Below are 47,725 nucleotides of genomic sequence, written 5' to 3'. Positions count from 1 at the left end.
TTTTTTTGCATGCCCTTTTATGGCTCAAAAAGTGTTAAAAATAAGACAGTAACCTCGGAATAGCTACTGTCTTATCTCATTTTTCACTTAAAGCCTTGACAGACTTGACAAATGGTAGAAAAGAGCCAAAAAAACAGCCAAACTGACTGTTTCCTCATTCTACTAATTAGAACTTTTTACGTTTACGAGCTGCTTCTGATTTGCGTTTGCGTTTTACAGAAGGTTTTTCATAGAATTCACGTTTGCGTGTTTCTTGAAGAGTACCAGCTTTAGTAACCGCACGTTTGAAACGACGAAGTGCGTCGTCAAGAGATTCATTCTTGCGTACTACTGTTTTTGACATTTTTTTCACTCCCTTCAAGTCCAAAATCTTTTTAATCATACCATACCTTTGATTGATTGTCAAGAACTTTTCTTCTGTAGGTATGTGTCTGGATTTTTGAGGTTTCAAAAAAATATATAGAAAATGAGTAGTATAAAATAAGGCTAAACAATTTACTTGCTCAGCCTTGACATCTACTAAAATTTCTGATAGTATTAATCTTACTGATAAACAAGCCCAAATTGTTTATCTTTATGAGAGGTACGTTGCTGCGTGCCTCTTTTTTAATTATAAGGATATTATACACTAATACCTCTTACAAGTCAAGAATTTAAGCTGTTTTTAAGCGTTTTTCCTAATTATTTTCTTACTTTTTTATTAAGAAATCGATCCCGTTCTCTATGCCTATGGCCCTTCCAAGAAGCATCAACCATCAGACCTAGACTACGTGGAACCCGTTTCATTTTTTCCTTTACCTTAGCACCGCTCATTCCCTCTGAGCGGTATTTTTCATACTCTTTTCTCCAATTACCAAAAAATAGGTCTCTTATCTGGTTATGAGACAACAAAATGATATGAGACATGGTATCCGCATGGTCAAGGGACCAATACATTCCTCTATTTTTCATTCGATAACTAATTTTACGATGCTGACTTTCCATAATCCCTAAGCTGTCTATTTCTAGATTTCTTTGTTTAGGGCTTTGAGTGTATTGAAAATTTAGTAAGATCCTTTTCTTAAAACTTATAAAACTTTCAAACTTCTTCTCGTCCTGAGTATTCAATACTAATGCTTCTAGAGTATCAATGGCACTTTTAAGCATCTTTTTACTGTTGTTTTTGATTGCTTCCAAAAAACGATCATAAAGCTCACTTGAATAAGAATAAACTGACTTTTTTATTTCCATATTCAAGTGAAATCGATCCCAAAAATGCTCATGGTTCTTAATTTTCAATCCTTTCGCTATTTCTTGGAAAATATAAGGTGTATAGCCATGCCCCATATCTGAATTCGTTACCAGCAAAGTGTTTTGATTAATTTCATAATGGTTATAAATATAATCAATAACCTTCTCCCTAGCAACTCGATTGTTTTGAGATACGATTTCAACCTTATTTTTTAGAATGGTTCTGTTTCCTTGTCGCTCTGAACCTGTGTGAATCACAAAATGCGCTATGTCTTTGTTCCTTCGTTCTTTTTCTTGTTCAGTAACTTTTATCCATAAACCATCGCCTTCGAGATAAATGACTGGTACCTCGATTTTTTTATTCATCTTGCCTTCCTGATAAAATCGATAATCTTCCTTTTCAGCTAAAAGCTCATCCGCAAGTTGAATTGCCTTCAGTACAGTATCTTTAGTAATATACACTTGATACATCAGCTCAATCACTTCCACTACTTTCCGATAGGGCATCATCGTAGCCAGTCTCGTAATTTGATAAAGCAACTCTTTTGAGTAAGCAGCTCGCTTTTCTAATCCCAGCTTCTCATCCACTGGAATTCGACACCTCCCTTTTTTATACCAGCGTTTTCTAGAAAATGTGACTTGACCAAAAGTAAAAGTCACTGTTCTTTCAGCATAGTTTACAAATTTATAACCCCTCGCACGCATGATAGGAGACATAAATTTATCATAATCACTTACAAATTTATGAAAACCTTCTAGGTTTTTCTCTTTAAATTTCTCCACAAAATCTCTTTCATCAATAATCTTCGTATCCAAACTAAAAATACTCCTGGACTAAAATAATCATACTAAGAAATTATAATTATTTTAGCCCAAGAGTTCAAATTTTCTATTTCAGAGTAAATAAAAGCCTGGTATAAAACCAGACTCAAGGTGGTTGTTAGGGTTATCACCTCACAACTAGTATAGCATATTTTGCAATAAAAAGAATAATGATTTTTTATATTTGTAATTATGTTTATAACTATATTTATAAACATAAACCTTTCTCTTCTTTGAGATTGGGTTTTTGAGGAGGCTCTTTTTCTGCCTTTTGCTTAAACTGATCTAATTTCTCTGAGAATTTATCTGACTTTTTTATAAAGTCACCAGCTTTCTCATCATTGATAGCCCCTTCAAATCCTTTGTTTTTGAGATAGTTTTCATAGAATTTCTGCTCCGAGCGGAAATAATCAAACAAGGGCTGTCTGTTGTCTTGAACCTGAAACGCTTCAAGTGCTGAATAGTAAGTTGCCTTGTTTAGATCATCTACAATAAGTGGTGTAAGACCTTCTTTTAAACACTGTTTATACAAAAGCAACCGACCTATTCGACCATTGCCATCTGCGAAAGGATGGATTCTTTCAAACTGTGCATGAAAACTTGTTAAGTAATTCAAATCTTTCTGTTCTTTTAAGTCATAACCAAGCAGCAAAGAAAGCATCTCATCTTCAGTCTGTTCAACAGAAGCTGTCGCAATTTTTCCCACCTCATTTTGTAAAACTTTATAACGACCAACTGGAGCTATCGGGTTATGCTCCGAACTTGTTCCACTTTTTAGAATCCGATGCAGTGTTTTAATATAGTTCTCTGTCAGTGGCTCGTTAACGGTATCTAAGATATAATCAAAGCACTTGAAATGATTATTCATTTCTACCAGATCATCAATTTTGATTCCTTTAGCATCAATATTTGCGATCGTCTTTGTCTCATAAATTAAGCTAGTCTGTTCTTCTGTCAGACGACTCCCTTCGATCCGATTAGAATTATAAGCAAAGCGTTTCTGTGTGATGTCATAAATACCACCATGTACTTTCCCTTCTCTCTCTGCCAAGAGTCTCGTGATTAAATCCATAATTTCTCCTTATTATAATCCAGATATAATTATATTTATAACTATAATTATATCTGGTTTTTATTATAAACTCTCCAACCACTTATCAAGATAATCCGAGGCCGACTTTGCACCAGCTGCTTTAGCCACTTTATCCAGTTTCTTTCGATTGCTAGGTTTCAGAGTGAATTGAAACTGCTTCTTACGCTCAAAGCTTTCAAACTCAACGGCGACTCCATTTGGAGTCTGATCAGGTTGGCTGCTCGCTTCAATGATCTGTGATATTTCTTTTTCCTTAGGGGTAAATGCCATGATAATCTCCTTCTAATTATGTTTATAATTGTAATTGTGTTTATAAATATAATTATATTGTATCATAAATTTTTGAGAAAGTTTGCTCCAGCTCATTAAAAAACTTTTTGTGTTTCTGATAAAGCTTTGGATTTTCTCTCATGTCTGCAATAGAGACTTTATCAATCGTGGAATGATTGAACAGTTCTTTTGCTGGTACAATCCCTAAAAGGTTATCCGTCCCCTTTTCTTTTGCTTCCAATCCCAGAGCCTCCAGCAGCTCCCAGGAGGATCCATAGTTTGGTCGGATCATATTGGCCAGGAAATAAAGTTCGGCTGTGATATAAGATTCGCTAGTCCGATAGTCAATCACATCCTTTCGGAAAGCTTCTAGTCGAGTAGATAGATTGAACTTAGCATTATAGCCAAATTCAGAAGGAGTCAGCGGACTGATGATAGCATGACTAACCGCCACCGCATTCTTGGTAGCCGTCGCAAAATCTGGCCTGCAGTCAATCAGGATATAGTCAAACTGATCCAGCTGCTTCTTATCGTAGTTATCTTCTAACCAGAGATAAAGCAACATATTTTTCTTGTCGCTATTCTCCAGATCTCGTTCCACTGTGTCCAGCTGAACTGATCCTGGAATCAGACTGATATTTTCCTTGACGTGCTTAATATCCACGTCACCACCTTTGAAAGCATTAGCAATGGTATTCTTGCTCTCATAGATATTATAACACTGGGTCAAATTACACTGATGATCCAGGTCAATCAGCAGGACATTGTGCCCTTTCTTAGCCAACCACTCCCCATAATTAAAAGTTAAAGTAGTTTTTCCAACACCGCCTTTTATAGCCGCAAAAGTAATAATTTTCATGATGAATCTCCTTAATTCTCTTGATTACGTTCTTTTTTGTAAATATTCAAGCACTACAAGTCTTATTGTTCGGCAGGCCTGTTCTCCAATCATACCCCCTCTTAGCCAACATTCTCCTAGCAGCCTGTACTGACCGATTATCTGGATGCCCTTGAGCTGTTTCCAAAGATTTCTCTATATTAGTCGGTGGTCTAAATTTACCACTTTCTACCAAAGCATTATATTCTTTAATAGCTTCATTTCTTTGTTCATGGTACTCATCAATGATTCTTCTGGCATCTTTTGAAAAGTTTTCTCTTTGCTTCCCACTCGAAAAATGTCTATTACCTCGCCACTTGTCATCTAGATAATCACTAATTGGGAAGCTTAATCCTTTCAAACCGAGAAATTTTTCTAGCGACATTACTTGAATTTCTTTATCTACCATATCCTGTCTCCTTTGTCTATATCTCTATTATATCATTATAATTATATTTGTCAATATAATTATAATGATGTTTATAAGTATTTTACAATAAATTTTCTCGCTCCTTCCGCTGCTCTACATTCTTTTCAATGTCCTGATGGAGCTTGTAATCTTTTGTGATAGCTTCTACTCTTTGGTGCAAAGCCTGGCGCTCGAAGGTTGCCTCTTTGACAAGTTTATCAATTTCTGCTTTGCGAGTGCTAGGATCCACTTTAAAGTCTTTCAAGATAGATTCAGCTAATTTTACTTCCTGGGAATCTCTTGACTCCAGACCAAGGAAGGCCGCCTGAATTTTATTTAGATCACCCAAATGTCGATCTAATTTATCAAGCATCTTATCGACCTCCTCTAGCTCTTCTTCAAAACGATTTAGCAAGTCATCAAATTGTTGTCCTTCGGTTACACCATGAGCAGATAAATAGTTATACTCACGTACGAGTTGATCTAGAGTTGAAATTTTAGGATTCTTTCGGACAATCATTTCTCCATTATCGTAAGACAGCTGGGATGCGACTGTTTCTCCTTTCATGTACCTGTTCTTATCCGCATGTTCTGGATTAACGAAATAATAGAAATCATTCTTCCGGATAAAAATTTCATAAGAACCATCTTCAGCTTTTTCAACTTGATGAGCAGGGATGAGAATGGTTCCTTTATTCCTAATCCCAAATTCCATTTCAAGATAAATGCCACTTTTAGTTTCTTCCATCACTTGCCACTCTTCAACTGTGATTTTCATTTCAAAATCATCGTCTCGCTCTGCGACCATTTTTTCATATTCAGATTTAATTTCATCGACAGAGAAAGTCACTTCGTTAGTAACAACTCTCTCAGAAATTTTCTCCAAAGAATAATTTCCCTTTTTTGACAAAGTACGATCACGGACATTTCTAGTTTGGTCCCGATCAGCCAACCGGTACTTTACTTCTTTGCCTATCGTATCAAGAATAATATCTAAAGTCTGGGCTTTGAGTTTAAAATCCTCAAGAGAAGTTGATTGTTGCAAAAGAAAATCCAATCGAGATTTAATCTCATAACGAAAAGAATTTTTAGTGCGGTAAGCATGATACGATTTTCGATTCGTCCATAATTGCTCTTTTAGAATTTTTGCTCCAGCCAAATCCGCATACTTATCTGAAATATTCTCTAAACTTTTTTTCGTTCCTTTCTGCCAGCGAAATTTGTTTAGCGTAACCGAGTTTGTGGAATTGAAAATGATGTGATTATGAATATGCCCTTTGTCCATGTGGGTCGCAATGACAAATTCATGTTGACCACCAGTCAATTCTAAAATCGTTTTGCGACCAATCTCATGAATTTCTTGTGGACTCAAATCATCCTCAGGGGAAAATGATTGGATGATATGATGAGCCAAAACTCGATTCGGATTTTGAATATCGGATAATTCTTTTGTTCCTCTTCGCTGAGCCGCATTCTTTTTTGTCAAAAGAAATTCTTCTGTCGCTGTACTAGCATCTGTGATGCCATAAGTAGAAACAAGCTGCTTGACCACCCGTCCATCTTTGACGACTGCTGGAAATTCTAGATGATCATCTTGTTCTAAGAGACTCGTTTTCGATGGATTCTCAATATAGCGTAAAGCATTAGTTAGACTTTTTGTATCGGTCAGTTCAACTGTCTTGGCTTCATCCTCGATATATTTTGTCGAGCGGCCCAAGGAAGCCACTCCTTTTATCTGCAGGACTTTTGTTACAACCATCGCTCTTGTTCCTTTGTTTGATTTTCTTGTTTTTGAATAAATTGATTGACTGTCTCTTTCAAATTTTTTTGTAGTTCAAGAATCTGACTCAACTCAGTTAGACTAACCTGGTCATCTTCGTTTACCTTTTTTGCAATCTGATTGACATTGACTCCAATCCGATTTATTTCCTTACGTAGCTCTCTCAATTCTTCAAAATTTAAGATTTTGACCTCGCCCATAATCAACATAATTCGGGCAAAGGCATTAAAATTCGTCATTCCAGATTCTAAAACTTTGGTCGAAATGAACCGAGCTTCTTCCTCCGTCAAGCGGATTTTTTTCTGGATCATTCGTTTTCGTTTCTCTTCACTTTTCAAAAATAGCCACCTCCGTTCTGGCATTTTTCGCTTGAGGCCTCAGGGCCCTTTTCTTCTGGCAAGCATAGCACTTGGGTACCCAAATGCTGTTTTTAAAAAGGTCAGAGATGGTCAGCTTCTTAAACTGACCATTCTTGACTTTTTAAACTTTTGGGGAAATCCCCAATCCCCTAATCCCTGCAAGCAGGAATTTTTATATCACGAGGGAAAAGTTTATTTAAACTTTTTAAGCTTGAAGCAGAAAATCTATATCGTTTGCTGGCTCCATTTTAAGAATTTCATCCCTTAGTTTTGCGAATACTTCATCACTCATCCCCTCAATTTCTTGAAGTGCAACTGGATAACTTTCTGCTTCTTCTAGCTCATAGTTTGATTTGATCCGCATATCTCTACGAAGAATGTAGAGACATTCTTTGCGAGAAATGTGCTGGTTCACCTCATCAATTTTTGGTGAATCTGTCTCGCTATTCTCAAAGAATATATCCATCAAAATATCAAAAGTTTCTTGTTTTAGATGTTCAATCATCGTCCGTTTCTCCTTTTTTGTTTTTCTTCCGACGAATCAGCGCCTCCATTAGTGAGGGCTGCTCAGGGACTTTTTTTCCTCCACCTGCTTTACAGCCTCGGCCTTTTGATTACTCAGCTTCTCAGATTGTTCTTTTGCCTGCTGGAGCTTATCTGCAAATTTATCTTTGACAACTGTTTTATTTTTCACCAATTCCAGCTTAGCATCCATCCGATCAATCAAACTTTTTGCTTCTTTTTGGACAACCTGCAGTTGCTCTACCATATCTTCAAAGCCATTTTTATCTTTAGACCAAATGGCCAAATATCCAAAACTGTAGCTGCTAGTATCGAAACCAAAATGACTAGCTACAACATAGGCGACACTCTCCGCTTGCAATTCTTGCTTGCGGTATTGGTCATCTCCATATTGTGCATTGGTTCCTTTGTGTAAATCGGCATGAGCCATTTCATGGAAAATTGTTTTTAGAATATGTTCTTCCCCCTTCAATTTTTTTGAAATGACAATTCGATTTTCATCTGGAGAGTAATAACCATTTGTGCTCTCTCTTTTAATTTCTTCAAAACTGATGGGAACCTGATTGTCCATTGAAACAGCTTTAGCTGCTCGATACAGATCTTCATAATCTTTGACACTTCCGGTCAATTCATGAACGGCTTTGGGCAATTCTCTTCCTTCTGTTTGGGAAACATCAAAGACATTCCCTAGCTTAAAGCGAGTAACAGTGATCTCCTTCTGATCCATTTCTTTTTCAGGTTGACCAAAGGTTAGCTCCTTTTGCTTGTCAGGAATTGTTGTCTTCACTTGATAAGGCACCCAAATTTTCAGAGCTTTAGCTCCCTTTTTGACGGTTCTTTCAAAATCTGTTTTCCATTTATTGAAACTAGCAACTTGAGTCACATTTGGATTTTGCATCTTCAGCAAATGGATATTATTTAGTGAGTAATTGTGAAACTTGCTCATCGTATCTAAGAAAGATTTAAACTGATCTGAATCCAGATAGTTCTTCATTCCTTCTTTCAAGTGTTCAGCTAGAGCCTTTGTATCTTTATCCGCAACCATCTGAGAGATGCTTCGTTCCGAATTTTTAGTGGCGACAGCTTCTGTAATAATAGCTCCAGCTGCTACCTCAGCATCTGTCTTCCTTTCTCGCTCTTCTTGCTTTTTATGAAGATTAGAAGCAGCATTATAAGGATCTGTCCCCTGCAGCATCTCATCAGAATTTGAAATGCCATCTCCGTCCAAGTCTCGATCCATCTCATCTTTTCGATTGTGCTGGCGAATTTTTTCGTCAGAGCTTGGAAGAGTTCGCTCAGGATTATCTTGAATCATTTCCTCTTTAGAATTTGTTTCTTCAAATTCTCGTCTTTGTAAATTTTCCATCATTTCCTTACCGCCATCAGCAATCAACGCTTCATTGATTGATAGCTGCTCTATTTGCCCCTCCCGTTCTCGGTAAACACCAAGAATAGGGATTCTATCCACTGTTTCCAGTTCTTTGACCAGTTTTGTCCTGGACTGAAAGACTGACACTGGGATATAATTATCCTCTTCCAGCTCTTTAAACAGCAAAATAATATCTTTATCATCAGACTTGATGAGGCTGTCAAAACGGCCATTATAACGCCGAAGATCAGTTAAATCATCAAAATAGAAGGATGTGCTTTCTGTTGCAACTGAAAGATCTGATAACACTTTGAGCTTGTCAAATGCTGCATCATTGTTGGCCAAAAGAATATTATCAAAGCGTCCGTTTCCTTCTGCAAAGTCACGCAAGGTTTTTTCCGGTGTCTGGCCAGCTGCAAGTGGTTTAATCCCCGTCAAGTGCATGAAGTGTTTTTCTTCAAAATTTACTTGGACAGTCTTATCAGGAGTGACATAATAAATTTTAGAATTGGCCAATTCATCCAAGTAATACCGTGCTGCATTCTGTATAGTTTGACTACGAATTGGACGATTCAATTTAGCTAATTCATGCGAGGAAATAGAATGATAGTGGCCATCATTACTTGACTGAAACTCTTCATTTATGCTAAAATATAATAAATGAGAGGATAACGTAGGGCGACTGGTAACAGAGCGTTCAAAGGTACCAACTTCTGGTACGGGTGTGGGACTGCCTTCAGCCTTGGGCTGTAAAGACCCCTGACTACCATTGGTCCTCTCATTTTTTTGATGCTCTGAATTCACATTTTGCTCTTGAGACTTCCCAAGAGCTTTTTCTGTGCTCTGATTTTCTTCCAGTGCTCTACTAGAATCTCCAAGAGGATTGGAAGGTTTTTCAAAGGTCACTGTTTTATCTGAATCAATAACCATCTGTTTTTTAGGCTCTACTGAAAAGCTGATATTATTCCAGTTCTGCTTCAGCCATTCCGCATCTTCTGGAGATAGATTGCTAGTATCTGGAGTCAAGGATGATTTTTGAGTCTCATCCTCACGTTTCTTCTGATTGGACAGCAACTTGTTTACTATCTCTTTTTCTTCATCCGTATTAGGGCGATATTTAGGAGATAGTTCAAATCTCCCTTCCTCCGTCAATTCTAAAGCAACTCGACGTAGCCCTTTTACGAAGTAGATATTTGGCTGCTTAGCCCACTGCTTGACCTCTCCAGAATCAATTAGAGCCTGTGTTTCCGGTTGAATCACTAATCCATCAACTTTATCTCGAATAGCTTCTAGGCGTTCTGATTTATACTCAGCCCTAGCTTCGTGTACTTCCGACATACTATTTCCCCTTTCTTTCTCTTGATCGATAATCCTTGTATATTCCTGCTGGACTTCTTCCTTTGTCAGTTGCTTAGCTGAGACAAAGGCTTTTACATCATCTTCAGTTAGCTCTTGCGCTTTTGCGAGAGCTATTTCTTTTGAAAAATAGCCCTGGTAATGCCAGGACTCTTCGTCTGCGCTATAAACATGCACTAGCTCATTAGGAGCCTCATTCCCCCGCTTCAGAAAATCATTCCAATCTTCCTTTTCCTGGTCAATCTGGATAATAGGTGGAATAGCAATCTGTACCGGAATGCCCTTTTCTTGTAAGCGAGTGATAAAATTCTGCCCTGCAGCATCATTATCTACAGCCAGCGTAATCATATCCTGATGCTGGCCGTCTTTGAAATAATCCGTTGTGTTGACGACAGTTTCTAGAGCTTTTACAGTATTCTGATCTACTTGGTAGGCTTTACCGTTCATTTCCGCATAAAGCTCCATAAAGCGCCTACTAATAATCCCTTCTTTAACACCATCCATAGCAACTAGTCGGACATCTTGAAGGTTATCTTTATGAAGTTCATAATAACTCATTAGATCGATTGGAGCTTCCGCAAAGACTAAACGCTTTGGCTTTCCAATATCCATTGAAAAGCCAAGCTGCCCGTCTGAGTTTCTCATAATTTGTTTTAGGCGACCACGTTCCGGATAGTGAACTCGGTTTTCAACCACTCCCTGAAGGCTTGCTCCAGCTAAAAAGCCTGTGTTGTCCTTATACTTAAAGACTATCACAGGCTCAAAATAATCTCCTTTTTTTCGAGTGGCTTCCGCCATGCTTCCCTGACTCAAAAAGAAATTTATCGTATCATCTGAAAGGCCTCTCTGAGTCCTCAGATAGCTTCTAGAAGCATTGAAGTCCGGATGCTCATATCTTTCCAAGCTATAGTGAAAGGGCTTTTTGGGGGCTATCTGAGCCGCCAAATCCACTTCCTTAAATTCTCCAGTCTCCAGGAATTTCATAGCTTCTTTGTAAGAAACTTCTCTAATAGTTTGAACTAGCTGAATGACATCCCCAAATTCTGATCGAGAATTCCAATGAAAGTCATTCTTCCTTGCATCGATTACAAACGAATCATGCTCTATCCACGTATAGCTATATGCTCCCGTGCGCTTTAGCTCCATTCCCAACTGTTCCGCAACAGAAACGATAGATATATTTTTAGCTGCTTCTTTGGTTAATCCCATCTGCTGCCTCCTTTACAATGAAAGTCCAGACACTTCTTTTTCTGCTGCAAATTCTTGAGTCTGGTTAAGCTGTTTCTCAACTTCCTCTGCTTCTACAAATCGCTCTAAATCAGGTATCTGGAGTTGAGCTTGTTTGAGTTTATCCTGGAGTAGCAAGTTATCATCAATATGATATACCGCTTCCTGCTGGCCATTGAAGCCCTTCTCCAGATCAATATCCTCAAATCGGATAACAGCTAATTCTGTCAAACTTCCCTTATACCAAGCCCCAATTTCATTTTCAAGATAGAACCGAACCTCTTCTTGATCTTCAGCCTTTGTATCCCGCAAATAAGCTAGATCCCAGCTTTCACCTTGCGAATAGCCATTTACCTTTTGAATGATTATTTCCTGATTCTTGGCACCTAAAACCTGGTTAATATCATCTAATCGAGGCTCTAGAATATCCCGAGCCAGAGATACAGCTTCTGACCGATAGTCGAATAATTCATATCGTTCCCTATCTTCTACATAGTTCATAACAAAATCTGAGTAGCTAGGGAAATGTTCCTGAAAAAGAGGTGACGTCGATCCATAGACATAGGCTTGATTCAACGTTTCAAACTGTGCGATGTGGTAAAACGATGAATCAAGTAGGGCTTCCTGATTCAACATTTCCTTGATACCTTCTGAAAATTGTATCGGATCAGAGTCTGGCCAAGTTCGTTTAGAATAGTTGATCACTTCTTCATATAGAATGGTGTCAATATCCGGATTATTCATTTCAAACAAAGCTTCCACAATCTGGCCGTGTTCTGGAAGGGCAGAGCGATAATCAGTAATCAAACCGTCCTTGCGAACCTCCCATTCTTCAACCTGAGCATTTTCAGGAGTCCGTAGTAATAATGCCTCCTCAGCATCCAGGTCAAGACCAATAACCTGATCACCATTTGGCAGCCGATCTGTTTCCAATTCCTGAATCTTAGCATCCAGCTTCTCATGCACCTGGACTAAATCCTGCTTTAAATGAAACAGCTCTTCTGCATTGGCTTTTAATTCCTCAAAGTATTCCCTGGAGATTTCTACTGGTCGAACCAATAAATCCTTCTCCCGTTGCTCTCTAGGGTAGGAAAATAAGTAGGGAGCAACTTCTTTGAAGTCCTGGTAATTCATCCATTTTATGGATTCAGTAACAAGCATATTTTGAACATCAACTATAGCTGTCTGAGGTGTAATCCAGCCAGTTAATGCCAGTTCTTTTACTGCTTCTGATAATGGATAAGAAGGAATATGTTCTAAAATCCCTTCAAAATAGCCAACGCCTCGTGCCGTCTCTTCCTCAACTTCACGCTTCATTCGTTTAAATTGTTTTTGTGGTAATGAATTCATTCTATCTCCTTTCCTTTCTTTCCATTATCCGGTCCGTAAAAGGTATCTACAATCCCTGCAGAACGTACAGCCGATTCCAATGCTGATCTCGCTAGCTCAGAAGCTGCAATCGTTCTCACTTTCACTTCCCATAGTTCTTCTTCCTTCCTTTTAATTAAGCCATCCGCCCACTCATTATCTTTAATCAGCTCATCTCGCCGTTGCTTGAGTTCTTCTAAATTCATACTTTATCCTTTCCATCAAAAAAACAGCTCTGTTTTTAGAACTGTTTCATTACCTGATATTTACTATTTATTGAAAAGTCTTTGCCAGAACGAACGTCCTTCTAAAGACTCTATCTTCTCTTCTGCTTCATTTTTCAATCTACGTAAACGTTGTGATTCATTGGTTAGACGTTGATTTTCAGAGATAATTTCTCCTTTTTCCTGCTTCAGTCTTTGTTTATCTGATTCTAGTTTTTGATTATCCTTTTCTAACTTCTTGTAATACTCCTCCTCTTCGTGATACTTTCTCAAGAGTGTTTCGGCCTGCTTGATGTCCTCTGAAAGTTGTTTCACTTTTTCAAATTTTTCATCGTAGGATGATTTCAACAGTTTAATTTCCTCCTGGAGCTCTTGACACTGATCCTCGTAAGTTTTCAAAGTTTGGTGCTTCCTTTCATTATCATCTAAAAAGACAAATGCTTCTAAATGGTATTTATCAAAATTCCCGTACAGTTTATAGTTTCTTTCCTGATAAACTTCCCTCACTCTATCTGCCACACTTTTAACCTGTTCAGGTGAAGTAAATTCTTCAGGAACATAAATTTTAGTAGATTTAGGGAAGTGAGCTTTGGCTTCAAATAAGGGAATGCCTTCTTTAGCTAATTTTATCCGTTTAACAGGTTCTGGTTTACTCGTTTTATAAAATTCGATACCTAGTTGACCATTTAAACGGTAGTATTCAGAATAAGGATAAGTCTCATCAATATCAATCAAGAGTTTTAGAATAACAAAGTCTTCATCTTCAAACACTACACGCCGCATAGGAGAAATAGCTTTAGGAAAAATATAAGCAGTTTGATCCCCATATCCAATCTGGAATTTCTTAATTGTCTTAAAAGCCTCGATAAAGACATTAAGCTCAGAAGAATATTCAAAGCTACCTTTTTGATTTGCCAATGGACTCTCTTCGCCTGGATAGTAACTAAAGAATGGTTGCCCTTTATTATTTTTACCATTATTGGGATTAACTTTCAGATCCGTTTCCAAATCAAAAAGAGTCGCTTGTGCTTTCGGTGTCGTGACAATCTGTGCACGTCCCTTCAGTTCAAGTGCTTGAAAAGCATTCACAATCTCTTCTTCTCCGGATTCTTTCCGCCATACTGCATAAAACTTTGAAACAGCCATACCATCCCTCCTTTAGTACTTTCATCTTATTATATCATTAAAAGTCCTTTCTAGCCTACTTTAAGAGGGGCTTCCATGACTTCCTCAATCCCAAGACGAATAACATTTTCTTCCCCAACCTGGTCTTTCCACTCATCAATATCACTCAGATAGCGCTTGTAGCGATACCAGTTTTCATCATCTGGGCCATTGCTTAACAGATAGGCTCTCGGATGCGTATCCAGGTTAAATTTTTGATCCCGAAAGACATTTTGTTTGGATAGGAAGAGTAGGGCTTCAGTTGTTCCAATTGTGGCAACCTCATGCGGTGTCAACAATTCCCGACCAATTTTAGAGTTCTGTTTAGAGCTACTGCCGTTCCTTCCCCTGCTCTCACTATAATTCTGATCATTTAAAGTCTGCTTACCAGATCGTTCAGATAAATACTTGAGCGTATCTAAGTCATTAGACCCCAAATAGAGAATACCTCCACAGTTATTTACAATCGTTTTCGTATTCTCTTTACCGTACAACACTTCGATCTGACTTTGAGACTGAACCATCATTTTAATAGAGATTTCCCGTGACCGAATAACAGAGATGATCGGTGGTAAGTTAGGAATCTTCCCAATCTGGCCAAACTCATCCGCCCATACCTGGACATGTAATAAGTCTTTCTTAGTCTTTGTTGGATGCTCACCTAACAAGATGGCATCTGCAGTCTTCATCATCACATCAAAGAGTGTACTAAATAGCAACGCTGACAAGAACTGATAGGCTGGATCGACTTCTGGAATATGAATGAAAACAGCAGTCTTTTCTATATTCCATTTTTCAATCTCCAGCGTGTCTTTTTCAATAATCTTTCTCAGCTGTTCATGATCAAATACCGAGAAAGTGGTCGCAAAAATAGCATAGACAGAAGCCCTTGTCTGACCATCAAAGTTTTTATTAAATAAAGCCCATTGTCTGCAGGCATAATTCCCCGGCCATCTTCTTTCCAAATCTTCAAACATCAATTCAACCGGACTCTCTGCGTCCGGATGATTTCGTCTCAATTCTCGAATCATATCCGTAACCTGCCCCAGGTTTGGCATATAGTGATCTAACTGGCTATCAAAATAGAGATAGCCGATTAAAGAACGCATCAGAAGCTTATTGGCCGCCGGCCAGAAAGGATCACTTTCATGACCATTTCTGTTTAGCGACTCTGTAATGGCCTCTGATACTCGGTCTATATCCATTTCATTATGGATATATTTGAATACATCAAAGCCGTCTGAATTCAGGAAAGTAATTAAATCAAAGATTTTTATCTTATATCCTTTTTCTACAAGGGATTTTCCCGTTTCATGAATCAAAATCCCTTTGGTATCTGTCGTCACAAAGCTAGAGTTCCCTTGTAAAATATTCGGTTTAACAGCGCTTCGAGTCTTTGAATCCCCGGTACCTCCATAAACTAAGACATTCTTATTAATCTGATTTTCATAGCTCAATCGGCTATTAAATAGTCCCATCTGGCTATTCTGTGTAAAGATCATATTCTTTTCAGGCTCTGCGTCTCGGAAGCGCAGCAATTCATCTTTCGTCGCAAAACGTGCCGACCCATGCTCCTCCCCATACCTGTACGTACCTGTATCCGATACTCTCAAATATAGAAGAAAAGCAATCAAAAAACCGCCTAGACCAGCCAACAAAGAAGCTGGAGTGAATTGAAAATCAAACCAGGCTTTATCTCCTAAATGATCGCTCATCCAGTTAATCTTTCCCAATCCAAATATATCCTTTACTGGATCTGTAGCTGGAGCTAATAGCCAAAGCTTAAAGAGCCAATGAAAAAGATAGAATAAGCCAATTCCTAATAACAAATACGGTCTAAATCGCCGTTTCTTTTTTTCTGTAATCACTTCACTTTTCCTCCAATATGGGGTTCAATGTTTTCTGGAAGGACAAATTCCTTGGTATGAATCTTCACCTGCAGAGAATGAATTTTTTCTTGTTCAACCGCCTTGAAATGCTTTAATTTCTCTTCAAAAGAGGTGGTTTTCCCATTTTTAAGGTTCCGCTCATTGAAGCCTTTTGGATCTCTTGTGATACCTTCTAGGACATCCTTAAAAGCTTGCTCCACTACCCCCTTATCTTTTGCGTTGAAAGCAAGGGTTGTCTTACCGTCCGGGTGGGTATAAAAAGAAAAGCCAATCCCGTATTGGCCTAGTTCTTTCCGAACCGCCTCGAGATTGACTTCATTTTGTAGTAATTGCTGGACTTCTTTGCTATCCGCTGTTGCCATGAATTTATTCCAGTCTGCCTCACCGGTAAAGTGGGTATTTTCACCTTGGAACTGGTAGATCTCTACTGCTTTAGAGCATACCAGGAAGAGCCCCTTTAAAAGTACCTCTCCTGTCACAAGAGTTGCCCGTCCTAACTGGGCTACCACTTGTTCTTGTTCCATTTTAGCTCACCTCATCAATTTTGAAATAAATATCCTTCAGTTTAGCAGCTTGGGCTTCCTTAGCAAGAATCTTCTGCTGCAGCTCATTGATTCTGTTTTGGCACTCCACAATCTCTTCATTCGCCTCGCTGATAAAATCTTCGTTAGAATGAATTTTATTTTTGATAGATTGCTTATAAGTGATTGTCTGAACCTCAAAGCTATCAATAACCTCTGAGGTCATATCAACTGTAGTCGTATGAGAAAGTGGAAAAGAAGGCTCAATAGGGCGCTTAACTTCTTGTTTATCAGGAATCTTTGAGATTCCTTCCTGGACAGATTTTTCAACGACAGGTACCGCTTCTTGTGCAGGTTTATCTTGTGAAGCCTCTACTTGTTCGTCCTTTACTCCCTCTTCTTCAGCATCCAATCGACTAAAATCATCCGTAGTCCATTCAGAAGAAGTTCCTGAAGCTTCATTTTGCGTTTCAGACTTTTCAGGTTCCGAATTGCCTGTCACCAACTTGGCAATTCTATCACGTTCAAGATCCGCTTCTTGTGCTGTTACATCATTTTTCTCCTCCGGATCTACGGTCAGCTTAGGTTTAGAGGACTTCTTTTTATGCCTCGCCAAAAAATCAAGTAGTCCTTTCTTTTTCTTCCGACCACTTGTACCAAAATTTTCCAGCAACTGATCAATAATTCCCACAAAAGGAATCGTCAAAGTCAGCTCTTGTAAAATTTCACCGTCGGAAGATAAAGAGTAGAGCAGATAACTACCATTTATGTTATTGCTCTTCATCCGCTCATTGATGATTTCAAGTTTAGAGAGAAGATCATCTCGATTTTCAAAGTCTTCTTCTTGTTTCGTTAGTTGGTTGATAATTTTATACATGGTTCACTCCTTGATTAGTTGATTGTGCTGGAAGGATTAGTTCCTTCATTTCCTGATAAGATAGGCCGCTTTCTTCTGAAAGAGCAACGAAAAGCTGAGCTTCCATATCCTTTTCCTGAGCTATGCACTTTTTGATTTTGTGATCTGCGTCTTCTTTTTGTTGTTGCGCTTTGGCTTTATCTTTTCTGATTTTGTCAAGCTTATTTTCTAGTTGAGTTATTTTCTTATTCATCTAATTCTCCTTATTGACTACTAGACGAAGTTGTTTGATCAGAAGAGTTAGCTGGAGCTGAGCTAGGACTGCTAGTATCTGTATAGGTTCCAATCCCCTGCCCCCTGGCTTCAGCCAACACGATTGGCTCAATATTATTGATTAATAGCTTCCCGTCTTGCTCTACATAGGTCAGCCGGATAGTGACCTTAGTTGTTCCAGTAATCCCCTTGGAATCTCGGTTATCTTTTTCCGTTAGGGTTGTACTAGTGTATTGAACCTGAGCCAAAACAATTTTATGTTCTTTATCAATATATATAGAACCTGATTCAAAAGCTTGGTCAACCACATACCCTTTATAGGTTTGGTTGACTGGTTTCTGTTCTTCTTGAATGGCTTCCTGATACATTGATTCAGTCATAAAAGGCTTATATCGTGGTCGGTTTTCTTCCAAATCCTTCTTAGTATAGTAAGCGATTAGAAAATCTTTGACCTGTTTTTCAGAAAGAGAAGCTTGCTTCTGCTCCTTTTCTTTTTTATGTTGTTTTACCTGTTCCTGCTTCTGACCATTATGTGTGAAATTCTGTTGCACCTGTGCAACAGAATAGCCCAATAAAATACAGAAAACAGCACCGGCTCCTATAAGGATGCCCTTTGCTAGTTTGATTAACTTTTGATTATACATTCTTTTCCTTTCTTATTTAGGGGTTACAAAATAGATTCCTGATTGTGGTGTTAAGGTACGCCAATTCATGATATATAAACCACCATAGTTCATTTCTGAAACGAGGAAGCTGCCATCACTATTGACATACTCACAAAACGCAACGTGACCATAAATAGGTGATGACCCAGCTACACCAGGCATAAAGACAACTGCAGAACCTGGCTTAGGGGTCGTTGAGATTTCATATCCTTGAGCTCGGCCATTATCAACCCATTGGTTAGAATTACCAAGATAAGGATACAGTTGAATCCCAATCTGTTTGAAGCGATTATAGACGTACCATGTGCAGTTTCCTAGTGCATACGCATTGCCTGGATAACCTTGACCTGGTAAAATTGCTTGGTCAGAAGGTAGCCCATGAGGAAGTTTATCCTTATATTCTGCTGGGACTTGTTTACTAGAAATTCCTGTAGAACCTCCCTTATTTTTTAAGAAATTCAACCATTGCCGTGCGGCTGATTGCCTTTCTAAGAGCTTGTTTCCTGGAACTCCTAGCCAGGAGCTCAAAAAGTCCTCTGTGAGTGCTTCTACAGATCCAGTTGAAGTGACAACTCTTCTAAAAGCTGCCCGTCTAGTTGGATCGTCACCCTCCAGCAAGAACTTGGTTTGAACCTCTGCAGACCAAATATCTCCATTCATAGCCTTAGCAAAGTTCCACAGTGCAAGAGCACGTGGCCCCGTAAATTGACCAATCCCAATCCCGATATAGTGCAAACCATTGACCAAGTAGCCTCCTTCATTTAGAGGCAAAGTCGGGTACATTGCCTGAAAAGCTCCCCAGTTGCCAACTAGGTTTTCAGCTGTTGGCTCTTTTGCCACCTTATCAAATTGGTTATTCGTCAAGTAATCCGTTTCATAGCGTTTAAAAGTGATGGAGCTTTCAATATCAAAGCCTCCCATCACGGCTGCAATACCTTCATCAGTTGCCCCAGGTATATTCTTTTTGATCAAATCCGCAAAGGCTCTAGCACGCTTTCCTTTGTCTCCAGATGCTTCAATATCACTGACAACCGACGTCGCCTGTGTGTATTCTACCTGCTGAAAGTAAAATCCGACATTGACATAAGTCCAGCTCTTCTTCACCTTTCCGTCTTTATCTTTCTGGTTGGCTCGATCAGGTTCTAGTTTTTGGTAGTAGACGGTTTGATTGCCTTTAGGAGATACTTTCCCAATAATATCACCGGTCTTGACTTGATCTCCTGTTTTATAGCGTATCGTATCTACGTTCTTATACAAAAACTTGGAATCCTGATCGCTGATTTCTACATCATTGCCTTTGACTTCCACTTTCCCATCTAAAACGGCAAGTAAGGTTTGTCCACCAGTTGCTTGCAAAACAGATCCATTAAAGACTTCCGTTTTATTTTTGTAACCAAAGCGCTCAATAATCTGAATAGGATTCTGTGCTTCTGGTTGATCATCCTTATAAAACGGATTCTCCAGTTCCTGCAGCAGCATATATTTTCCACTATCTCTAGCAATTTCTAAGAGTTGTTTATATTCTTCTAGCTCGTCCTTATCCAGTTTATAAAGATTATTCTTGGTGTAAAGCTCTTCCATTGTTTTAAGATTGTCTTTATCTCCATTCAAATCCTTCCATAAAGCATCCAAATACGTTTTTCCTAGAGTGTTTTTTGAAAAATATTTATTGCCGTCTATCTGCAGCTTATCCGTTATATCATCATACTTATAATTTAAGTACAAGAGTGGATCATCAATCTTTGTCCAATAATCAACCTTATCATTGGACTTTTCTCTGTCCAGCTTCGTAAAATACAGCCAAGTATCATTCATATCGAATTCATCCTGACGGGTGATTCCTGAACTTCCAATGCCAAGTATGGCCAGAAACAAAAGCAGACCAAAAGCAATCAAATAGGCCTTTAAGCTAAACGGATTTTTGACAATAGCTCTGATCGGTTTAGAGCCTACACGATAGGCTTTTCTAGCCTTCCTTGCAGCTTTACCAGTTTTAGAACCAGCCAAGCGTTTCTTGTAAGCCTGAATACGACGAGCCAGCCTGCCTTCCCAAGAAAACTCTTTTGGAGTACGGGTAAAGCCACGACCTCTCGCCTTGTTATAAAGTCTATTTCCAAGGCTATAGCTAGATTTAATCGCTCCTTCGCCAAGCTTGCCACTGTACTTCCCAATCGTTTTAACTCGCCTGCCCTGAATCTGGACATCCTGGTACTGATACTTAGCTCGTGCTATATCTGAAAGTGTATCATCCTGATGCGCTGCAGAGCTGGCTTGATGGCTGGCACTTCGCTCCACGGCCTGTTTAGCAGCTCGAAAAAGCTTCTTTTTCCGAGAACCACCATTAGCCTCTTGAGCAGCTTTAAAGGTTTTCTTAGAGACTTTCTTCTCTAATTTTGCCTTATCCAACTCTTGTTTGAGAAATGCCTGCTTCTTGACTTCTTCTGGACTAAGTGCCTTTCCTTCTTTGCCAAGCGCTTTTCCTTGTCTCTGGACATTCCTGTACTCTTTTCGGATTTTGTTGACCTTGTCCTTAGAAGCTCGGAATTGGCTATGACTCTTTTTTACCAACTGGCGCTTAGAACGGGTCTGTGATTGAAGATTGCTCATCTGCTTTTCGCTTTCTTTTGTCACAGTTAGATAATTCTTCCGGACTGTTTCCAGCTTCTGATCCAGCCTATGACCGATTGTCTTTGGTCTGCCGTTTTCCTGATCCATAATCAGCCTCCTAAGCGTCCGTTGCGACTAAATCATAGAGCTTGCTATGCTTAGGAATTGGGTTTTCAAACGGTACTACAATCGGCCCGGCCACAATTAACCCCGTTCCTTTAGCTTTAGGGCGAGCCAAATAGCGAATTTGCTTATCTGTCAGATTGACAATTTCTTTCAAGACCGCCAAATCTTGTGGCTTTTGCTTAAGCAAAATCATGAACTCGCTGTTGGACAGTAGCTTACGTCCTTCTTCAACAGCGGCTAGCGTTTCCACGTTCTGAGTAATGCCAGTTGGAATCGCACCGTATTTCCGAATCCGTGAATACAATGTAGTAAAGAAATCTGCTTGTGCCTTGTTTTTAAATAGGATTTGCATTTCATCAAAGTAAACCCAAGTGGTACGTTTCCCTTGATTTTCTACAATCTGATTCCAAATGTAATCCTGAATAACCATCAATGCGAACGGTTTTAGTTTATGTGACAATTTCTTCAGGTTAAAGATAACAAAGCGATGATTGAGATCCACGTTAGTATGATGAGCAAAAATGTCTTGAGAACCAGTTGTATAGGTTTCTACTGCAAGAGCTAGATCCTGAGCTTCTTCCTCCGTCTGCTCCTTCAAGACCTGGTGCCACTCTTTTAACGTTGGCGTATAATCATCAGTCAAATAGCGCTCATAGGTCAAGCCAGTTACCCGGTCAATAATCCCAATCTGGGCATCTGTCACCTCAGATAGAATGGATTCAAACAAGCCCATCAGCAAGTTCGCTTTGTCCCCGATTGGATCATCATCTTCCTCAGCCAGCCGATCCAGATCTGGCAGATCCAACAGATTGATATGCGTTTTGGAACCGACTGCTATATCAACCATCTGAGCGCCGAAAGCTCGGCCAATATCCGAGTATTCATCTTCTGGGTCTACGATAATTACCCGATCCTCTGGATATTTTAACAAAGTTGGAATGACTTCTCCCCCCTTGATTGTAGTGGATTTACCAGATCCAGAAGAACCTAATACAACACCAGAACCTGTATTCAGATCCCGTTTCCGATCCAATGTTATGATATTATTGGACAACTGATTTTGCCCATAATAACGGGCTAGAGGACTATCAGATTTCAAGTCTACGTTAGTAAAGGGTACCTGCGTCGCTATGTTAGCGGTTGTCATCTTCCTCATGAAGTTTTTCTTCACGTTCAGGAAGCACTCCCCAATAGGCAAAATCGTATTCAAAGCCTCTTCCTGGTAATAATAGAGATCTTCAAACTCCACACCAAGTTTCCGGCCAGCTCGTTTGATTTTCTGTTCGTTACGTTCCAGCTCTTCTAGGCTATCCGCCTTGAAGTAGACTGCAATCAAGCCAGAGAAGATTTTCTGATCATATTCAGTAATCTCATCTCGCCACTTCTTAGTAGCTTCTGAGATTTCTTGGTCACGACCTGCAACCACCGCATCATCAAAGATACCGGATTGAGCAGCTTTCCGCTTAGAGCGAAGTTTCCCGATTTCTGCATCTGTTTCCGCATCATCAATCTTCCCTAAGATTTCTACATTTTCATACGGCTCTGCATGGATCGTAATAGCCAGCTCCAGCCCAAGTGTTGTCAAATCCCGAATGAGACGATCAGACATCCAGTTAGGATAGCGGCGTGCATAGAGCACCTTGCACCATCGACCATCGATCACCATCCGTTTTTCCTGAAATTCAATTCTATGCGGAGCGATAAAAGACTTGGTAGATAAACCTGATAGAGCAATTTCTTTGTAGTCAAAATTGACATACGGATTATCTCGTAATAGTTCAGAAAAGACTTTCAGTCTATCTAAGCCCCCCATCTCCCTAAATGTAATATCTGCTTCCTGGAACTGAGTAGCTAGGGAAACCCCAATATCCTGCAAGAGAAGCTGAGCTTGCTTACGGTCATCAGCATTCGTTGAAATGGTCACATACTTATGCACCTCAAAATTATTTGCGTGCGTCGTAAACCGTTCCTTAATCATCTCGTTCAGCTCTTCACGATAATCGTCAAATCCATCGTTCGTTTCTTCAAACAAGATATTCTGTAAGGAATTGTCAGACACTCGGCGATTAATGACTAAGAGCTGATAGTTACTGCCTTCATCCAGAGAATTAAGAGCATCCATCGTTGTATCGATGATTCCCTCTTTTTCATCTTGTTGAGCTGTCGAGTAAGAGGCATCTCCCAGCTTAAAGCTGCGAGAATACTTCTCACGGGCAATGTGCATCAGTCCGTCTTCATGCAGCGTAGTATAATTGAGCGTATTTTGCGTGGTCGGTTTCATTTGACGGCGCAAGCGTTCAATTTTTTTCTTTTCCGCGATTTCTAGTTTTTCTCTTTTGCTTTTGAATAAACTCATCTTTTGTATAACTTCCTACCTTTCCAAAGTTAGTTTCGTAGTTTCGAGTCTGAATTCGGAAAAAGAAATTGATTTTTTCTTTAATCCGCATCCGCTTGGTCATTCCCATACCGTACATTGCCCCAGGAACCACAAATAGAGCATCCCAAAGATAAATGTACCAATCAGGTAAACCAAGAAAATATATAGCAACTGTTCCTGCGACAGCTATTACTAAACACAAATAGAAGACCATCATTCTAGCGGTTAGACCGAATAGAATTGGTCTATCTTCTGTTTCAAATTCTCTTAAAAATTCTGAGCCAATTTTTTTCAACTATTTTCCTTTCCATCAAAAAAGTCATACCATTTACATACCCAACATATCCTACACGCCTAAAAGCTGTTTGGCTTTTCGACTACTTCCGACAATCGCAAAAATATATATAACCCCTTTGGCAATTGATGAGAAGGCAGTCCCCCAACTTCCGCTAGCTCCTGAAGCAACTTTTAACATATCTGTAGTAACTAAACTATTATATACAACAGATACTACAATTAGAACAACTCCAATAAAGGCAGAAGCCGCAAAATATTTCAGGAAGTTAATCGTAACAGAGCGTAAAGAATCCATCATAAAGAACGCTACTAATAATGGTGCCAAGGCTTTGAGCATATATAAATCTAAATACCGCAAAAAGATGATAATTCCAAGCGTAATATTGGCAATAAATTCAGTTAAACCACCAACTAGCCCAAAAATCATTTTTTCAAACCAGCCTTTGACAGCTCCTTGTGCATATTGATATTTATCAAGTTGTGAGGGCACTACATGAGCAATCACCTTTACTACAATATTAAGCAACTCCAGAATGGCATCACATATCTGCGATGAGGCTGCAATCAAGATTAAAGCAAATAGATACTTCATCAAGGCTTCTAACCAAATCTTTTGAGTCAGAGCACCGCCTCTTGTCTTTACCATTTGTGACCAAGATGCCATTTCAAACCAGAAAAAAAGACCTAAAAGGATATACCCAATAGGTCGGACAGCATCAGCCATCAAAGTTACAGCTTGGTTAGTACCAGAACTGTAATTGGCAAGAGAACTAGTTAGCTCTCCGATGTTTAAATTCATAGGCCACTCCTAAAATTTTAACTGAGACAAGGTTGCAACAATTGCGGCCGCAATCCCTACAGAAATAACGGCCAAGAATGTACCATTCGTCATAGAATCAGCGCCATCATCTTGACGTTGCTTGTCTTTATTCTTTCTCCCTTGAATGTAGTCAACTGAACCATTCCAGATCCAAATAAGACCTGTAATTGTTCCGACTACGCCTAGACCAGTAATAATTTTTGTAATAATTTCCATTTTTATTTTACCTCATGTATTTTCTATTTTTCAAAACAAAAAGCACTGTAGAAATTCTACAGCGCTTAACACAATTCTTTTCTATTTTTAAAGTTAATCAAATTCCTCACGATAAATCGTTCGAAGAGTCGCTACAAGAAGAGCCAGAATAATCATAATTGGAACTTCGATACCTGGATAAGGTAAGAAATTAGTTCCACCTGCAGGAATTGGAAATTCACGAACTGCACCATTAATCCAAGCACGTTGAACAAAGCCCATAACATGAATTCCATACCACCGGAAAATATCATCTCCTACTGAAGGACTGACCCAGTGTAAGACATCAATCAAGAGCCAGAAAGGTAAAAGCAGAGTTAATCCAACGCAGCATTTACCTACTATCCAAAGAACAATAACCCCAAAGACTGATTTTATGAAATTTATACACCACAGTACGATATATAAAGGAGCCGTAAATATTCTAATGATGGCTACCCATAACCAAGAAAAATCACTCCCAAATTTCATAATGCTTCTCCTTCACGATTTACCGTTATTATACCATAAAAATAGATTAATTTAAAGGAGCTTAAAGCTTTCTAAGCCTCTTTTTTCTTACGTTTGCCATAGACTAAGCCAGCAGCACCAGCCATTGCCAAACCAGCCAGCAGCAATTCTGCAGAAGCGTGTTCCCCTGTTGCTGGCAAGCTCCGTTCTGTCGTAACAATTGGTTGTTGAGGACGACCTTCAGGAGTTTTTGGTTCCGGTTTTGGTTCTGGATTTGGTTTTGGAACCTGGTTAATGACTGTTGGCGTTTCATACAGCTGACCAAAATCAATCTGATAAGCTGTATTCTGATACTCGCCACCTTTTTCCGCAAACTCTTTCTTGATCTTCATTGGAACTCGTAAGGTAATGACCTTTCCAGTCTTAACATAAGATTCAAAGAAAGCTTCCGGATCATCTGCGCTAAAGACTTGAATGGCACCCTTCGGAGATTTGTTCTTAGCTTTAAATGCTTTTTGAACCTCTTCTGGGGCTTCTGCCAGGCTAGAGTAGATCTTAGAAGAAAGTCCTTTAACTTCTTTTCCGTCTTCATCCAGCATCTGAATTCCTGACTGATCAATGTCCAGTGCTTCTTCTGGGAAGTCATCCACCCCAAAGAAACCTTTTTTGATAAAGGACTTATCCGGCTCAATTCCCTTATATTTAGAATAGTCCAGCTTCACTTCATAGTAGTTAACGGTGTCTGGAGTCAAGGTCTTGCCATTGATCACCGTACCAGCCTTATCCTTATTAACCTTGTCTGGTTTTGGAATAGAAACATGGTTCTTCACGATATTCGAGTAGTAACCATTTCCGAACTGGATCTGATGCACCTGGTTTTTGTACTCACCTGTAAATCCAGCCTTGTTTTTCATAGGAGTATGGAAGTAAAGATCCATCCCTTTCTGGATATAGGCCTGATAGAATTCAGATGGCTTCTCAGCCACCCACATATAGAAAGCTCCTGTTGGAGAAATCCCAGAATCTTCTACCATCTTCTTCAGTGAACCAGTCAAAGAATCTTTCGAAAGCACATGGTACATCTTGAGTCCATTGACTTCCTTGCCTTCTGCATCCCGAACTTTGAATTGGCTTTCCAGAGGATTTACCGCCTCGTCCGGATAATCCTCAATGAAGCCAAAGCCACGTTGAATCGCTTCCTTAGCTGATTGATCTCCCTTGTATGGAAGGTTAGTCATTTTAGAGACATAGTGATTGGTCGCTTCAGGAGCCATAGCCTTTCCATCTACGATTTTACCTTCGGCATTATAATTATGCTTTTCAGGTTGAATTGCGGTACGGTTTGGATCCTTAGGAGTATTTGGCTTAGTCGGATCTGGATTCTTTTTCCCTGGAGTTGAGATTTTCACGATATTACTCTTGCGAGTATAACCGCCCTTATCCTTGCCGCCATTTACTACCAGCTCAAAGCCGTTTACATAGTCAGCCGCATCATTTTGCGGCCTTCCCCAGTAAACGAATGGAGCAATCTTATAAGCCTTGCTTAGATCCCCATTAACCGCCTTCAGCAAAGTTTCTGTTGCTTTAAGGGTGAGTTTATTGTTTTGATCAAAAGCAATCTCCCAATTTGGATTGTCCTTCTTGATCAGATCGACTTCAGGTTTAAAGCCACTTGGAGTTGGATCAACTGCCATTAGACTAGTCGTCTTAGGGCGACCAGCAGGAAGAGCTTCTACGTTAAGAATCCATTTATTCAGACTATTTTTAGCCACATATTTCCCATCAACATCCACACCATCCGCATTCTGGACAGATTTTTTAATCTGTGGCTGTGCGGAAAGCTTATAGTCGTTGTAATGTACCGTTGGCGGCTGTGGCTTTCCTGGAACCTTTTCTTCCGGTTTAGGTTGTGGCTTAGGAGGCAAAGCTACCGACTGCAAACTCAACTCAGAAGGTTTTAAAGTTTCCGGAGTAAATGGTTTAAGAGGTTTAACCTTATTTGGGCTCGGAGGAGTAACAGATGTACTCTTAAAATCAGTATTAAAAGCAAACCACTGCGAAACAATTCCACTTTCTTGACCATTAGTTTCAACACCGAAACTAAATTTAATTCGTTTATCTGTCGAAACAATACCAGCTCCTTTGTAAGCATACGGACTATCTTCACGATCCCACGGCTTATCCAAACCTAAAGAATCCAGATCTTCCAAATTGGCTTTAGAATAAACCAAATCACCATAGCGATTCACCTTAGATCCGTTAATTGGAATGAACTTGTCATCAGAAGAAATACGAGCATATTCAACGTGTGATGTTCCTTCACCATAAGAATTCATAGAAGCAACTGAATAAAGGAATGGTTTCCCTTTTACTGGAAGAATTTCCTTTCCATCTTCCCCAAAATATCGAACCTCTACGTCAAGCTCATAACCTTCCTTACCTGCCAGCGTTCCGGCAAGAATTGTCGATGTAGGATTTCCCTCGAAATTCAGATTGATCTTTCCATATTGGCTATTAGCCTTTTTAGCCGTATATTGGAATTCGGCGGCTACAATTTTTTTACCATCATAAGAAGCATCCAATCCCTCATATCGAGCAACTGCTGTCTGCCCTACAGCAAGACGGCCCAAGATACTGCCGCTGGTTGCTGAAGTCGCTTCTTTGGCATCATTAGTAACCAAATTATCCCAATTAGTACCAATCACATTAAAGACATTACCGCCTTTTGCATCAACCTGTTCCCAGTATTTCTTCTGAGAAACAAACTCTGCCCCTTTAACACTCACAAGTTTAGCATTCTTCGTGTTTTCACGGCCAAAAATCAAGAATTTTTTGATTACTTCAGTAGCGTAGCCATCCTTTACCTTATTTTTCTCAGCTTCAGCTAATTCCTTTTCATAGCGTTTCTGATCATCTATGATTTTTTTATTTTCGGTTTCAATCACTTTGTTTTCCGCATCCACTTTGTCTTTTGCTTTCTGGTTGCGTTCGGCAAGATCTTGAGCATTCTTCTTCACCTTAGAAGCATGGTCCAAAATAGCTTGTTGATTGGATTTTTGGACAGAAAGCACGGTCTGCTTGTACTGATCATAAGAGGCCTTGGAATTTGGATCTACCGTAATGTTTTTCGTTGTTTCGGTGATTTTATCATCTGGGAATTCCTTCTTCACCGCTTCCTTGCTCTTCTTTAACTCTTCCTGAGTCTTTTCAGCTGCATCATTCGCTTGCTCATAGGCAGCCTGAAGTGCTTGGTTCTCAGCTCTGATTACCTTATTATTAGCAATAGCTGTATCAGCTACCTGTTTTTGTTCCTTTTTTTGACTCACATAGTCAGAAGTCGTTTGATCAATCTGCTTCTTCTGCTCGTTTTGAGCTGCTGCAATTTCAGATTGAGCTTGCTGCGTCGCTTCAAGATTCGTTGTTACTCCTTTATCCACTGTGGCATCTTTTACCACGTTGACACCTTCTGCTTGAGCTTTAGCTACTGCCTCCTCAAGAGTTTCTGTGTTGTTAGACAAGGAAACAGAACCTTCTGCTTGATTTGCCTGCTGGATAGCAGCTTGATTTTCAGCTGTTGGCGCAGGCTGTGAGTCTTTCAAGTTAGAAGCGGTATTGGCAACGGCTACCGATGTTGCATCTGTCACCTCATCTGCCTGCGCAATCTGAGCAGTTCCCATCAGGGCAGCTAAGCCAAGAATCACACCACAGGTTCCCCAACGTTTTGTTTTTCTGATAGACCCGTAGGCCTTTGTATCAAGATTTGATTTCATGATTTCTCCTTTAGTTTTTAATATAGTATTCTTATTTATTTTCGATATAATTCGAAGGGGCTCTCGCCCTAAAATGTACAATTTTCATTTCTTCCTCTTTCCAATTAAAAATTTCAATCGCTTTTCCATCTTTATCTGATCCTGATATTTATCTGCTTTAACAAACACACCATCAGACTTTTTCAACAAATTCTTTAAAAACAATCTGACACCTCCAATTAAAAAGCCACCAAGAAATCTTGATGACTTTAGCCGAATTAATTTACCTCAGATTTTCGTTTGATTCGCAAGAAACTCAAAAGAGAAATGGTTATTACTCCAAACAGCCCGAGGCTTGAAAGTTCTTCACCTGTTTTAGGCAAGCCAGTTGATCTGGACACAGCAGGAGCTTGATAAACCGGATTAGTAACTTTCGCTGTCTGATTATTGGCTTGTTTTTGCACATACTTCACAATCTTGCCGTTTTGAACTACTGGAACCGGATTTCCTCCAGCCTGCTCAATACTTGCTTTTTGAGCGGCTAACTTTTCTTGGTGCTCAGCTTCTTTTTGCGCTGCTAAATAAGCACGATAAGCAGATACCAACTCTTTGTGAGCTGCAACTACTTTGCTTTGAACTGCTTTTGCAGTTTCTAGTTTGGCTTGTGCTACTTCAAGCACTGATTTCTTTTCATTCAGTACTTCTTGAGCACTCGCAAGGGCTGTTTTTGCCTTTTCTAAAATTTCAGGTGCATTTTGCAAGATTTCTACCCGTTCTTTTGATGCTTTCAACTCCTTTTGAGCTTTTTCGAGTGCTTTTTGATGATTGGTAACGACTTCTTTCGTTCTAACAAGTTCAGCTTGTTTCGTTGCTAATATCGTTTTTTCAGCCATTAGAGCTTCATTCAATGTTTTCCGTTCAGCTTGTTTTTCGACCAACTTTTCTTTTGCTGACTCAAGTACTTTCCGTTTAGTCTGAACATCCGCATTCAGTTGAGCCAACGCTGCTTGAGCATTCTTATTTTCTGAGTCAGCTTTTGCCAGTTCTACTTCTGCCTGAGCTAATTTTGCTTCCGCTTCAGGTGTTTTTAAGGCTGTGTTTTGAATAGCAGCACGCTGAGCCACTGCTTTTTCAGCGGTAAATTTTGCCTCTTCATAGGCTAACTGAGCTTGTGCCTTTTTAGATTGTGTTGCCTCATTAGCACCCTTTGCAGCAGTAAAGCTTGTCTGCGCTTGTGCTAGAGACTTTTGAGCAGCTTTAATTTGATCCTCGATGCTAGCCACGTTGTTCTTCGTGTCAATCTTAACATCCTGATGCAGACGATTTTTCAGCAAATCAATAGTTTTGGCATCTGTACCCACATAGTGCATAGCTACTAACCCACGATCCAACTTCCGAGTTGACACACCGATATACTGCAACATGACCGACTCCCGATCCAGTCCTGAAAAGTTTAGTGCATGACCCCAATCAGCATGCTTATCGTAAAACATCATCATAACCAGATTATTGTAAGCTTGTTGTTTCAGATCAGCTAGTGTCACTACATCACTCGGACTTTGATACCCAATATTCTCCGAGAGCAAACCTTGGTTCCCTTGAACCAGTCCGACTTCTTTAGCGGCAGTATTTAAAGCATCCTGATCATGTCCGTATTGATTAGTGGACAGCTGAGTCGCTTTCTGAGCGACTTTTTGCATATCTCGATTCACCAGAACTGGAATATCATCCGTCCCCATCAACCGGCGGAAATCATTGATCAATTGTGCATTAAATGCAGCCAATGCTTCTTGAATCTCAGATGATAAATTATTGACATCGGGAATCATCACCTTCTTATCAGCTTCGCTTGGTTTAAATGGAGAAGCTGGATTGCTATAATAAGTCTTACCGCCATCCGGCGAACTAAATCCAGCAGCAATCATGCCTTTCTTAGCAATTTCTTGCAGTTTGTTTGAGTTTTCTTCTGTGGGATTGTTGAAGTAGGCTTTTAAAGCTTCAGCATATCCAGCAGGATAGGTGATAGAGCTGGTTTTCAAACTATCCAGCAGACTTTGAGTCTTGGATAGCTTCTCTTTAGCAACTTGATACTGAGCTTCGGTTTGATCCGCCTGTGCCGTTGCTTGAGCTAATGCCTGTTCTTTCGTCAGCTTATCTGCTTCTGTAGCTCTTACCTCGCTTTCCGCCTCTTTCAATTCGGAATCACGTCGAGCATCAGCTTGTTTGGCAGCCGTTAATTCTGTTTGAGCCTGTGAAACTGCCTCTTTGCTGGCTTTTAAGTTGTTTTTGGCAGTTTCAGCTTTGGCAACAACGTCTGCAACTCCTGTTCCGTCAAGAATAGCCTGCTTTTCAGCTACGACCTGCTCTGCAGCTGTCACTTCTCCCTCTTTGTCAGCCAGCTTGCTTGTAGCTTCGGTAACTTTCGCTTCCTGATCAGTCACACTTTTTTCAGCTTGCTTTTGTGTAGCTTCCGCAGTTTTCAAATCATCTTGAGCTTGCTTCTCAGCACCCTCTTTTGCGGATACACTAGCTTTTGCCTGCTGGATATTTTCAGGAGTAGCTTCCTTAACAGCTTCCTCTGCCTGAGTAACCGCTACTGTAGTGTCCTTGACTGCATTTTCGGCAACAGTCACCTCTGTTTGAGCTGCGTTTGTGATTTCCACTTGGGATTTAACAGCTGACTCCGCCTTATCAACTTGGTCTTGTGAAATAGCCACATCAGCTGCTGTTATTACTTCTTGATTAGTTCCCTGCTGTTCGCTACCCAAAATTGGCTCTAAAGGTTTCACCTCTTCCGCAAGAACTTGATTAGTTGCACCAACAGCTCCTGTTAAAATAGCACTAGCTAACACAACTTTCTTAACTTCATTCATGATTTCCATTTTGTTCTCCTTTTTGATAATTACTTAAAATATTGCTTATGTGAATAGTCTTCTAGTTCTCGTGAAATATCACCGGACACTCGCATCAATGCAAAAGTCACATAGACCAGAATAACCGATACTAGAAGAATGACTGAAAATATTAGTTGGATAATACTCATTTTTTCCCCTTTTCATAACTTCACCTATCTGCTTTCAGCAACAAAGAAAGATTTCCTTGCTCCCTAAAACAGATAGATGAGGACTCTATCTGTTAAGTTTTAACGATAGGTCGATGATAGCCTTTACCAGTTAGCTGCAAGATTGTCTTATTTCCCTGTTTGATTCGTCTAGCAACTAAAAGATCCCCACGTTTGATTGTCCGGATTTCATTATAAATTTTTGAGTATTCCGCAACCATCTCAACCGATTGAAGTTTTCCTGCCACATAACCTTTTTTAGGAATTAAACCATGCTTACTGGTTAACTTAACTTCTTCACCACTTACGAGGCGTGCAGTTGCATCGCCTTGCAAACCTAGTCGTCTTAAGTCAGTGAGTGTGACCTCACTAGTTGATTTTATTTGATTCATCTTGTCCTCCTTTATTTGAATCAAAGGCTGATTTACAGCCATGCCGAGTTGATGCCGTAGCATCTCTACTGTGTTTTTTACGCACGATTTATAGTTTAGGAATCGCAAACTCTTTCGTCTTACGGGACAAGTCAACCGTGACTTTTCATGATGCAGTCAGCACTAGATATACTTTCTAGTTACACACCGCCCCTATTCTTCTTTTTATGCTTAGACTGCGCTAATCGGGACAGTGGGTGTATTCAATTTTCAAAGAACATAAGCAGTTTAACGACTTACTCAGGTCAAGTATTTTAGAAATATGGAGCTATCCTAATTCCAGTCTTCACCTACTAAAGAATCGTAATCTTCTCCACAACACGGACAGAATCCGCACTCCTCAGCAGAATCGAACTCTGTATCACACATTGGACAATCTACTAGCATGGTAATCTCCTATCCTTATTTTGTCCGGTAGGTTATCTTCTTCACCCATCTAGGATTGATAGAAAACGGCGGAGTCGCTGATGTAAAATTCATACTTGCTCCTGTTCCAAATGAACTAGCTACCAGTTCTTGTAGTTTTTCCAGGTTGAAAGTGATGAAAATACTGTCAACCGTTTTATCAAAATACTCTACAAGCATTTCAATATCTTGAACTGGTTGGGAAGGTGTAGCCTTCTCAGCTTGTACTCTGTTAATTCTCTCTTGGTTATTAAACAATCCCATAAAGTCGACTCTCTTTCTTTTAACAGGTTATTGTGTCCTTAGACAACTCAGCTAAAAATTGATTTAGTTTTATCTCTGAAAGCTTATCTGGATAATAGTATGCAATCAGACTAGGACACTTATCAGGAAATTTTCTAGCGTACTCACTTTGTCCAGATACCTCTAAGAAGCCCTGTTCTTTTTCTATGAGTAGAACCATTTTCCAAAAACGAATCATCATTTTATAAAAGTATGCTGGGACATTCTGGATTGGTTTTCCTTCAGTCTCTCCTGTTTTGATTTTGAAAATCAATTTATCAAGCTCACGTTCAAGATCCTGCAGCCAAATTTCTCCATAAATTTTCTGATCAGCTAAGAGGTTGTTGTAATCATTCTCAACTTGGCGTTTCGATTGATAGATTTTATTTTCAAGAATTTTTGCATCTCTTCCAAACAAACTGAGTTTCTCAATTAGTTGAGTAGAAAGAAAACCATGTTGCCCATTTTTAAATGCTTCAGAGATTGATAAATCAGATAAAGATGACTCGCCTTCGTATCGATTAGTATCGTATAAATTATCTGTCTTACTCTTCTCTATATTTATTCTGTTTAAATTCTGACCGTCCGGACGGTCAGAACCTATCCGTCCACTTTCTAAATTTGGACGGTCAATTTTTAGTTGTCCATTCATATCATCATTTTGAAGACTTGTTTCTGCCTTGAAAATTACATTGCCTAAATGGTCCGATGTCATAATATGACGAAAATTAAATTCATATACTATTTTTACTTTACCTTTAACTTTTCGTTCTTTTTTCTTTCTTAAAGCCTCGTATTTTTCGTGAACTTCGCGACTGGCCTCAACATTTTGTAGATAAATTCGATTTGGCTTATTAGATCCCTGCTTAACTTCTCTTAACAATCCATTTTCTGCTAACTCCTTCTTGATTTTCTGTACCGTAGCCTTTGATTTGTCCAGTAAATCCATTAAGTCTTCGACCGTATAAACCAGAAAAACTGAACCATTCTCATCCACATAATCAATTTTTCCTTCTTGATACGAGCGAATACTCAACATGCAACGATTATAAAGAGCACCATATGCTATTTTTGCATCATTAGACATTCTTGCATAACTGCTAGTATGTTTCGTTTTAAATCGCAATCCTCCTTTTTTATCGTAAATTTTTTCAACTCTAGTAAAGAAAATCTGAGGAATTTGATAAAAATTTTGGGTAGTTAATTGATCTACATGTATATCCGCCATTAGAATCCTCCCACAACTTGTAACCTCAGACCACCAGCTTCAGGAAAATAGACAAGATGAGTTTGTTCTAACTCTTCAATAGCTGCAATAGCACGGCTTCTAGTCCATCCCATTGTATTCATCAAATCAAAAATCATTATGTCTCTAGTCAATCTTGAGGCATTGGTTTGGTGTTGTTTCATATGTAATCCTTTCTTTATGAGGGGAAGCTGCTTTATAATTGGAGTAATTCTTCCGATAGTAACCTTGTTTCTTTTGCGTCTTCAAGACCAACAATATAGGCCTCGCAATCAACATTAACTTTGACGTTAATAGTTCTACTTTTTAAATTTCCCATTCGACGACGTTGCTCTTCCAAGACTTCTGCTGGAACCTGCACCATCAGGGAGAATTCCTCCGATGATTGAGATTGCTCTTTGAAACGTTGGTCAAGACCTTCTAAAAATCCAAGCAGATAAGACTTTTTATAATTTGTCCAATGGGCTTTAGGAATGGTAGGAAGAAGCCGTTTTAATCTATACTTTAAATATAAGATTGCCCCTTCATACACTTTACTGCAAAGTTCGGCATCAGAATGATAACCGAAGAATTTAATCCGAGTGATCCCCTCTTTTCTTTTCCGCTCCCTAATCGTTCGACACCTGAAATTTGCCCCTAAAATAGCGGCTAATTTCTCTTGCCACCAAGGAAGCCTATATTCCCATGTGCCCAATGTCTCGCCTATATTATTTTGAGGTTTAGCAGTTGCAAGGTCGCTCATGGATAGATTATGCTTAACCATTAGCCTTTGAGCCATAAGAAGAGCAGTCTGTCCTTCTTCGTCATTTGGCGCATCATAAACTAATTCAAGAAGGTTCTGTATCTTAAAAATAACCTTGTTATTCATATCAATCCTCACTTCTATACTTTCTAGGCAGGCAGCTAGCGTAATGTTCTGATTCATTCACCGCTGCATTGTGAAAAATCATGTTATTAGCAATAATTTCCTGCCATTTAGGAATTTCATCACGATAAATACGGTCAAGTCCATAAAATTCTCTTACAATGAATCGAACTGCTCCAATGTGGTCTCCCAAACCAACTACACACAATACATCATGTTCCATATCATAGACCCAGTGACTTTTTGAATTTGTCAAGGTTTCCCAAGCGAATTCTCTATCTCTCTCAAGAAAGTCATAACCTGGTCTATAGTAAACCTTCGTCTGATAAGGTTCATCATTAAAACCATAAAAACAATGACTACACAGTGTCTTATTTCTATCCATCCACCAGCAAGCGCCACAAACATCATCAAGGCATGGCGTAATCCAATTACAACAACACCTCCTACAAATACCGGTTTCCATGCTTTATTCCTTCCTACACATATCCCATCAATTCAGGATTAAACTCTATCAAGGTTATCGTAAGGAGATACGTGCTCATCAGAATTTCCTTCAGGGATACAATCAATTACATCTCCAGTCTTATCGAGATCTATAACATCAAAAATTTCTAACGAATCAATATTCATAATAATTTCAATATTATCTGACACATATACCTCTCAAAAACACAAAAAAGCTGTTGACTACTCAACAACTTTTTATTTTTTATGTACCTCAAAACTCTAGACACTTACTCTTCTGTAGGTATGTATCTGGATTTCTGAGATCAAAAATTACAGAACCTTTCACAGAAATAAATAATTTAATTTGCTCTAAGGTTTCGAGCATCGAATAAACTATTAAAACAAGAAGCCCTATCTAAATTAGATAAAGCTTCTTTGAGTCTTATTCAATAACTTGGCCAGCATCTTTCAGAACATCTTCTGGTACAGTAATGCCAAGTTCTTTGGCATTTTTGGTATTGATAACAGATTTACCTGTATCGAAAATATCCACTGCAGTGTCAGCAGGTTTGGCACCTTTAAGGACTTTAGCAGCCATTTTCCCTGTCGCAACACCTAGGTCATACTGGTCTACAACGACAGATGCAAGGCCACCTTCTTCTACCATGGCTGTCGCACTTGGATAAATCGGTTTCTTAGCTTCTTTATTGCTGGACACAACTGTCGCAAAAGCTGACGCAATAGTATTGTCGATTGGAATCCAGATAGCATCAACCTTGCCAGTCATGACATTCATGGTTGAAGCAATTTCATTGGTTGAAGGAACAGAATATTCTTCTACCGTGTAGCCCGCCTCTTCAGCCAATTTTTTGAACTCTTCCACCTGAGTTTTAGAGTTGTCTTCACTGCTAGAGTAGAGCACACCGATAGTCTTAACGTCTGGAGTCAGTTTTTTAATCAGCTCTAGCTGTTGCTTGGCTGGATTGTGGTCAGAGACACCAGTGATATTGCCACCTGGCTTATCCAGATTTTTCACTAGATTTGCTCCGACTGGATCAGTTATAGCTCCCATGACGATTGGCTTATCCTTAGTAGCCGCAGCCAGCCCTTGCGCAGACGGAGTCGCAATACCAATCAGCACATCGTTGTCATTGGCCACTAGCTGCTTGCTCATGGTAGAGACCTTACTCTGATCGCCCTCAGCATTCATAAAGTCAATCTTAACCTTGTCTCCCTTATAGCCTTCCTCGGCCAAACCATCCTGAATCCCCTTGTAAATCAAATCCAGCGAAGGATGACTGACATACTGTAGCACGCCGACCTTGACCGTTTGACTCTCACCACCAGTATTAGAAGTGTTATTTTTGCTGTTCAAGCTGGAATAGACCATCCCACCGATTGCCAAAACGGCCAGAAGGCCTAAAATAGTCATTAAACGTTTATTTTTCATGCTCTTTCTCCATTTCTCTCTTTTATATTTTTTCTATTCAATCCCTAGGGACGCCATCGTTTAAACATGGGCAATTCTCCTTATTTTTTATAATAAGCAACAAAAAAACCTCACACAGATATTCTGTGTGAGGGCGTAAATCGCGGTGCCACCTCAATTATGGAAAAATAGCTAGTATTCCCCCATATCTCTGTCTTGTCATCAAACAAGCTGCACTGTAAGGTGTGCGCACCGAATTTTTATTGTTTCAAATTCATTTTTATCAATTAGCCCAATTTCATAAAGATTTGCTGCTTGTTTCCACCAACCACAAGCTCGCTAAAAACAAATTCATCTACTACTTTTCTAATTTCCTATATTGTAAATTTTTCCTGAAAGGATGTCAAGACTTTTTTTGAAATCTTTTATAAAATGTTCGGATTTTGGTTATGTTGATAATCATTGACAAAAAATAAATTTCTTTTTGATGAGACTTTAGAAGCTTTTACCTTGGTTTTTTGTTATAATTTTCTGTAGCAACTTTCAAGGAGAAAAACATGTCTTTCGACGGATTCTTTTTACACCACATGACAGAGGAGCTCCGCCGCGAATTGCTGGGTGGCCGCATTCAGAAGATTAATCAGCCCTTTGAACAGGAGCTGGTTTTACAGATTCGCAGCAACCGCCAAAGCCACAAACTGCTCCTATCAGCCCACTCAGTCTTTGGGCGCGTCCAGCTAACAGAGACTACTTTTGAAAATCCAGCTGTTCCCAATACCTTTATCATGGTTATGCGCAAATACCTGCAAGGCGCTGTCATTGAAGCGATTCAGCAAGTTGAGAATGACCGAATTTTGGAAATCAGTGTCTCCAATAAGAACGAAATCGGCGATAGCGTGGCTGTGACTCTGGTCATCGAAATCATGGGCAAGCACAGCAATATCATTCTCTTGGATAAGGCTAGCGGTAAGATTATTGAAGCCATCAAACATATCGGATTTTCCCAAAATAGCTATCGAACTATCCTGCCGGGCTCAACTTATGTCGCACCGCCTCAGACGGGCAGTCTTAATCCTTTCACCATCGGTGATGAAAAGCTCTTCCAAATCCTACAGACAGAGGACTTAGAGCCCAAACGCCTGCAGCAAATGTTTCAGGGATTGGGTCGGGATACGGCTACTGAACTCAGTGGCCGTTTGACAGCTGACAAGCTCAAAACTTTCCGAGCCTTCTTTGCCAGTCCGACTCAGCCAAGCCTGACCGAAAAATCCTTCTCTGCTCTGCTATTTTCCGACAGCAAGACCCAAATGTCCACGTTATCCGAGCTTTTAGACACTTTCTATAAGGACAAGGCGGAGCGCGATCGGGTCAACCAGCAGGCCAGCGAGCTCATCCGCCGAGTAGAAAATGAGTTGGAAAAGAACCGCAAAAAGCTAGGCAAGCAAGAGGAAGAGCTTCTAGCAACGGAGAATGCAGAAGAATTCCGTCAAAAAGGTGAACTCTTGACCACCTTTCTCCATCAGGTGCCCAACGACCAGGACCAGGTGGAGTTGGACAATTACTACACAGGTGAGAAGATTATCATCTCGCTTGACAAGGCCCTAACCCCCAATCAAAATGCCCAGCGCTATTTTAAACGCTACCAGAAGCTCAAGGAAGCTGTCAAACACCTGACCAGCTTAATTGAGGAGACACGGACTACGATTCTCTACCTAGAGAGCGTGGAAACAGCCCTTGCTCAGGCCAGCCTGACTGAAATCGCGGAAATTCGGGAGGAGCTAATCCAGACTGGCTTTATCCGCCGACGCCAAAGAGAAAAAATCCAGAAAAGGCAGAAACCAGAGAAATATTTGGCAACTGACGGTCAAACCATTATCCTGGTTGGCCGCAACAACCTGCAAAATGACGAGCTGACTTTTAAGATAGCCAAGAAGGACGAGCTTTGGTTCCACGCCAAGGATATTCCAGGTAGCCATGTGGTCATCACAGGCAATCTTCAGCCCAGCGATGAAGTCAAGACGGATGCTGCCGAGCTAGCAGCCTACTTCTCCAAAGCCAGACTCTCAAATCTGGTTCAAGTAGATATGATTGAGACTAGAAAACTCAACAAACCAACCGGTGGCAAACCCGGATTTGTCACCTATACGGGCCAGAAAACCCTGCGCGTCACACCAGATGAAGAGAAGATTAGGAGTATGAAAATCTAAGAGATGAGTTGAAAGGCAACAAACCCCAAAAATTAAAAAATTTCAACTCCCCTATTTCAATATTTATCAGTTTAAGCAGAAAAATTCTAACAAATCCAACAACGGTATCATCATTGAAACAAGTCAGGTGACTCGCGTCTTACAGGGCTCAACTATGAAACTGCTGAAGCTGAAATTTTTCCTAACCTCTCAAACTATTTTTTCTGTATGGTAGAATATTTCATACGTTTGTCGTGATTTTCTCCTACTTTTTTCAGAAAATACTCTATTTTATGGTATAATAGCCTAATGAAAAAGTAAAAAAGGGAGAGTTTCACATGGTTTCTTGGATTACAAGAATATTAAAAGGAATGATTATTGCACTTGGCTTTATCTTACCTGGTGTTTCAGGTGGTGTTTTAGCTGCTATTTTAGGGATTTATGAGCGGATGATTCGCTTTTTAGCCCACATCAAAGAAAATTTTGTTGAGAATGTTCTCTACTTCACTCCTGTAGCTATTGGGATGGTTTTAGGGATTGCAGCTTTCTCCTATCCAGTCAATCTCTTACTGGATAATTACAAGGTTATCGTTCTCTGGGGCTTTGCTGGAGCTATTATCGGAACAATTCCTAGTCTGATAAAAGAGTCCGTCAAAGAATCCGAGCGCGATCGGGCTGATATTATCACTTTCTGGCTCAGTTTTATTCTCTCAGGTATCTTCCTATATTCTCTGAATGGAATGGTGGGGACACTTCCAGCTAATTTCCTGTCTTTCGTTTTGGCTGGCGCTCTAATCGCCTTAGGAGTTCTGGTTCCCGGTCTCAGCCCATCAAATCTTCTGCTGATTTTAGGGCTCTACTCACCCATGTTAACAGGCTTCAAGCATTTGGATATATTTGGTACCTTCCTGCCAATCGGCATCGGTGGCGCTCTAGCTCTGATTCTCTTTTCAAAAGCTATGGACTATATCTTGAAAAATTATCATTCTCGAGTCTACCACTTTATCATCGGAATCGTTTTGTCCAGCACCCTACTAATTGTCATTCCACAAGCAGGAAATAGCGAGAGCATTAGCTATGCTGGCGTATCTGTTTTCACTTTGGTTCTCGCTGCCTTTTTCTTTGGATTAGGAATTTGGTTAGGAATCTGGATGTCCCAGTTAGAAGAGAAATATAAATAATGGCTAAAAAAACGAAACTAAAAAAAACATTGGTCGAGCAAATCTTAAATAAAGCAAAAATCAATCACCTAGGCTTGCAAATTAATGCTTTAGATGATAGCCTGACCGAGGAATTTGACCGCTCGCAAATTTATAAAACACTGGCTTTAAACGGAGATAAAACAGGAACAGTCATCGGCATCCTGCCCATCACCGAACATCTTTCGGAAAAGAAATTAGCAAAAATTTCAGGAAATAAAAAAGTCAGTATGATTCCGCAGAAAGATTTAGAAAAAACGACTGGTTACATTCACGGTGCCAATAATCCTGTCGGAATTCGCCAAAAACATCCCTTCCCAATTTTCATTGATCAAACAGCTCTGAGTCGCGAAAGTATTATTGTTTCTGCTGGTGAGGTCGGACGCAGCATCCAGATCAAGGCCCAAGATTTAGCAGATTTTGTTCAGGCAACTTTTGCAGATTTAAAAGAAGATTAATCCCATACTTTTTAATTTGCTGAATTGGACATTTCAGTTTATTATAGATTTATATGTATATGAAATAGAGCGAGGCATTGATCTTATATGAAACTATATTTTATCAGACATGGAAGAACTGAATGGAATTTAGAAATGCGTTTCCAAGGCGCAAACGGAGACTCCCCTTTGCTGCAAACAGCTATTGACGAATTGCACACACTGGGAAAGCATTTATCCGATACTCATTTTAATAAGATTTACAGCAGTGACCTGCCTAGAGCCCTTCATTCCGCTAAAATCATTCAGCAGGAAAACCATTTTGCGCCGGACCTTATTCCCATTTCAGAGCTAAGAGAATGGGGGCTTGGCAAACTGGAAGGCGCGAAAATTGCTGCTACTGAAGCCGCTTATCCTCAGCAGATGTGGGCATTCCGCCACAATTTAGCCCAGTTCGACCACAATCTATTTGGTGCTGAGTCCGTTTACCAGACCACTCACCGTACCACTTCTTTCATCAAAACACTGAAAGAAAAGAATTATCAGAAAGTTTTGATCGTCGGTCACGGAGCTAACTTAACTGCTAGCATTCGTACGCTGCTGGGTTATGAAATCTCCCTTCTCCGTAAGGACGGCGGATTGGCCAATGCTAGCGTCACCATTCTAGAAACAGATGACTTTGACTCTTTTAAATTGATTACTTGGAATAACTTAGATTATTTAGTTGAAGATAAGACTGCGAACCTTTAAAAATCGCAGTTTTTTCTATTTTTATAGATAATTATTGCTGAATTTCCTTCTAGTTTATGATAAAATAGGAAGGAAAGCCCTTAGGAGGAAGAAAATGACTACTGAACATATTGAAGAATTAAATGACCAGCAGATTATTCGTCGTGAAAAAATGGCTGCGCTGGCTGAGCAAGGGATTGACCCTTTCGGAAAACGTTTTGAACGCACTGCTAATTCTGCTCAACTCAAAGAAAAATATAGCGACAAATCCAAAGAAGAATTACATGAATTGAGCCAAACTGCAACTATCGCTGGCCGTCTCATGACCAAACGCGGAAAAGGTAAAGTTGGCTTTGCCCACATCCAAGACCGTGAAGGCCAAATCCAAATTTACGTTCGTAAGGATGAAGTCGGTGAAGAAAACTATGAGATTTTCAAAAAAGCAGATCTTGGTGACTTCTTAGGTGTCGAGGGTGAAGTGATGCGGACCGATATGGGAGAACTCTCTATCAAAGCAACGCATATTACTCACCTTTCAAAAGCCCTGCGCCCCCTTCCTGAAAAATTCCACGGCCTGACAGATGTCGAAACCATCTACCGCAAACGTTATTTGGACTTGATTTCCAACCGTGAGAGCTTTGAGCGCTTTGTCACTCGCTCAAGAATTATCTCAGAAATCCGCCGTTATCTTGACGGTCAAGGTTTCCTCGAAGTTGAAACACCTGTTCTCCACAATGAAGCTGGTGGTGCTGCTGCTCGTCCGTTCATTACTCACCACAATGCTCAAAACATTGACATGGTGCTACGGATTGCGACTGAGCTTCACTTGAAACGTCTCATCGTCGGCGGTATGGAGCGCGTCTATGAGATTGGTCGTATCTTCCGTAACGAAGGTATGGATGCCACTCATAACCCTGAGTTCACTTCTATCGAAGTTTACCAAGCCTATGCAGACTTCCAAGACATCATGGACTTGACCGAAGGCATTATCCAACATGCAGCGATTTCTGTAAATGGCGACGGGCCTGTCAACTATCAGGGCACTGAAATCAAGATTAACGAGCCTTTCAAACGGGTTCACATGGTGGATGCTATCAAGGAAATCACTGGCGTAGACTTCTGGCAAGATATGAGCTTTGAAGAAGCTGCTGCCTTGGCTAAGGAAAAGAAAGTTCCGCTTGAACAGCACTTCACCGAAGTAGGTCATGTCATCAATGCTTTCTTTGAAGAATTTGTCGAAGAAACCTTGATTCAACCAACCTTTATCTATGGTCACCCTGTTGCCGTGTCACCTCTGGCTAAGAAAAACCCAGAAGACCCACGCTTCACAGACCGTTTCGAACTCTTCATCATGACCAAAGAATATGCCAACGCCTTCACCGAGTTGAACGATCCAATCGATCAATTATCGCGTTTTGAAGCACAAGCCAAAGCCAAAGAACTGGGTGATGACGAAGCAACTGGTATCGACTATGACTATGTTGAAGCCTTGGAATACGGTATGCCACCAACTGGAGGTCTCGGAATCGGTATCGACCGTCTCGTCATGTTGCTGACAGATGTGACTACCATTCGCGATGTATTGCTTTTCCCGACTATGAAGTAATCTAAAATTTACATAGATTGTAACAAAGTAAAGAGTCTGGGACAAAAGTCCGACCTCAAATATAAAAAGCGAACAAAACTAGTTTTCTGGTAATCAGAATTCTGCTTTGTTCGCTTTTTGCATTTAATTATAGATTTGAAGGGCTTAATAATTAAGATTTTTAAAAATTGAAATCTTTTTGTCCCAGCCTCTTTGTTTATTTTACATCACAAAAAAGTCTGGGGAACCAGACTTTTGATTACATTATTCATATCTCAGCGCTTCAATCGGATCTAATTTAGATGCTTTATTGGCTGGCAGGATACCGAAGATGATCCCAACCATAGCTGAAAAAATCAAGCTTCCAACAGCGGCAGTAGCAGAGACAACTGGTGGCCCTCCGAATACATCTTCTGGGACGACTGCAGCCAGCAAGGCATTAATCCCATAGGCAAGGCCAAGGCCAAGTAGACCACCGATAAGGGTCAATACCATGGATTCAATCAAGAACTGTGTTAAGATATTTCCACGTGTTGCTCCAAGAGCCTTACGTAGACCAATCTCACGAGTTCGCTCTGTGACCGATACCAGCATGATATTCATCACACCGATACCACCAACAAAGAGAGAAATTCCAGCGATGGCTCCGATCACACCGGTCATGGTTCCAGTAATTTGCTTGTATTGTTCCAGCATACTGTCCATATTTAGGATTTGATATTCTCCTTGACGAGCTCCTGACAGATTAGTCAGTTCTTTTGCAGCTTCTACGCCAACTTCGTTGATCCGGTCAACTTCTGGCACATAGACATAGACAGTTGAGATTTCATCTGTCTGAAACTCAGAAGCTACCTGTGTATTGGCCATCAGAGCGCTCCCTGAGCTCATACTCATACTTTGACCAGCATTGGGATCTTTATAAACACCGACAACTCGGTAATTGCTTTCCCCAACTGAAATCACCTTGTTTAAGGCTTCTGCACTACTTCCAAACAGGCTGTTCGCCACTGTTTCATCGATCATCATCACATTAGAAAAACTTTGATAGTCACTAGGCAGGAGAGTCCGTCCAGCTAAAATCTCATATTTTCTAATTTTGAAGAAAGTAGCATTCACACCCGTAATGTTGACCTTATCAGACTTCTTGTTTTGATAAGAAAAATCAGCTGTCGAACCATTGGTCACATAATAACCCTTGACTCCATCAATCTTCAGTAGTTCCTTGACCCAAGACTCTTGGACAACAGGTGGTTCTTCTAGTATCTCACTATCTGCATCTGGACCACCACCGGGATTCATAAAGTTGACTCCCATCGTATAATTACTTTTAGTAGGAGAATAAAGCAAGCTCACATACTGTTGTTCTTTGGTGATACTTTTGGTAACTCCCTGTTGCATCCCATTTCCCAGTGCTAAGATAACGACAACAGACGCAACCCCGATGATAATCCCAATCATGGTCAGAAAAGCCCGCATCTTATGCCCAAGAATGGAACTAATGGCAAATTTAAAATTTTGCATTAATCCAATTCCTCCTTCTTAGCACTATCTGAAGAAATCACCCCATCCCGAATGACAATCTGCCGCTTGGCATAGGCTGCAATTTCAGGCTCATGGGTAACCATGATGATGGTCTTGCCTTCCTCGTTTAACTCTGTCAAAAATTCCATAATCTGCTCACCAGTCTTGGTATCCAAAGCCCCTGTCGGTTCATCTGCAAGAATAATGGAGGGATTGTTGACCAGAGCACGCGCAATAGCCACCCGCTGCTTTTGTCCTCCGGAAAGTTCTGAGGGAAGATGGAGCATCCGCGACTCCAACTCAACCTTTTTGAGAAATTGTTCTGCCAAGGCCTTCCGCTTAGACTGAGAAACACCCGCATAGATCAGCGGCAGCTCAACATTCTGCAGAGCATTCAGTTTAGACAAGAGAAAGAACTGCTGGAAAACAAAACCGATTTTATTATTGCGGACCTTGGCTAGCTTTTTATCTCCAAGTTTCGCTACTTCTTTGTTTCCCAAATAATATTCACCACTTGTCGGACGATCCAGCATACCAATGATATTCATCAGAGTCGATTTCCCAGAGCCAGAAGGTCCCATGATGGCAACGAATTCTCCTTCTTCCACTTCCAAATTGATATCTTTCAAAACCCGAAGTTCTTGATCACCATTTCGATAGCCTTTATTTATATTCTTTAAATCAATTAGCTTCTTCATAAGATTTCACCTCTTGACCATCTTTTAAGCTATCTGTTGGATTGGTGATAACTTTACTGTCTTTTGTCAAACCAGATGAGATTTCTTGATTTTCAGCATCAGCATTCCCGAGAGTTACTTCTGCTTTCTTGGCAACTCCTTTTTCCAGCGTCCAAACATAGTTTTTGTCTCCGTCTGGTACCACACTGCTGACTGGCACAAGAATGCCTCGAGTATTGTTTTTAACTTCAATATTGACAGAGAAACCTTGTTTGAGCTCTCCGATTTCACTAGTAATATCTATCGTAAATGGGTATTTTGCACCAGATGCTGGCGCTGCTCCACCTGCTCCAGACGCTGCTTGTTGACCATCTTTTGGATAATTGGAGATAAAGCTGATTTTACCTGTCCATTTTTTGTCAGGGTAAACTTTTGATGTAATGGTTACTTCCTGACCAACAGACAAATTAGCAAGATTGTATTCAGAAAGTTCTCCTTTAATTTGCAGATTTTCATTGCTGACAATATGAACAAGTGTTTGATTGCTGCCCGTTGTAGATTTGGAAACATCTCTATTTACTTCAACAACGGTACCTTCTGCTGTACTTGTTACGGTAGTTGCTTCAAGTAGGGCATAAGCTTTATTCATACTGTCAACCGCATCAGCCCGCGCATCACGCAGGTCAGCAAGCTGTGAGTCGACTGAGCGTTGAGCAGAAGCTGCTGATTTATCATCTGCTTCTTCGTCTCCCGTTGATGATACAGAGACTCCATTTGTCTGTAGGTCATAAATCTGACGATCAACTTTATTGACAGCACGAACTGCTGTATCATAGGCAACCTGAGCTTCTGTACTCTTGTACTGAACCAAAGCCTGACCAACTGACACTTGATCCCCCACATTTACTAAGACACTCTCTAAATCTCCCTTGGTCCCATCATAGTAAACATACTGTTCTCCATTGGCAGTCACATTTCCTGTCAATAAAACAGATGAAGCAACAGAACCTTCTTTGACTTTTTGGACGATTGGAGTTGATTCTACTTCTGGTGTCGAAGCATTGTTTCCACTAAACCACATAAAGAAAATGGCCACTAAAACAATTGTAACGGCAGTTCCAATAATGCTAAATATCTGCCATTTTTTTAACTTTTTCATCTTTTTTCTTCCTCCTGATGAAAACGAATTTTTCTTTTTTATATTATATCATAACTATATTTTATTTTTTTCACAAAAAACTTTGAAAATCTTAAAGGTATTTTAATTCCTGTTCTGTAATGCTCTTCACCTCTCGTAGCAGATTTTTGCATTCACTTTCTAAAAAAGGTACAATTACCTCATATTGATTAAAGGAGCTTATATCTAACTATGAAAGAATTCGATATTATTGCTATTGGCGGTGGCAGCGGCGGAATTGCTACCATGAATCGTGCTGGCGAGCATGGCGCCAAAGCTGCTGTCATTGAAGAAAAGAAATTAGGGGGAACCTGTGTCAATGTCGGTTGTGTCCCTAAAAAAATCATGTGGTACGGTGCCCAGATTGCTGAGGCCATCCAACACTATGGACCAGACTATGGCTTTACTTCAGAAAATCAGCACTTTGACTTTGCTACCTTACGAAAAAACCGTGAAGCCTACATTGATCGCGCTCGCTCATCCTACGATGGGAGTTTTAAACGAAACGGCGTTGAACTGATTGAAGGTCGCGCTCATTTTGTTGACAAGCACACAGTCGAAGTCAATGGAGAGCTGATTCGCGCCAAACACATCGTTATTGCAACAGGTGCTCATGCAGCCATTCCACAGATTCCTGGTGCAGAATACGGCGAGACTTCCGATGATGTTTTTGCTTGGGAAGAACTTCCCAAGTCTGTTGCCGTTGTCGGAGCAGGCTATATCGCAGTGGAACTTGCTGGTGTCCTCCATACTCTAGGTGTCAAGACGGATCTCTTTGTCCGTCGCGACCGTCCCCTCCGTAATTTCGATAGCTATCTGATTGACGGATTGGTGGCAGAGATGGAAAAATCTGGTCCAAGTCTTCATGCTCACAGGATACCCGAACGAGTGGAAAAACTGGCTGATGGCCAGCTGAAAATCCACTTCCAAGACGGGAGCAACCACACAGCAGAGCATATCATCTGGGCTATTGGGCGTAAGCCAAATGTCCAAGACCTCAATCTTGATGTTGCAGGGGTTACCCTAAATGACCGAGGCTTCATCGCTGTGGATGAATACCAAAATACTGTCGTACCTGGCATCTATGCCT

General features: G+C 40.1%; 44 protein-coding genes and 1 other annotated feature (1 of these 45 only partly in view). Of the genes, 6 read left to right on the top strand and 38 right to left on the bottom strand.

Going from position 1 to position 47,725, the window contains the following annotated elements; all coding sequences use genetic code 11:
• Positions 1-166: 166 nt before the first annotated feature.
• From rpsU to trpX, 35 genes are all read right to left on the bottom strand, one after another.
• On the bottom strand, positions 167-343 hold the full coding sequence (gene rpsU, locus AC5FEC_RS00775; protein ID WP_000048054.1) for a 30S ribosomal protein S21: 177 nt from the start codon (positions 341-343) through the stop codon (positions 167-169).
• A 338-nt stretch (positions 344-681) separates the two neighbouring features.
• Positions 682-2,046, bottom strand: coding sequence for an ISLre2 family transposase (locus tag AC5FEC_RS00770; protein ID WP_493660974.1), 1,365 nt, complete (start codon positions 2,044-2,046; stop codon positions 682-684).
• A gap of 214 nt (positions 2,047-2,260) precedes the next feature.
• The gene (locus AC5FEC_RS00765) at positions 2,261-3,124 is read right to left on the bottom strand and encodes a Fic family protein (RefSeq protein ID WP_493660973.1); all 864 of its coding nucleotides are present in this window, start codon (positions 3,122-3,124) and stop codon (positions 2,261-2,263) included.
• Positions 3,125-3,187: 63 nt separating this feature from the next.
• Entirely contained in the window at positions 3,188-3,415 is a 228-nt protein-coding gene (locus AC5FEC_RS00760) for a hypothetical protein (RefSeq protein WP_493660972.1), read from the bottom strand.
• Between the two features lie 52 nt (positions 3,416-3,467).
• Complete coding sequence (locus AC5FEC_RS00755) at positions 3,468-4,274, bottom strand: ParA family protein (RefSeq protein ID WP_493660971.1); 807 nt, start codon at positions 4,272-4,274, stop codon at positions 3,468-3,470.
• 46 nt (positions 4,275-4,320) lie between these two features.
• Positions 4,321-4,701: a hypothetical protein gene (locus AC5FEC_RS00750; RefSeq protein ID WP_037616656.1), complete on the bottom strand. Its 381-nt coding sequence runs from the start codon at positions 4,699-4,701 to the stop codon at positions 4,321-4,323.
• Between the two features lie 82 nt (positions 4,702-4,783).
• The gene (locus tag AC5FEC_RS00745; protein WP_493660970.1) at positions 4,784-6,460 is read right to left on the bottom strand and encodes a helical hairpin domain-containing protein; all 1,677 of its coding nucleotides are present in this window, start codon (positions 6,458-6,460) and stop codon (positions 4,784-4,786) included.
• Positions 6,451-6,819, bottom strand: a complete 369-nt coding sequence (locus AC5FEC_RS00740) for a plasmid mobilization protein (protein ID WP_493660969.1) — start codon at positions 6,817-6,819, stop codon at positions 6,451-6,453. The genes AC5FEC_RS00745 and AC5FEC_RS00740 overlap by 10 nt, the downstream gene beginning before the upstream one ends.
• A gap of 226 nt (positions 6,820-7,045) precedes the next feature.
• Entirely contained in the window at positions 7,046-7,345 is a 300-nt protein-coding gene (locus tag AC5FEC_RS00735; protein ID WP_493660968.1) for a hypothetical protein, read from the bottom strand.
• Positions 7,346-7,393: 48 nt separating this feature from the next.
• Positions 7,394-11,296, bottom strand: coding sequence for a PBECR4 domain-containing protein (locus AC5FEC_RS00730; RefSeq protein WP_493660967.1), 3,903 nt, complete (start codon positions 11,294-11,296; stop codon positions 7,394-7,396).
• A gap of 12 nt (positions 11,297-11,308) precedes the next feature.
• A complete protein-coding gene (locus tag AC5FEC_RS00725) occupies positions 11,309-12,664 on the bottom strand; it encodes a hypothetical protein (RefSeq protein WP_493660966.1) in 1,356 nt (451 codons plus the stop codon).
• Positions 12,661-12,888 carry a hypothetical protein gene (locus tag AC5FEC_RS00720; protein WP_493660965.1) on the bottom strand — a complete coding sequence of 76 codons (228 nt, stop codon included), beginning with the start codon at positions 12,886-12,888 and terminating at the stop codon, positions 12,661-12,663. The genes AC5FEC_RS00725 and AC5FEC_RS00720 overlap by 4 nt, the downstream gene beginning before the upstream one ends.
• Before the next feature lie 63 nt (positions 12,889-12,951).
• Positions 12,952-14,052, bottom strand: a complete 1,101-nt coding sequence (locus tag AC5FEC_RS00715) for a hypothetical protein (protein ID WP_493660964.1) — start codon at positions 14,050-14,052, stop codon at positions 12,952-12,954.
• 50 nt (positions 14,053-14,102) lie between these two features.
• Positions 14,103-15,938: a VirD4-like conjugal transfer protein, CD1115 family gene (locus AC5FEC_RS00710; protein WP_493660963.1), complete on the bottom strand. Its 1,836-nt coding sequence runs from the start codon at positions 15,936-15,938 to the stop codon at positions 14,103-14,105.
• Entirely contained in the window at positions 15,935-16,483 is a 549-nt protein-coding gene (locus tag AC5FEC_RS00705; protein ID WP_493660962.1) for a DUF3801 domain-containing protein, read from the bottom strand. Before AC5FEC_RS00705 ends, AC5FEC_RS00710 begins: the two co-directional genes overlap by 4 nt.
• Before the next feature lies 1 nt (position 16,484).
• Positions 16,485-17,357, bottom strand: a complete 873-nt coding sequence (locus AC5FEC_RS00700) for a hypothetical protein (RefSeq protein ID WP_493660961.1) — start codon at positions 17,355-17,357, stop codon at positions 16,485-16,487.
• Entirely contained in the window at positions 17,350-17,589 is a 240-nt protein-coding gene (locus AC5FEC_RS00695; protein WP_148881143.1) for a hypothetical protein, read from the bottom strand. The genes AC5FEC_RS00700 and AC5FEC_RS00695 overlap by 8 nt, the downstream gene beginning before the upstream one ends.
• A 10-nt stretch (positions 17,590-17,599) precedes the next feature.
• Entirely contained in the window at positions 17,600-18,253 is a 654-nt protein-coding gene (locus AC5FEC_RS00690; RefSeq protein ID WP_493660960.1) for a hypothetical protein, read from the bottom strand.
• 12 nt (positions 18,254-18,265) lie between these two features.
• A complete protein-coding gene (locus tag AC5FEC_RS00685; RefSeq protein ID WP_493660959.1) occupies positions 18,266-20,989 on the bottom strand; it encodes a phage tail tip lysozyme in 2,724 nt (907 codons plus the stop codon).
• Between the two features lie 10 nt (positions 20,990-20,999).
• The gene (locus tag AC5FEC_RS00680) at positions 21,000-23,363 is read right to left on the bottom strand and encodes a VirB4-like conjugal transfer ATPase, CD1110 family (RefSeq protein ID WP_493660958.1); all 2,364 of its coding nucleotides are present in this window, start codon (positions 23,361-23,363) and stop codon (positions 21,000-21,002) included.
• Positions 23,305-23,679, bottom strand: coding sequence for a hypothetical protein (locus AC5FEC_RS00675; RefSeq protein WP_493660957.1), 375 nt, complete (start codon positions 23,677-23,679; stop codon positions 23,305-23,307). Before AC5FEC_RS00675 ends, AC5FEC_RS00680 begins: the two co-directional genes overlap by 59 nt.
• Before the next feature lie 51 nt (positions 23,680-23,730).
• On the bottom strand, positions 23,731-24,480 hold the full coding sequence (locus AC5FEC_RS00670; RefSeq protein WP_493660956.1) for a conjugal transfer protein TrbL: 750 nt from the start codon (positions 24,478-24,480) through the stop codon (positions 23,731-23,733).
• Positions 24,481-24,489: 9 nt separating this feature from the next.
• Positions 24,490-24,717 carry a hypothetical protein gene (locus tag AC5FEC_RS00665; protein WP_493660955.1) on the bottom strand — a complete coding sequence of 76 codons (228 nt, stop codon included), beginning with the start codon at positions 24,715-24,717 and terminating at the stop codon, positions 24,490-24,492.
• Positions 24,718-24,810: 93 nt separating this feature from the next.
• Complete coding sequence (locus AC5FEC_RS00660; RefSeq protein ID WP_493660954.1) at positions 24,811-25,227, bottom strand: hypothetical protein; 417 nt, start codon at positions 25,225-25,227, stop codon at positions 24,811-24,813.
• A 71-nt stretch (positions 25,228-25,298) separates the two neighbouring features.
• The gene (locus AC5FEC_RS00655) at positions 25,299-28,976 is read right to left on the bottom strand and encodes an SspB-related isopeptide-forming adhesin (RefSeq protein ID WP_493660953.1); all 3,678 of its coding nucleotides are present in this window, start codon (positions 28,974-28,976) and stop codon (positions 25,299-25,301) included.
• Between the two features lie 257 nt (positions 28,977-29,233).
• Positions 29,234-31,837, bottom strand: a complete 2,604-nt coding sequence (locus AC5FEC_RS00650) for an SEC10/PgrA surface exclusion domain-containing protein (protein ID WP_493660952.1) — start codon at positions 31,835-31,837, stop codon at positions 29,234-29,236.
• A gap of 20 nt (positions 31,838-31,857) precedes the next feature.
• Positions 31,858-31,998, bottom strand: coding sequence for a hypothetical protein (locus AC5FEC_RS00645; protein WP_493660951.1), 141 nt, complete (start codon positions 31,996-31,998; stop codon positions 31,858-31,860).
• Between the two features lie 92 nt (positions 31,999-32,090).
• Positions 32,091-32,408 (bottom strand): hypothetical protein, encoded by a 318-nt coding sequence (locus AC5FEC_RS00640; RefSeq protein WP_493660950.1) that lies wholly within the window; start codon positions 32,406-32,408, stop codon positions 32,091-32,093.
• A gap of 441 nt (positions 32,409-32,849) precedes the next feature.
• A complete protein-coding gene (locus tag AC5FEC_RS00635; protein ID WP_493660949.1) occupies positions 32,850-33,116 on the bottom strand; it encodes a thiopurine S-methyltransferase in 267 nt (88 codons plus the stop codon).
• Between the two features lie 19 nt (positions 33,117-33,135).
• Positions 33,136-34,362 (bottom strand): replication initiator protein A, encoded by a 1,227-nt coding sequence (locus tag AC5FEC_RS00630; RefSeq protein WP_493660948.1) that lies wholly within the window; start codon positions 34,360-34,362, stop codon positions 33,136-33,138.
• Positions 34,362-34,544, bottom strand: coding sequence for a hypothetical protein (locus tag AC5FEC_RS00625; RefSeq protein ID WP_061910149.1), 183 nt, complete (start codon positions 34,542-34,544; stop codon positions 34,362-34,364). The genes AC5FEC_RS00630 and AC5FEC_RS00625 overlap by 1 nt, the downstream gene beginning before the upstream one ends.
• A 32-nt stretch (positions 34,545-34,576) precedes the next feature.
• Entirely contained in the window at positions 34,577-35,248 is a 672-nt protein-coding gene (locus tag AC5FEC_RS00620; protein ID WP_493660947.1) for a DUF2786 domain-containing protein, read from the bottom strand.
• Between the two features lies 1 nt (position 35,249).
• Positions 35,250-35,711 (bottom strand): hypothetical protein, encoded by a 462-nt coding sequence (locus AC5FEC_RS00615; protein WP_493660946.1) that lies wholly within the window; start codon positions 35,709-35,711, stop codon positions 35,250-35,252.
• 38 nt (positions 35,712-35,749) lie between these two features.
• Positions 35,750-35,902, bottom strand: a complete 153-nt coding sequence (locus AC5FEC_RS00610; protein WP_493660978.1) for a hypothetical protein — start codon at positions 35,900-35,902, stop codon at positions 35,750-35,752.
• Positions 35,903-36,137: 235 nt separating this feature from the next.
• Complete coding sequence (trpX, locus tag AC5FEC_RS00605) at positions 36,138-37,145, bottom strand: tryptophan ABC transporter substrate-binding protein (RefSeq protein ID WP_493660945.1); 1,008 nt, start codon at positions 37,143-37,145, stop codon at positions 36,138-36,140.
• Positions 37,146-37,271: 126 nt separating this feature from the next.
• Positions 37,272-37,509: a binding site (T-box leader), on the bottom strand.
• A gap of 172 nt (positions 37,510-37,681) precedes the next feature.
• On the opposite strand from trpX, the gene fbpA reads away from it, so the two are divergent.
• The 5 genes from fbpA to lysS all read left to right on the top strand — a co-directional run bounded on the left by fbpA (position 37,682) and on the right by lysS (position 43,281).
• Positions 37,682-39,331 carry an Rqc2 family fibronectin-binding protein FbpA gene (gene fbpA / locus AC5FEC_RS00600; protein ID WP_493660944.1) on the top strand — a complete coding sequence of 550 codons (1,650 nt, stop codon included), beginning with the start codon at positions 37,682-37,684 and terminating at the stop codon, positions 39,329-39,331.
• A gap of 317 nt (positions 39,332-39,648) precedes the next feature.
• The gene (locus tag AC5FEC_RS00595; protein WP_037616803.1) at positions 39,649-40,491 is read left to right on the top strand and encodes a DUF368 domain-containing protein; all 843 of its coding nucleotides are present in this window, start codon (positions 39,649-39,651) and stop codon (positions 40,489-40,491) included.
• Positions 40,491-40,967 (top strand): aminoacyl-tRNA deacylase, encoded by a 477-nt coding sequence (locus AC5FEC_RS00590; protein ID WP_493660943.1) that lies wholly within the window; start codon positions 40,491-40,493, stop codon positions 40,965-40,967. Before AC5FEC_RS00595 ends, AC5FEC_RS00590 begins: the two co-directional genes overlap by 1 nt.
• An 87-nt stretch (positions 40,968-41,054) precedes the next feature.
• Positions 41,055-41,696 (top strand): histidine phosphatase family protein, encoded by a 642-nt coding sequence (locus AC5FEC_RS00585; protein ID WP_493660942.1) that lies wholly within the window; start codon positions 41,055-41,057, stop codon positions 41,694-41,696.
• Positions 41,697-41,790: 94 nt separating this feature from the next.
• Positions 41,791-43,281: a lysine--tRNA ligase gene (gene lysS / locus AC5FEC_RS00580; protein WP_234550025.1), complete on the top strand. Its 1,491-nt coding sequence runs from the start codon at positions 41,791-41,793 to the stop codon at positions 43,279-43,281.
• Between the two features lie 243 nt (positions 43,282-43,524).
• On the opposite strand, the gene AC5FEC_RS00575 is transcribed toward lysS, so the two are convergent.
• From AC5FEC_RS00575 to AC5FEC_RS00565, 3 genes are read right to left on the bottom strand one after another with little or no spacing between them, the layout of a single operon-like run.
• Entirely contained in the window at positions 43,525-44,781 is a 1,257-nt protein-coding gene (locus tag AC5FEC_RS00575) for an ABC transporter permease (protein ID WP_493660941.1), read from the bottom strand.
• Complete coding sequence (locus AC5FEC_RS00570) at positions 44,781-45,479, bottom strand: ABC transporter ATP-binding protein (RefSeq protein WP_493660940.1); 699 nt, start codon at positions 45,477-45,479, stop codon at positions 44,781-44,783. Before AC5FEC_RS00570 ends, AC5FEC_RS00575 begins: the two co-directional genes overlap by 1 nt.
• On the bottom strand, positions 45,463-46,617 hold the full coding sequence (locus AC5FEC_RS00565) for an efflux RND transporter periplasmic adaptor subunit (protein ID WP_062199524.1): 1,155 nt from the start codon (positions 46,615-46,617) through the stop codon (positions 45,463-45,465). The genes AC5FEC_RS00570 and AC5FEC_RS00565 overlap by 17 nt, the downstream gene beginning before the upstream one ends.
• Before the next feature lie 210 nt (positions 46,618-46,827).
• Between AC5FEC_RS00565 and gorA the strand changes: the two genes are divergently transcribed.
• Positions 46,828-47,725, top strand: partial view of a glutathione-disulfide reductase gene (gene gorA / locus AC5FEC_RS00560; protein ID WP_493660939.1) — the 5' portion only. 452 nt of this gene lie beyond the right edge of the window; the window shows 898 of its 1,350 coding nt (coding positions 1-898); it begins with the start codon at positions 46,828-46,830; its stop codon lies off the right edge, out of view.

Source organism: Streptococcus sp. STC1396, assembly GCF_058933875.1.
Note: the sequence above shows the minus strand (reverse complement) of the source record. Positions and strands in the feature narration are given on the sequence as shown.

What these genes read in the sequence shown, in the direction of transcription:
- AC5FEC_RS00665 (WP_493660955.1), bottom strand. Translation starts at nt 24,717, where the DNA reads ATGGAAATTATTACAAAAATTATTACTGGTCTAGGCGTAGTCGGAACA.
- AC5FEC_RS00585 (WP_493660942.1), top strand. Translation starts at nt 41,055, where the DNA reads ATGAAACTATATTTTATCAGACATGGAAGAACTGAATGGAATTTAGAA.
- AC5FEC_RS00680 (WP_493660958.1), bottom strand. Translation starts at nt 23,363, where the DNA reads ATGAGTTTATTCAAAAGCAAAAGAGAAAAACTAGAAATCGCGGAAAAG.
- AC5FEC_RS00635 (WP_493660949.1), bottom strand. Translation starts at nt 33,116, where the DNA reads ATGGGATTGTTTAATAACCAAGAGAGAATTAACAGAGTACAAGCTGAG.
- AC5FEC_RS00690 (WP_493660960.1), bottom strand. Translation starts at nt 18,253, where the DNA reads ATGTATAATCAAAAGTTAATCAAACTAGCAAAGGGCATCCTTATAGGA.
- AC5FEC_RS00670 (WP_493660956.1), bottom strand. Translation starts at nt 24,480, where the DNA reads ATGAATTTAAACATCGGAGAGCTAACTAGTTCTCTTGCCAATTACAGT.
- AC5FEC_RS00720 (WP_493660965.1), bottom strand. Translation starts at nt 12,888, where the DNA reads ATGAATTTAGAAGAACTCAAGCAACGGCGAGATGAGCTGATTAAAGAT.
- AC5FEC_RS00660 (WP_493660954.1), bottom strand. Translation starts at nt 25,227, where the DNA reads ATGAAATTTGGGAGTGATTTTTCTTGGTTATGGGTAGCCATCATTAGA.
- AC5FEC_RS00685 (WP_493660959.1), bottom strand. Translation starts at nt 20,989, where the DNA reads ATGGATCAGGAAAACGGCAGACCAAAGACAATCGGTCATAGGCTGGAT.
- fbpA (WP_493660944.1), top strand. Translation starts at nt 37,682, where the DNA reads ATGTCTTTCGACGGATTCTTTTTACACCACATGACAGAGGAGCTCCGC.
- AC5FEC_RS00620 (WP_493660947.1), bottom strand. Translation starts at nt 35,248, where the DNA reads ATGAATAACAAGGTTATTTTTAAGATACAGAACCTTCTTGAATTAGTT.
- AC5FEC_RS00625 (WP_061910149.1), bottom strand. Translation starts at nt 34,544, where the DNA reads ATGAAACAACACCAAACCAATGCCTCAAGATTGACTAGAGACATAATG.
- AC5FEC_RS00645 (WP_493660951.1), bottom strand. Translation starts at nt 31,998, where the DNA reads ATGAGTATTATCCAACTAATATTTTCAGTCATTCTTCTAGTATCGGTT.
- AC5FEC_RS00725 (WP_493660966.1), bottom strand. Translation starts at nt 12,664, where the DNA reads ATGAATTCATTACCACAAAAACAATTTAAACGAATGAAGCGTGAAGTT.
- AC5FEC_RS00750 (WP_037616656.1), bottom strand. Translation starts at nt 4,701, where the DNA reads ATGGTAGATAAAGAAATTCAAGTAATGTCGCTAGAAAAATTTCTCGGT.
- AC5FEC_RS00755 (WP_493660971.1), bottom strand. Translation starts at nt 4,274, where the DNA reads ATGAAAATTATTACTTTTGCGGCTATAAAAGGCGGTGTTGGAAAAACT.
- AC5FEC_RS00745 (WP_493660970.1), bottom strand. Translation starts at nt 6,460, where the DNA reads ATGGTTGTAACAAAAGTCCTGCAGATAAAAGGAGTGGCTTCCTTGGGC.
- AC5FEC_RS00715 (WP_493660964.1), bottom strand. Translation starts at nt 14,052, where the DNA reads ATGGCTGTTTCAAAGTTTTATGCAGTATGGCGGAAAGAATCCGGAGAA.
- AC5FEC_RS00760 (WP_493660972.1), bottom strand. Translation starts at nt 3,415, where the DNA reads ATGGCATTTACCCCTAAGGAAAAAGAAATATCACAGATCATTGAAGCG.
- rpsU (WP_000048054.1), bottom strand. Translation starts at nt 343, where the DNA reads ATGTCAAAAACAGTAGTACGCAAGAATGAATCTCTTGACGACGCACTT.
- AC5FEC_RS00595 (WP_037616803.1), top strand. Translation starts at nt 39,649, where the DNA reads ATGGTTTCTTGGATTACAAGAATATTAAAAGGAATGATTATTGCACTT.
- AC5FEC_RS00705 (WP_493660962.1), bottom strand. Translation starts at nt 16,483, where the DNA reads ATGGAACAAGAACAAGTGGTAGCCCAGTTAGGACGGGCAACTCTTGTG.
- AC5FEC_RS00650 (WP_493660952.1), bottom strand. Translation starts at nt 31,837, where the DNA reads ATGGAAATCATGAATGAAGTTAAGAAAGTTGTGTTAGCTAGTGCTATT.
- AC5FEC_RS00575 (WP_493660941.1), bottom strand. Translation starts at nt 44,781, where the DNA reads ATGCAAAATTTTAAATTTGCCATTAGTTCCATTCTTGGGCATAAGATG.
- lysS (WP_234550025.1), top strand. Translation starts at nt 41,791, where the DNA reads ATGACTACTGAACATATTGAAGAATTAAATGACCAGCAGATTATTCGT.
- AC5FEC_RS00730 (WP_493660967.1), bottom strand. Translation starts at nt 11,296, where the DNA reads ATGGGATTAACCAAAGAAGCAGCTAAAAATATATCTATCGTTTCTGTT.
- AC5FEC_RS00590 (WP_493660943.1), top strand. Translation starts at nt 40,491, where the DNA reads ATGGCTAAAAAAACGAAACTAAAAAAAACATTGGTCGAGCAAATCTTA.
- AC5FEC_RS00640 (WP_493660950.1), bottom strand. Translation starts at nt 32,408, where the DNA reads ATGAATCAAATAAAATCAACTAGTGAGGTCACACTCACTGACTTAAGA.
- AC5FEC_RS00630 (WP_493660948.1), bottom strand. Translation starts at nt 34,362, where the DNA reads ATGGCGGATATACATGTAGATCAATTAACTACCCAAAATTTTTATCAA.
- AC5FEC_RS00570 (WP_493660940.1), bottom strand. Translation starts at nt 45,479, where the DNA reads ATGAAGAAGCTAATTGATTTAAAGAATATAAATAAAGGCTATCGAAAT.
- AC5FEC_RS00735 (WP_493660968.1), bottom strand. Translation starts at nt 7,345, where the DNA reads ATGATTGAACATCTAAAACAAGAAACTTTTGATATTTTGATGGATATA.
- AC5FEC_RS00765 (WP_493660973.1), bottom strand. Translation starts at nt 3,124, where the DNA reads ATGGATTTAATCACGAGACTCTTGGCAGAGAGAGAAGGGAAAGTACAT.
- AC5FEC_RS00615 (WP_493660946.1), bottom strand. Translation starts at nt 35,711, where the DNA reads ATGGAAACCGGTATTTGTAGGAGGTGTTGTTGTAATTGGATTACGCCA.
- trpX (WP_493660945.1), bottom strand. Translation starts at nt 37,145, where the DNA reads ATGAAAAATAAACGTTTAATGACTATTTTAGGCCTTCTGGCCGTTTTG.
- AC5FEC_RS00655 (WP_493660953.1), bottom strand. Translation starts at nt 28,976, where the DNA reads ATGAAATCAAATCTTGATACAAAGGCCTACGGGTCTATCAGAAAAACA.
- AC5FEC_RS00565 (WP_062199524.1), bottom strand. Translation starts at nt 46,617, where the DNA reads ATGAAAAAGTTAAAAAAATGGCAGATATTTAGCATTATTGGAACTGCC.
- AC5FEC_RS00700 (WP_493660961.1), bottom strand. Translation starts at nt 17,357, where the DNA reads ATGTATAAAATTATCAACCAACTAACGAAACAAGAAGAAGACTTTGAA.
- AC5FEC_RS00695 (WP_148881143.1), bottom strand. Translation starts at nt 17,589, where the DNA reads ATGAATAAGAAAATAACTCAACTAGAAAATAAGCTTGACAAAATCAGA.